This is a genomic window from Methylobacterium planeticum, assembly GCF_008806345.1.
GTDB classification, from domain to species: domain Bacteria; phylum Pseudomonadota; class Alphaproteobacteria; order Rhizobiales; family Beijerinckiaceae; genus Methylobacterium; species Methylobacterium planeticum.
Window position 1 is genome coordinate 1 of sequence record NZ_VZZJ01000019.1, and the last position, 54,098, is coordinate 54,098.

Genomic DNA, 54,098 nt, shown 5'->3' on the forward strand with positions numbered 1-54,098 from the left:
GCGCTTCGCCATCCGCGAGGGCGGACGCACCGTCGGTGCCGGCGTCGTCGCCGCAATCAACGAGTAAGACGCTCACTCGCCATCGAGAGGGACGTTTGAGGGGCGGGCCCTCGCGCCCGCCCTTCACTTTCCGCCCAAGGTTTTCAGGTCATGAACGGTCAGAATATCCGCATCCGCCTCAAGGCGTTCGATCACCGCATCCTCGATGCGTCGACGCGTGAGATCGTCTCCACCGCGAAGCGCACCGGTGCTCAGATCCGTGGCCCGATCCCGCTTCCGACCCATATCGAGCGCTTCACCGTCAACCGCTCGCCGCACATCGACAAGAAGTCGCGCGAGCAGTTCGAGATGCGCACGCACAAGCGGGTGCTCGATATCGTCGATCCGACCCCCCAGACCGTGGACGCGCTGATGAAGCTCGACCTCGCCGCTGGCGTGGATGTGGAGATCAAGCTCTAAGCCCGCCGGGCCTAGAGCTTACCGTTTCATCGCGCGAGGGGAGACACCTATGCGCTCAGGCGTCATTGCACAGAAGGTCGGCATGACCCGCATCTTCACGGATGCAGGGGAGCACGTCCCCGTGACCGTGCTCAAGATCGATCAATGCCAGGTGGTTGCCCACCGCACCGTCGAGAAGAACGGCTACGTCGCGCTGCAGGTCGGCGTCGGCAAGGCCAAGGTCAAGAACGTTTCCGCTGCCGAGCGCGGCCGCTTCGCGGTCGCCAAGGTCGAGCCGAAGCGCAAGCTCGCCGAGTTCCGCGTGTCCGAGGACTCGCTGATCCCGGTCGGCGCCGAGATCACCGCGGACCACTTCATCCCGGGCCAGTTCGTCGACGTGACGGGCACCACCACGGGTAAGGGCTTCGCCGGCGGCATCAAGCGCTGGAACTTCGGCGGTCTGCGCGCCACCCACGGCGTGTCGGTCTCGCACCGCTCGATCGGTTCGACCGGCGGCCGCCAGGATCCGGGCAAGACCTTCAAGAACAAGAAGATGCCGGGTCACCTCGGCGTCGAGCGGGTCACGACCCAGAACCTGCGCGTCGTGCGCACCGATCCGGAGCGCGGTCTCATCCTCGTCGAGGGTGCGGTTCCGGGCGTCGCCGGCGGCTGGATCCAGATCCGCGACGCGGTGAAGCGCAAGCTCCCCGCCGATGTTCCGCTGCCGGGCAAGTTCCGTGAGAACGGCGCCATCGCCCCGGCTCCCGAGGCTCCCGCTCAAGAAGCGACTTCTGGGGAGAACGCGTGATGAAGTTCGATATCACCACGCTCGACGGCGCCGGCGCCGGCTCGGTCGAGCTCGACGAGGCCATCTTCGGCCTCGAGCCGCGCGCCGACCTGCTGCAGCGGATGGTCCGCTGGCAGCTCGCCAAGCGCCGCGCCGGCACCCACGCCGTGCAGAACCGCTCGGACGTGAACCGGACCCGCAAGAAGCTCTACAAGCAGAAGGGCACCGGCAACGCCCGCCACGGCGCCGCCTCCGCCCCGCAGTTCCGCGGCGGCGGCCGGGCCTTCGGCCCGGTGGTGCGCGACCACAGCCACGACCTTCCCAAGAAGGTCCGGGCCCTCGCGCTGCGTCATGCCCTCTCGGCCAAGGCCAAGTCCTCGACGCTCATCGTCGTCGACGACGTCAAGCTGGCGGACGGAAAGACCAAGGCGCTCGCGGAGCGTTTCGGCAAGCTCGGCCTGTCGAGCGCCCTCATCATCGGCGGTGCCGAGGTGGACGTGAACTTCGGTCGCGCCGCCCGCAACCTGCCGCAGATCGACGTCCTGCCGGTGCAGGGCATCAACGTCTACGACATCCTGCGTCGCGAGAAGCTCGTTCTCACCCGCGCGGCCGTCGATGCGCTGGAGGCGCGTTTCAAATGAGTGCCGATCCGCGCCACTACGACGTGATCGTCTCTCCGGTCATCACCGAGAAGGCGACGAACCTGACCGAGCAGAACAAGGTCGTGTTCCGCGTCGCCCCCAAGGCGACGAAGCCGCAGATCAAGGAAGCGGTCGAGAAGCTGTTTGACGTCAGGGTGACCAGCGTCAACACGCTCATCACCAAGGGCAAGAAGAAGATCTTCCGCGGGTTGCGCGGACAGCGTTCGGACGTGAAGAAAGCGATCGTGACCCTCGCTGAAGGCGACACGATCGACGTCACGACCGGGCTCTGAGAGAAGACCGGGTAAGGAACCAAGCCGATGGCCTTGAAGACATTCAAACCGGTCACGCCGAGCCTGCGCCAGCTCGTCCTCGTTGACCGCCGTGAGCTCTACAAGGGCAAGCCGGTGAAGGCGCTGACCGAGGGCAAGTCGTCCTCGGGCGGCCGCAACAACCTCGGTCGCATCACGGTCCGTTTCCGTGGCGGTGGCCACAAGCGCACCCTGCGCAACGTCGATTTCAAGCGGCGTGACCAGCTCGGCGTGACCGCGACCGTGGAGCGGATCGAGTACGATCCGAACCGCACCGCGTTCATCGCGCTGATCAACTACCCGGACGGCAAGCAGAGCTACATCCTGGCTCCGCAGCGCCTGCAACCGGGCGACAAGGTGGTGGCGGCCGAGCAGGTCGACATCAAGCCGGGCAATGCCGGTCCGATCGGCAACATGCCGGTGGGCACGATCGTGCACAATGTCGAGCTGAAGATCGGCAAGGGCGGGGCGATCGCCCGGTCCGCGGGCAACTACGCCCAGATCGTCGGCCGCGATCAGGGCTACGTGACGCTGCGCCTGAATTCCGGCGAGCAGCGCCTCGTGCACGGCCAGTGCTTCGCGAGCGTGGGGGCGGTCTCGAACCCCGACCACATGAACATCTCGCTCGGCAAGGCCGGTCGCAACCGCTGGCTCGGCAAGCGCCCGCACAACCGCGGCGTCGCGATGAACCCGGTAGACCATCCGCACGGCGGTGGCGAGGGACGCACTTCGGGCGGCCGTAACCCGGTCACCCCCTGGGGCGTGCCCACGAAGGGGAAGAAGACCCGGTCCAACAAGCGGACCGATACCTTCATCCTGTCCAGCCGCCACAACCGCAAGAAGTAAGCATCATGGCACGCTCCCTCTGGAAGGGGCCGTTCGTCGACGGCTACCTCCTCAAGAAGGCTGATACCGCGCGCGGATCCAGCCGCAACGAAGTCATCAAGATCTGGAGCCGTCGCTCCACGATCCTGCCGCAGTTCGTCGGGCTCACCTTCGGTGTGCACAACGGGCAGAAGCACATCCCGGTCTACGTTTCCGAGGAAATGGTCGGTCACAAGTTCGGCGAGTTCTCGCCGACCCGCACCTTCCACGGCCACGCGGCCGACAAGAAGGCGAAGAGGCGCTGATCATGGGTAAGCCCGCAACACCCCGCGCGCTCCCCGAGAACGAGGCCAAGGCGGTGGCGCGCATGCTGCGCGTCAGCCCCCAGAAGCTCAATCTCGTCGCGCAGCTCATCCGCGGCAAGAAGGTCGAGTCGGCCCTCGCCGACCTCGAATTCTCCCGCAAGCGCATCGCCCGCGAGGTCAAGAAGTGCCTCGAGAGCGCGATCGCGAACGCTGAGAACAACCACGACCTGGACGTCGACGATCTCGTCGTCTCCCAGGCCTTCGTCGGCAAGGCGCTCGTGCTGAAGCGTTTCCACGCCCGTGCGCGTGGCCGCGGCGCCCGCATCCTGAAGCCCTTCTCGAACCTCACCATCGTGGTTCGCGAAGTCCCGTCCGCCGAAGCGGCGTGAGGAGGATCTGATGGGCCAGAAAGTCAATCCGATCGGTCTGCGGCTCGGCATCAACCGGACCTGGGACTCCCGCTGGTTCGCCGGCAAGGGCGAATACGCCAAGCTGATGCACGAGGACGTCGCGATCCGCGCCGCCCTCATGAAGCAGCTGAAGCAGGCCGCCGTCTCGAAGATCGTCATCGAGCGTCCGCACCGGAAGTGCCGCGTCACCATCCACTCGGGCCGTCCGGGCGTGGTGATCGGCAAGAAGGGCGCGGATATCGAGAAGCTGCGCAAGCTCGTCGGCACGATGACCAAGGCCGACGTGACGATCAACATCGTCGAGGTGCGCAAGCCCGAGATCGACGCGACGCTCGTCGCCGACTCGATCGCGCAGCAGCTCGAGCGCCGCGTCGCCTTCCGTCGCGCCATGAAGCGCGCCGTGCAGTCGGCGATGCGCCTGGGCGCCGAGGGCATCCGGATCAACTGCTCGGGCCGTCTCGGCGGCGCCGAGATCGCGCATCAGGAATGGTATCGCGAGGGCCGCGTGCCCCTGCACACCCTCCGGGCCGATGTCGATTACGGCACCGCGACCGCCTTCACGACCTACGGGACGTGCGGCATCAAGGTGTGGGTGTTCAAGGGCGAGATCCTCGAGCACGACCCCATGGCGCAGGACAAGAAGGCTCAGGAAGAGGGTGGCCGTTCCGGCGGCCGTCGTGAGCGGGACGGCGATGGCGGGCGCGAGCGCGGCCGTCGCGAACACGCCTGACGCGCATCGCAGATCCGAGCCAAGGAAGGTGTTGAGAGGCTGCCATGCTGCAACCCAAGAAAACCAAGTTCCGTAAGCAGTTCAAGGGCCGCATCCACGGTGCGGCCAAGGGCGGCTTCGAGCTGAACTTCGGCCAGTTCGGCCTGAAGGCAGTGGAGCCCGAGCGCATCACCGCGCGGCAGATCGAGGCGGCCCGCCGCGCGATCACCCGCGAGATGAAGCGCCAGGGCCGCGTCTGGATCCGCGTGTTCCCGGACGTGCCGGTCTCGGCCAAGCCCACCGAAGTCCGCATGGGCTCCGGCAAGGGTGCGCCGGATTACTGGGCCGCCCGCGTCCATCCCGGACGCATCATGTTCGAGGTCGACGGCGTCGCCGAGGACATCGCCCGCGAGGCCCTGCGCCTCGGCGCCGCGAAGCTCCCCGTGCGCACCCGCGTCGTCGCCCGCATCGCAGACTGAGGAGGGAGATCATGAAGTCGTCCCAGAGACTGTCTGATCTGCAGGCCCTGTCCGCGGATCAGCTGAACGACGAGTTGCTGAACCTGAAGAAGGAGCAGTTCAACCTGCGCTTCCAAGGGGCCACCGGCCAGCTCGAGAACGTCGCCCGCGTCCGTGAGGTCCGCCGCGACATCGCCCGCGTCCGCACGCTGCAGCGTCAGAAGACGCTCCAGCCGACGCAGGCCTGAGGAGTCAATCATGCCGAAGCGCGTATTGCAGGGCGTCGTCGTCAGCGACAAGGGCGAGAAGACCATCGTGGTCAAGGTGGAGCGCCGCTTCACCCACCCGGTGATGAAGAAGACGGTCCGCCGCTCGAAGAACTATCACGCGCACGACGAGGCGAATGCCGCCAAGGTCGGGCAGACGGTGTTCATCGAGGAGTGCCGCCCCTTCTCCAAGACCAAGACCTGGAAGCTCGTCGAGGGCGCATCCGAGGTCGCCGCGAGCGCGTAAGGCGCGCTCGCCCTCGACACACACCCTTGCGCGAATCGCCGACGCGTTGTATGCGACCGGCCTTCGCGAAAGTTCAGCGGGGACGCTGGTCGTCCTCCTTCGACTGCGGTGACCGCGCCGGCGCTGTGAAGCGCCGATAGCGCGGTCTGTTACATGAGCCGGGGACATCAGATCCCCATCAGGCGTCGTCCGCCGGGCAATACCGCCCGTGTGCGGAAACCCGCCTGAAACAAGGAAAGGTCACTCCCGTGATCCAGATGCAGACGAATCTGGACGTCGCCGACAACTCGGGTGCGCGTCGCGTGATGTGCATCAAGGTGCTCGGCGGGTCGAAGCGCAAATATGCCGGCGTCGGCGACATCATCGTGGTCTCCGTCAAGGAAGCCATTCCGCGCGGCCGCGTGAAGAAGGGCGACGTCATGAAGGCGGTCGTCGTGCGCACGGCCAAGGACGTGAAGCGTCCCGACGGCTCGGTGATCCGCTTCGACAAGAACGCCGCCGTTCTGATCAACAATCAGAAGGAGCCGATCGGCACCCGCATCTTCGGGCCCGTGCCGCGCGAACTGCGCGCCCGGAACCACATGAAGATCATCTCGCTGGCTCCTGAGGTGCTGTGATGGCTGCCAAGATCAAGAAGGGCGACACGGTCGTCGTTCTCACCGGCCGCGACGCGGGTCGCTCCGGCGAGGTCATCCAGGTGCTGCCCAAGGACGACAAGGCCCTGGTGCGCGGCATCAACCTGGTCAAGCGTCACCAGAAGCAGACGCAGAGCCAGGAAGGCGGCATCATTTCCAAGGAAGCCGCCATTCACCTGTCCAACATCGCGGTGGCCGATCCCAAGGACGGCAAGGCGACGCGTGTTGGTTTCCGCATTCTCGAGGACGGCCGCAAGGTTCGGTTCGCCAAGCGCTCGGGGGATCTGATCGATGGCTGAGGCAAAGACGGACGGCTACGCGCCGCGGCTCCGCAAGCACTACGACGAGGTGGTGCGGCAGAAGCTGATCGAGGAGTTCGGCTACAAGAACCCCATGCAGGTTCCGCAGATCGAGAAGATCGTCATCAACATGGGCGTCGGCGAGTCCACTGCGGATTCGAAGAAGGCGACCGTGGCTGCGGGCGACCTCGCGCTGATCGCCGGCCAGAAGCCCGTGATCACCCGGGCCCGCAAGGCCATCGCGACCTTCAAGGTCCGCGAGGGCATGCCGATCGGCTGCAAGGTGACGCTGCGCAAGCAGCGCATGTACGAGTTCATGGACCGCCTCATCACCATCGCGCTCCCGCGCGTGCGTGACTTCCGCGGCCTGAACCCGAAGTCGTTCGACGGGCGCGGCAACTACGCGCTCGGTCTCAAGGAGCACCTCGTGTTCCCGGAGATCTCGTACGACAAGGCCGAGCAGATGTGGGGCATGGACATCGTCGTCGCCACGACCGCGAACACCGATGCCGAGGCCCGCGCGCTGCTTCAGCATTTCCAATTCCCGTTCCGGCAGTAAGAGCTCGCTCTTAGACGCGGACACTGGAGAGAGAAGACATGGCTAAGAAGAGCTCAGTCGAGAAGAACAACCACCGGAAGGATCTGGTGAAGCGGTTCGCCGAGAAGCGCAAGGCGCTGCTGGCGACCGCGAACAACGAGTCCCTCGAGATGGAGGAGCGCTTCGAGGCGCGCCTCAAGCTCGCGGAGCTTCCCCGCAACTCGTCCGCGACCCGCATCCGCAACCGCTGCGAGATCACGGGCCGTCCGCGCGCCTTCTATCGCAAGATGGGCATCTCGCGCGTCGCGCTGCGGGAGCTCGGCAACCGGGGCCTGATCCCCGGCCTCGTCAAGTCGAGCTGGTAAGGAGGCAATCACCATGGTCAACGATCCCGTGGGTGATATGCTCACCCGCATCCGCAACGGTCAGCAGCGCCGCCGCAACGTCGTCCAGACGCCCGGCTCGCGCCTGCGCGCCAGCGTCCTCGACGTCCTCAAGTCCGAGGGCTACATCCGCGACTACGCCACGACCGATCACGGCAACGGCCGGACCGAGTTCGCGATCGAGCTGAAATACTACGACGGCAAGCCCGTCATCCGCTCGATCCAGCGCGTGTCGAAGCCCGGCCGCCGGGTCTACTCGTCGGTGGGCGAGCTGCCGCGCGTCGCCGACGGTCTCGGCGTCACCATCGTGTCCACCCCGCAGGGCGTCATGGCCGACCACGAGGCGCGCGAGCGCAACGTCGGCGGTGAAGTGCTCTGCAAGGTGTTCTAACCCGGACGAGAGGAGGAGAGCTCATGTCTCGCGTAGGCAAGAAGCCCGTCGCCGTCCCGTCTGGCGTGACCGCCACGGTGACCGGTCAGACGGTTAAGATGAAGGGTTCGAAGGGCGAGCTTCAGTTCGTCGTCCCGAGCCTGGTCTCGGTCGCGCTCGAGGACGGCGCGGTCTCGGTCCAGCCGAAGGACCAGTCCAAGCAGGCGCGCTCCCTGTGGGGCACGTCCCGCGCCCAGGTGGCCAACCTCGTCGAGGGCGTTTCGAAGGGCTTCGAGAAGAAGCTCGAGATCACCGGCGTCGGCTATCGTGCCGCCATGGCCGGCAAGTCCCTCAAGCTGTCGCTCGGCTACAGCCACGACATCGAGTACGAGATCCCGGCCGGCATCACCATCGTGACGCCGAAGCCGACCGAGATCGTGGTCACCGGCATCGACCGCCAGCGCGTCGGTCAGGTCGCCGCCGAGATCCGCGACTACCGCGGTCCCGAGCCCTACAAGGGCAAGGGCGTGAAGTATGCGGGCGAGTTCATCTTCCGCAAGGAAGGCAAGAAGAAGTAAGGACCGGCCGACATGTCACGCAAATTCGATGCACTCGACCGCCGCAAGGCGCGTGTGCGCCGCGCGCTGCGGGCGGCGGCCAACGGGCGGCCCCGGCTCTCGGTGTTCCGCTCGTCCAAGCAGATCTACGTCCAGGTCATCGACGATGCCCAGGGCCGCACGCTGGCCTCGGCCTCGTCTCTGGACAAGGATCTCAAGGGCAACCTGAAGACCGGCGCCGACGTGGCGGCGGCCTCCGCCGTGGGCAAGCTCGTCGCCGAGCGCGCCAAGGCGGCCGGCGTCTCCCGGGTGATCTTCGATCGCTCGGGCTACCGCTACCACGGGCGCGTCAAGGCGCTCGCCGATGCCGCCCGCGAGGGTGGTCTCGACTTCTAAGGCCCGGATGCGCGGGAAGGCCCGGTCCCGGGTCCGGTCCCCGCGCCCGTGGCCTCCTCAGGTGATCGGCGGTGACGGGGCGGTGCGCCGCCCCCGACACGGACAAACATCAAGCGAGCGGGCCCGCCGCCCGCGTCAGTGAGACGGATTGGGAACAGATGGCACGTGAACGGGAAGGCGGGGGCCGCGGCCGCCGCGACGATCGCGAGGAGCGCGACAGCGAGTTCGTGGACAAGCTCGTCCACATCAACCGCGTCGCCAAGGTGGTGAAGGGCGGCCGTCGCTTCGGCTTCGCGGCGCTCGTCGTCGTCGGCGACCAGAAGGGCCGCGTCGGCTTCGGCCACGGCAAGGCGCGCGAGGTGCCTGAGGCGATCCGCAAGGCGACGGAAGCCGCCAAGCGCGGCCTCATCCGGATCTCGCTCCGCGAGGGCCGGACGCTGCACCACGACGTCCAGGGCCGTCACGGCGCCGGCAAGGTCATCCTGCGCGCCGCGCCCCAGGGCACCGGCATCATCGCGGGCGGCCCGATGCGCGCCGTCTTCGAGACCCTCGGCATGCAGGACGTCGTCGCGAAGTCGCTGGGGTCGTCGAACCCCTACAACCTCGTGCGCGCAACCTTCGAGGCCCTGAAGAACGAGGACAGCCCGCGCTCGGTCGCGGCGCGGCGCGGTCTCAAGGTCTCGAGCCTTCAGAGCCGCCGCCGCGACGTCGATCCGGCGGACGCCTCCGAAGCCGCAGTCGCGTAAGGGGAGGGTGGAATGGCTACCAAGACTCTCCGGGTCGAGCAGATCGGCTCGCCGATCCGCCGCGAGGCTTCCCAGCGCGCGACGCTGATCGGCCTCAAGCTCAACAAGCTGCACCGGGTCTCCGAGCTGGAGGATACCCCCTCCGTGCGCGGCATGATCCGCAAGGTGCAGCACCTCGTGCGCGTCCTCGACGGCGCGGCTTGAGGAGGGCATCATGAAACTGAACGAGATCCACGACAACGTCGGCGCGACCAAGAAGCGGATGCGCGTCGGCCGGGGCATCGGCTCCGGCAAGGGCAAGACCGCGGGACGCGGCGTGAAGGGCCAGAAGGCCCGCACCGGCGTCTCCATCAAGGGCTTCGAGGGCGGTCAGATGCCGCTGCATCGGCGCCTGCCCAAGCGCGGCTTCAACAACATCCATGCCGCCGACCTGAACGAGGTCAATCTCGGCCGGGTTCAGGCCGCGGTCGAGGCCGGCAAGCTCGACAAGAGCGCCACGGTGACGATCGACAGCCTCGTGGCCGCCGGCATCATCGCCCGTGCCCGCGACGGCGTGAAGCTCCTCGGCGTCGGCGATTTCAGCACGAAGCTCGCCTTCGAGGTGACCCGTGCGTCGAAGTCGGCGATCGCGGCGGTCGAGAAGGCCGGCGGGACCGTGAGCGTCGCCTTCGCCTCCGGTGTGTCGACCCGCGGCAAGGCCGAGGCGACCGCGTAACGCGGTTGCACCGGGTTCTCGCAGCCCTTAAGTCGAAGCGCTGAGCGGCGGCCCGTGCGACCTCGCGCGTGGCCGCCGCTTCGTTTTTCAGGGGTGCCCTCAGGCCCCGTACAATCCGTTCTCAGGAATACAGGCCATGGCCTCAGCCGCCGAGCAGCTTGCCGCCAACCTCAATTTCGGGGCAATCGCGAAGGCCGATGAGCTCAAGAAGCGCATCTGGTTCACGCTCGGCGCCCTCGTGGTGTTCCGGCTCGGCACCTACATCCCGATCCCGGGCATCGACCCCGAGCAGTTCGCGCGGAACTTCCAGCAGCAGGCCGGCGGCGTGCTCGGCCTGTTCAATATGTTCTCGGGCGGGGCCGTGGAGCGCATGGCGATCTTCGCGCTGAACATCATGCCCTACATCTCGGCCTCGATCATCATTCAGCTCCTGACCTCGGTGATCCCGAGCCTGGAGACCCTGAAGAAGGAGGGCGAGTCCGGCCGCAAGGTCATCAACCAGTACACCCGCTACCTCACGGTCCTCCTCGCCCTGGTGCAGTCCTGGGGCATCGCGGTGGGGCTGCAGAGCTCGAGCGCGGCGATCGACCCGGGTCCGTTCTTCCTGCTCTCGACGGTCATCACCCTCACGGGCGGCACCCTGTTCCTGATGTGGATCGGTGAGCAGATCACCTCGCGCGGCATCGGCAACGGCTCGTCGCTGATCATCTTCGCGGGCATCGTCGCCCACCTGCCCACCGCCATCATCGGCGCGCTGGAGCTCGGCCGGACGGGCGCCCTGTCCTCCGCGGTGATCCTCGGCGTCGGCATCGCGGCGATCGCCCTCGTGTACTTCATCGTCTTCATGGAGCGCGCCCAGCGCCGCCTCCTGATCAACTATCCCAAGCGCCAGGTCGGCAACCGCATGTACGAGGGCCAGACCTCGTTCCTGCCGCTGAAGCTCAACACCTCGGGCGTGATCCCGCCGATCTTCGCCTCCTCGCTGCTGCTGCTGCCCGCCACCGTGGCGAGCTTCTCGGCGAACCAGGGCGGCACCGGCTTCCTGGCCACGATCACGACCTATCTGGGGCACGGCCGGCCGCTCTACATGCTGCTCTACGCTGCCCTGATCATCTTCTTCGCCTTCTTCTACACGGCGGTGGTGTTCAACCCGCAGGAGACCGCCGACAACCTGAAGAAGCATGGCGGCTTCATCCCGGGCATCCGCCCCGGCGAGCGCACCGCGGCCTTCATCGACAAGGTGCTGACCCGCATCACCCTGATCGGCGCCCTCTACCTCACCTTCGTCTGCCTCGTGCCCGAGATCCTGGCCTCCTATGCCAGCGCCAGCCTGGGCTTCGGCGGCACCTCGCTCCTCATCGTCGTCTCGGTGACGATGGACACCGTGGCCCAGATCCACGGACATCTGATGGCCCACCAGTACGAGGGCCTGGTGAAGAAGGCGAAACTCCGCGGCGCCTCGACCACGCAGCGCCGCCGCTAGGCGTCGTGTTCGTGGGTGCGCGCCGCGCGCCCGCGAACATTTTTCCTCGCGCTGGACCGCATTGGCCTTTTCTCCGACTCGCCCGGACGCGCAATTCCGGTAGAACGACGTTTCGCGGGCGATGCCAGGGAGGCTTCGCCGGACGCCCTGCAAGCCCGAAAGCGGGCAATGGACGAGGATCGATGCCATGCGGATCATTCTGCTCGGACCGCCCGGCGCGGGGAAGGGGACGCAGTCCGAGCGGATCGTGGCGCGGTTCGGGATCCCGCAACTCTCCACCGGCGACATGCTGCGCGCGGCGGTGGCGGCCGGAACCCCGGTCGGCCTCCAGGCGAAATCCATCATGGAGAGCGGCGGGCTCGTGCCCGACGCGGTGGTGGTCGGCATCGTGGCCGACCGCATCGAGGAGGCCGATGCCAAGCGCGGCTTCATCCTCGACGGCTTCCCGCGCACCGTCGAGCAGGCCATCGCCCTCGACAAGATGCTCGCCGAGAAGGGCATCGCCCTGTCGGCCGTCGTCGAGTTCAAGGTGGACGAGGAAGCCCTCGTGGGCCGCATCGCCAGGCGCGCGGAGGAGACCGCCGCGCGCGGCCAGCCGGTCCGCAAGGACGACACCCCCGAGGTGTTCAAGACGCGCCTCGAGGCCTACCGGCGGCAGACCGCGCCGCTCTCCGCCTACTACGCCAAGACCGGCATGCTCCAGGCGATCGACGGCATGAAGCCGATCGACACGGTGACCGAGGAGGTCATGTCGGCGCTCGAGGCCCATGTCGAGAAGGCGACCTCCTGAGCGCCGCGGCGCGTTGACAAAGGGCGAGTTGACAAAGGGACTGGCCCGCGCTAGCAGGCCCGTCTTCGTCCAGACGCGATTGGGTCCGGGGCGCCTCGACAGGGGCGGTCGCGGGCCGACTTGTCGTTCGGACGGCGTGCAGGGGCCGGCCTCCACCGGACGCACGTGAACCGAGACACCGGCGCGGGCTGAGAGCCCGAGCGCCACATGGAGCAAGACCTTGGCCCGTATCGCAGGCGTCAACATCCCGACGAACAAGCGCGTCGTCATCGCGCTCCAGTACATCCACGGCATCGGCTCGAAGAAGGCCGAGGAGATCACCGAGAAGGTCGGCATCCCGGCCGAGCGCCGCGTGAACCAGCTCACCGACGCCGAGGTGCTCCAGATCCGCGAGACCATCGACCGCGACTACATCGTCGAGGGCGACCTGCGCCGCGAGGTCTCGATGAACATCAAGCGCCTGATGGATCTCGGCTGCTACCGGGGCCTGCGCCACCGCCGCAACCTGCCGGTCCGCGGCCAGCGCACCCACACCAACGCCCGCACCCGCAAGGGCAAGTCGAAGCCGATCGCCGGCAAGAAGAAGTAATTTCCGGCTTCCGGAGAGCCGGGCTCGCCCCGTCCCTCCCACGGCCCCGCGCCGGGCGCCCCTCCGACGGGACCCGGCCCGAACCTGGCGGCGATCCGAGGATGCGCCGCCGAGATCCTGGAAGAATCCCGAGCGCCTGGTGTTACGGGCGTGCTTGAAGGAAGTGAGCGAGACATATGGCCAAGGAACCGACCCGCGTCCGCCGGCGCGAACGCAAGAACATCGTCTCGGGCGTCGCGCACGTGAACGCCTCGTTCAACAACACGATGATCACCATCACGGACGCGCAGGGCAACACGATCTCCTGGTCGTCGGCCGGCGCGATGGGCTTCAAGGGCTCGCGCAAGTCGACCCCCTACGCCGCCCAGGTCGCGGCCGAGGATGCGGCCCGCAAGGCCTCCGAGCACGGCATGCGCACCCTCGAGGTCGAGGTCTCGGGCCCGGGTTCGGGCCGCGAGTCGGCGCTCCGCGCGCTCCAGGCCGCGGGCTTCACCGTGACCTCGATCCGCGACGTCACCTCGATCCCGCACAACGGCTGCCGCCCGCGCAAGCGTCGCCGCGTCTGAGCGGAGACGCGCGGCGGACGGAGCGGCAACAGACGGAGGACTGCGTGGCAGACGGTTCGAAGGCACTTCCGGGGGCCCTGCGTTGGAACCTGGGCGATCTCACGATCACCGTTCTCAACGACGGGTACCTGCCGGAAACCCTCGACGTCGTCACAGGGATCTCGAAGGCGGAGGCCGGCACGCTTCAGGCGGCCGGCTTTCGTGCTGAGGCTCCCCGCCTCACCCTGAACGCCTTCCTGATCACGGGTCCGGGCCGCGCGCCGGTCCTGATCGATACCGGGATGGGCGGGTTCGGGGGCGACACCCTCGGCCGCGTGCCGGCGGCCCTCGCGCTGACGGGCACGCGGCCGGAGGAGATCGGGACGGTTCTGCTGAGCCATCTCCATCCCGACCACGCGGGCGGCCTGCTCTCGCGGGAGGGCCAGGCGGCCTACCCGAACGCCGAGGTCGTCCTGCACGCGGACGAGGCGGCACACTGGCTCGGCGACGCGGCCCTGGCGCGGGCGCCCGCCGAGGCGAAGCCCTATTTCGAGGGCGCGCAGAAGGCGCTGGCGCCCTACGGCGACCGGATGCGCACGATCACCGGAGGCGAGGTGGCTCCCGGGGTGACCGCGGTGCCGCTGCCGGGCCACACGCCCGGGCATACGGGGTTCCGCATCGTCTCGGGGGGCGAGACCCTGATGATGTGGACCGACGTGGTGCACCTGCCGGCGATCCAGTTCAGGCAACCGGAGGCCGGCGTGGTCTTCGATGTCGACGGCGAGCAGGCGCGGGCGACGCGCAAGCGCGTCCTCGACGAGGTCGCGAGCGAGCGCAGCTTCATCGCGGGCTCGCATCTCGAATTTCCGGCGCTCGGCTACGTCGTGCGCGAGGGAGCCGGATACCGCTTCGTGCCCGAACTCTGGGTCGCGGCACAGTAACGAATCATTCGGAGGCCGAACCGCGCGTGGGGGCGCGGCGGGGCGGCATCCGGCGCGGGCCATGAGTGCGGACCGCGCCCGTATTGCGAGAGGTAGGACCGTGGTCATTCAGAAGAACTGGCAAGAGCTCATCAAGCCGAACAAGCTGCAGGTCTCGACCGGCGACGACCCGAAGCGCGTCGCCACGGTCGTGGCCGAGCCGCTCGAGCGCGGCTTCGGCACGACGCTGGGCAACTCGCTCCGCCGCGTGCTCCTCTCCTCGCTGCAGGGCGCGGCCGTGACGTCGGTCCAGATCGACGGCGTGCTGCACGAGTTCTCCTCGATCCCGGGCGTGCGCGAGGACGTCACCGACATCGTCCTCAACATCAAGACCATCGCGATCCGCTCGCAGACGGACCAGCCGAAGCGCATGACCCTGCGCAAGACCGGCCCGGGCACCGTCACGGCGGGCGATATCGGGGCGGTCGGCGACATCCAGATCCTGAACCCGGACCTCGTGATCTGCACCCTCGACGACGGCGCCGAGATCCGGATGGAGTTCACGGTCGCCACCGGCAAGGGCTACGTCCCGGCCGAGCGCAACCGGCCCGAGGACGCGCCGATCGGCCTGATCCCGGTCGACGCCCTGTTCTCGCCCGTCACCAAGGTCAGCTACCGCATCGAGACCACCCGCGAGGGCCAGGATCTCGACAAGGACAAGCTGACGATGACGATCGAGACCAACGGCGCGGTCACGCCGGAGGATGCGCTGGCCTACGCCGCCCGCATCATCCAGGACCAGCTGCAGGTCTTCGTGAACTTCGAGGAGCCCCGCAAGGAGGAGGCCGCGCCGCTCGCGCCGCAGCTGCCCTTCAACCCGGCCCTCCTCAAGAAGGTCGACGAGCTGGAGCTGTCGGTCCGCTCGGCGAACTGCCTGAAGAACGACAACATCGTGTATATCGGCGACCTCATCCAGAAGTCCGAGGGCGAGATGCTGCGGACCCCGAACTTCGGCCGCAAGTCGCTCAACGAGATCAAGGAAGTGCTGGCCGGCATGGGCCTGCATCTCGGCATGGACGTTCCCGGCTGGCCGCCGGAGAACATCGAGGATCTCGCCAAGCGCTTCGAGGAGCATTACTGAGGCGCTCGGCCCCGCGACCCCGCTCTCCGAGAGCCGGGGTCGCGTCGGGAGAATCCCGCCGCGGGGTCAAGCGGATCGAGAGAGAAGCCCCGCTCCCGGGGCGCATGGCCGTACCGTGGCACGGCGGCCATCAGAATGAAGGAAAGCCATCATGCGTCACGGTTTCCGCGGTCGTCGCTTCAACCGCACCACCGAGCACCGCAAGGCGATGTTCGCCAACATGTCCGCCGCGCTGATCAAGCACGAGCAGATCATCACCACCCTGCCGAAGGCCAAGGACCTGCGTCCGGTCGTCGAGAAGCTGATCACGCTGGGCAAGACCGACAGCATCCACGCGCGTCGCCTGGCCATGTCGCAGATCCGCGACGAGGCGATGGTCAAGAAGCTCTTCGCCGTGCTCGGCCCGCGCTACAACGCCCGTCCGGGCGGCTATTGCCGCATCATGAAGGCCGGCTTCCGCTACGGCGACAACGCCCCGATGGCGGTCATCGAGTTCGTGGACCGCGACGTCGATGCCCGCGGCAAGGATTCCGGCCCGGTCCAGGGCGGCGAGGCCGAAGCGGCCTGATCGGTCGAAGCCCGACAGTTTCGAACGGATGCGAGAGGCGGCCCCCCGGGGCCGCCTCTTTCGCGTTCAGGGCCTCGCGTCGGCCGAGAGCGGGCGGGAAAAACCCCGGCCGTCAGGGGGTGCGGGCGGTGTCGAGGAGCGCCGAGACCCGCGCGGCGAGCTCGCCCGAGCCGAAGGGCTTCGTCAGCACGGGCACGTCGTCGGGGATTTGCATCGCGTCCGCGTGGCCCGTCAGGATCAGGACGGGCAGGTTCGGCCAGCGGCGGCGCAGGGTGGCGGCGAGCTCGACCCCCGACATGCCCGGCATGGCAAGGTCGGCGACCACGAGATCGAAGCTCCGGCGCTCGAGGAGCGCCAGCGCGGCGGCCCCGTCCCCGGCCTCGGTCTCGCTGTATCCGAAACCGCTCAGGAAGGACGCGGTGACGTGCCGGACCTCGGCATCGTCGTCGACCACCAGGATGCTGGCGGGACGCGCCGCGACGGGGGCCGCGCGGGTCGTCTCGGCCGCCGCATCCGCCGCACCCTCCGAGCGGGGGAGCAGCAGCTCGACCCGGGTTCCCTCGCCGACCGTGCTCTCGAGGCGCAGGCGCCCCTTCGATTGCTGCGCCAGGCCGAACACCATGGCGAGGCCGAGCCCCGTGCCCTGGCCGACCGCCTTGGTGGTGAAGAAGGGCTCGCAGACCCGCTGCAGGATCTCCGGCGGGATGCCGGTCCCCGCATCTGCGATGGCGACCCGGACATACTCGCCGGGGCTCAGCTCCGCATCCTCGGCGGCGACGCGGTCGAGGGCGGTGGTGATCGTGATGACGCCGCCCTCGGGGCTCGCGTCGCGGGCGTTGATGCAGAGGTTCAGGATCGCGAGTTCGAGCTGGTCGGGATCGACATGGACCGGCGGCAGGTCGGGGGCGAGGTCCGTCGTCACGCTCACGAGGCCGCCGAGGCTGCGGCCGAACAGGTCGCCCATCCCCTCGATCAGGGCGTTCACGTCGGTGGAGCGGGCCTGGAGGTCGTGCGAGCGGCTGAAGCTGAGCAGGCGCTTCGTCAGCGAGGCGCCGCGCTGGGCCGCCCCGGTGGCGTTCTCGATCAGGCGCTGCACCCGGGGCTGGTCCTCCACCTTCGGGCCGACGAGCTCCAGGCTGCCGAGGATCGCCGTCAGGAGGTTGTTGAAGTCGTGCGCGATGCCGCCCGCCAGGGTGCCGAGCGCCTGCATCTTGTCGGACTGGCGAAGCCGGGCCTCGAGGCTGCGCTGCTCGGTGACGTCGCGCTCGATGGTGGCGAGATGGGCGATCTCGCCGGAGGGCGCGCGGATCGGCACGCGTACCACGTGGCTCCAGCGCTCCGCCCCGAACGGCCCGTCCGACACGAGGGCATCGCTCGCCGCGCCCGAGCGGATCGCCGCCGCGTCGGCCTCGGCGGCGGCGCCGGCCCGCGCCCCGAGGAGGTCCGCCTCGCTGCGGCCGAGGCAGGCCTCGATGTCCTGCCCCAGAAGCAGCGCCTTCCGGGCGTTGAGGCGGATGAAGCACCCCTGCGCATCCTTGAACGAGATCGCGTCGGCGGAATGGTCGAGGAGGCCGAGGAGCAGGGCGCGCTCCGTGGCGAGGTCGCGCCCGAGCCGGTGGCGCTCGAAGGCGTTGCGCACGGTACTGCGCAGGAGGACCGCGTCCCAGGGCTTCGTGACGTAGCCCGTGATGCCGCCGCGGTTCAGCGCCGCGATGACGGCGGTGATGTCGGCATAGCCCGTCAGCAGGATCGCCTGCGCCTCGTGGAAGGCGCGGGCCTCCGCCAGCAGGACGTCCCCGGTCATGCCGGGCATGCGCTGGTCCGAGATGACGACCGCGACGTCCGGGTCGGCGGCCAGGATCGCGAGGGCCTCGGACGGCTTCGTGGTGGTGACGACCTGGTACTCGTCCTCGAACAGGTCCTCGAGGGCGATCAGGATATCCGGCTCGTCGTCGACGGCCAGGATCGTGCCTTTGGTCATGCTCAAGCGGCCTGCCGCGGAATGCCGATCACGAAGCAGGCTCCACCTCCTGGTGCCGACTCGACGGTGAGCGAGCCGCTATGCGCCTGAACGACGCTGTACGCAATCGCGAGCCCGAGGCCCGTGCCGGAGCCGACGGGCTTCGTGGTGAAGAACGGCTCGAAGATCTTCTCGCGCAGGGTCTCGGGGATCCCCGGCCCCGTGTCGCTGATCCGGATCAGGTCGATGTCGTCGGTGCTCTGGGTCGCCACCCGGATCGTGCCGCCCTCCGGCATGGCGTCGGCGGCGTTCCCCAGGATGTTCATCACGACCTGATTCAGGAGGGCGGGGGTGCAATGCACCTCCGGCCGCCCCACGAAGTCGCGCTCGACCGCGATGCGGGTGCCGAGCTTGTGCTGGATCAGGGCCAGCACCGTCTCGATTGCCTCCGGCACGTTGACGAAGGAGCGCTCGCCCTCGTCGAGGCGGGAGAACTTGCGCAGGTTGAGGACGAGGTCCTGGATCCGGGTGAGGCCCATCCGCATGGAGCCGACCCGGTCCCGCGCCTTGGCGAGCGCGCGCGTCGCGCCGGCATCCTCGGCGGGGGCGGCGATGTCCCCGAGGAGGCGCTCGACCGTGCCCTGGTGGGCCAGGATGAAGGCGAGAGGGTTGTTGATCTCGTGGGCGATGCCGGCCACGAGCTCGCCCAGCGACGCCATCTTGGCCGCCTGGACGAGCTTGGCCTGGGCGTCCGTGAGCTTGCGGTTGGCATCCGCCAGGTCGCGGTTCGCCCGCTCCAGGGCGCCGGCGAGCCGGGCGCGGGCCTCCGCCGCCTCGGTCTCGGCCCGGGCGCTCTCGAGGGCGCGCTCCCGGTCGCCGAACTCCCCGGCGATGCGGCGGTTGTCCTCCTCGAGGAGACGGCGGCGGACGAGGCCGCGCACCCGCATCACCAGAACCTCGGCATCCGCCTTCGAGACCACGTCGTCGGCGCCCGCCGCGAAGGCGTCGACGAGAAAGTCCTTGGCGGGCGCGCTCCCGGCGATCCCGACGATCTGGAAGGTCCCGCCGGCCTCCGCGCCGGCCCGGCGCTGGTGGATCGCGCCGCAGAGCGCGAGCCCGTCATAGGCCGGGCCGAGCAGGTCGACCGTGACGCAATCGAACCCGGCCCCCGGCGCGTCGAGGGCGCCGAGGGCGGCCTCGTGCCCGTCGGCGGCGGTCACCGCGTGCCCCTCCTGGGAGAGGAGACTGGCCAGGAAGGTGCGGTAGGTGGCGCTGCCATCCACCACCAGCACCCGGCCGCGCCGGAAGGCGGCGCCCCCCGGCCCCTCGGCGGGGGGGCTGCCCTTGCGCTCGCGCAGGAGGGCGCGGATGCGCAGGATCAGGAGGTCGCGGTCGGCGGACTTGGCGACGTAGGCGTCGGCGCCGCTCTCCAGGCCCTGGCGCTCGCCGTCGCGGGCGCCGGTGAGCATCAGGAGGGGCAGGGCGCGGGTGCGCAGGGACAGGCGCAATTGCCGGGTGAACTCGTCGCCGTTCATGCCCGGCAGGTGGTAATCGGCCACCACGAGGTCGGGCAGGTGCAGGTTGAGGTGGTCGAGGGCCGATTCCGCCGTCGGGCAGCGCTCGACCGCGAAGCCCTGTGCCTCGAGGAACAGGCGCAGCTCAAGGGCCTGCGTCTCCGAATCCTCCACGAGGAGGAGCCGGGGCGCCGCGGACCCGGCCGGTCCCTCGGGGACCGCGCTCACGGGGCCGGCTCCGTGCCGGTCCCGCGCAGGAGCTGGACGGCGATGCGGTCGAGGGGCAGGACGCTGCGGGCGGCGGCGAGGCGCACCGCGGCGGCCGGCATGCCGTAGACCACCGCGGTGCTCTCGTGCTCGGCGATGGTGGCCGCGCCCGCCTTGCGCATGTCGAGGAGGCCGAGCGCCCCGTCCTCGCCCATGCCGGTGAGGAGGACCCCGATGCCCCGGGCCCCCGCCTGCCGGGCGACCGAGCGGAACAGCACGGTGGCGGCGGGGCGCTGGCCGCCGACCGGCAGGGAATCGAGGATGCGCAGGATGCCGTTCTGGCCGAGCTCGAGGTGCCGGTCGCCCGGCGCCACGTAGACCCGGCCCCCCTCGGCCCGCTCGCCGTCCCGGGCGATCCCGACGGGCAGGGGCACGACGCCGTTCAGCCAGGAGGCGAAGCCCTCCATGAAGGCGGCCCCCATGTGCTGCACCACGAGGACCGGCAGGGAGAAGCTCTCGGGCAGGCCACCGATGACGCGGGCGAGGGCGGGCGGGCCCCCGGTCGAGGCCGCGAGGGCGAGCACCGTCGGCCGGTCGGAGGGCGGGGGCGCCGCCACGGGCACCGCCACCGGCGCCGGGGCGGCGCTCGTCACGCGCCCCGCCCACTCGGTCCCGATCGGACGGCGGCGGATCACCGGGACCTGCGCCATGATGCGCAGCTGCGTGCAGATCTCCCCCGCGACCGCGTCGTAGCCCGCATGGGTCGTGGCCACCGGCTTCTCGACCACCGAGAGGGCGCCGGCCCGCAGGGCGTTCATCGAGATGCGCAGGGAGGAATCCTCCACCGCGTCCGCCACCACCACGATCGGGGTCGGCTGCTCGGACATGATCCGCCGGGTCGTCTCCAGCCCGTCGATGCCGGGCAGGCGGATATCCATGGAGATCACGTCGGGCCGGCTCGTCGCCAGGGCTTGCAGCGCCTCCTCGCCGGAGGCGACCGCCGCCACCAGTTCGAGGCGCGGGTCGCGCCCGACGATGTGCATCAGGAGGTGGCGCACGACGAGGCTGTCCTCGACCAGCATGACGCGGACGCGCGCCGTCACAGGAGCTGCCCGATCGTGTCGAGCAGCTGGCGCTGGTCGAACTTCTGCTTGGTCAGGTAGGCGTCGGCGCCGAGGTCGAGCCCGCGGGCCACGTCCTCGGCATCGCCGCGGGAGGTCATCAGGATGACGGGCAGGCGCGCGAAGGCGTCCTCGGCCCGCAGCGCCTTGAGCAGGCCGAACCCGTCGAGGCGCGGCATCTCCACGTCGGCCACGACCAGATCGACGGTCTCGATCGCGGCGCGCAGGCGATCGAGGGCGTCCTGGCCGTCGACGCAGACGACCACCCGGTAGCCGGCCGCTTCCAAGATGCTCTTCTCCAACGTCCGCGTGGTGATGGAATCATCGACGACAAGAATCGTCGAACGTCGCGTTCCCGGCATCGTTCCGCCCGCGTCCCCGCGGGGCTCGGACGCACCCGCGGCGGCCCCACCGGGCGGCCCGCCGGCGGATCTGGTCTCGCCGACGCGATCGACAACCCCCTGGGGGTCGAGAACCAGGGCCGGCACGTCCCCCGGCAGGATCACGGTGCCGGAGAACAGCCGCGCGTCGGCGCCGATCGGCGGGGCGGGCAGCACCAGCAGGGTGCGCACGTCGACGAGGCGGTCGACCGCGAGGACGAAGCGCTCGCCCGCCTCGCGCAGCAGCAGGGCGGTGAGGTGGGTCGTCTCGGACGCGGCGTCCCGCGCGGGCAGCCCGACGAGATCCGCCAGGGGGATCACCGGCAGGTTCAGCTCCGCCCCGCCCGGACCCTCGATCCGGGCCACGGCCCGGCCCATGGCGCGGCCGAGCGCCGCCCGGTCGAGGCGCAGCAGGCGCTCGACGCCCGATCCCGGCAGCCCGAAGGTGGCGCCCCCCGCCTCGACCAGGAGCACGCTGCGGCGCGAGGCGGAGAGCGGCAGGCTCATGGTCAGGGCGGTGCCCCAGGGCGCGCGGGGCTCCAGCCGCACGCTGCCCCGGAGCGCCCGGACCGCGTCGGCCACCACCGAGAGGCCGAAGCCGCGCCCCGACAGGGTGTCGACCGAGGCGGCGGTGGAGAAGCCGGGCTCGAAGACGAGGCCGAGCAGAGTGTCGGGATCGGCGGCATCCCCCGGCGCCAGGAGGCCGCGGGCGCGGGCGGTGGCCTCGATCGCCGGGAGGTTCGGGCCCCGGCCGTCGTCCGAGACCGCGATGAGGAGGCGCCCGCCCCGCACGGCGACCTCGAAGGCGATCGTCAGCGCCGCCGGCTTGCCGGCCCGGCGCCGCGCCTCCGGGGCCTCGGCCCCGTGGCTGAGCGCGTTGCGCAGGGCGTGCAGCACCGGGTCCTTGAGGATCTGGAGCATGCCCCGGTCCACCGGCAGGTCGAGGCCGCGCACGCTCACCTCGATCTCGCGGTCCTGCTCGCGGGCGGTCTCGCGCAGGGAGCGGGCGAAGCCGCCGAACACCGTCTCGGCGGGGACGAGGGCGAGGCGCTCCGCCTGGGTCCGGATCCGGGCGGCGGCGCCCTCGACGGCGCTCGCCACGCCGGTCTGCCGCCGGGCCAGGTCCAGGGTCTCGCGGCCGAGCACCGCCAGGGCCGCCTCCAGGGCGCGCAGATCGGCCCGGACGGCCGCGAGGGCGGCCGTCCCGGCCTCGCTCCCCTGCTCGTGCAGCACCCGCGCGAGGGTCGCGAGGGCCCCGCGCTCGCGGGTGGCCTCGGCCCGGCGGCGCAGCTCCGCGGCGTTCCGGCCGAGCCGGGACAGGCCGTCGGCCACCAGCCCCTCGCCCCCGAGGGTGCTGGTCAGCTCGTGCGTCGCCCGCGTCAGGGCCTCGACCGCGTCGGCCGGCACCCGCAGCAGCGCGAGGGCCGGATCGACCGCCGGCTCGGACTGCGACGACGTCTGTTCGGGCTGCGCCGAACTCGCCTCAAGCTGCGCCGGCTCGGGCTCGGGCCGCGCCAATCTCGGTTCGGGCCGCGCCGATGGCGGTCCGGGCTCTGCCGGCGCCGTCTCGGGCTCCGCCGGGGGGCCGGCGGCGAGGCGCCCGTCGAGTGCCGCGAGGGCGTCCCCGGGCATTGCGGGCGCGGCGGTGGTCTTGAGGTCGGCGACGTAGGCCTCGATCCGGTCGAGGGCGAGATGCGTCGCGCGGGTGGCCTCGCGGTCGAGGCGCGTGGCGCCCGCCACGATCCGCTCGAACAGGGTCTCGAGGCGGTGCGCCACGGCCTCGACCGGGGGCAGGTCGACGGCGCGCGCCGCCCCCTTCAGGCTGTGGGCCCGGCGGAAGATGTCGTTCCAGTCCGGCGGGCGTCCCTCCGCGCCGCCGGCCAGCGCCGCCCGGATCGCGTCGATATGCTCGCGATGCTCGACCTCGAAGGCCGCGAGGAGCTGCTGGCGGATATCCATCGCGGGGGTACGGGTGCCCTAGTGCCGGTAGCGCTCGGCCAGGGCCATCAGCGCCTGGGCGAGCTCGGTGAGGTTGGCGGAGGCCGCCTCGACCTCGCGGGTGCCGGCGGCCGTCTGCTGGCTCGCCTGCCGGATGTTCTGCAGCGCGCCCATCACCTGCTCGATGCCGAGCTGCTGCTGGTTCGTCGAGGCGACGATCTGCTGGAAGGTCTGCACGCTCTCCTCGACCCGGGCCGTGATCTCCTCGATGGCCCTCTGGGTGGTGTCCGAGCGGGTCTTGCCGGTGGCGGCGCGCTTGACCGCCTCCTCGGTCAGCATCACCGAGGTGTTGATGCCCCGCTGGATCTCGCCCAGGATGGTGCGGACCTGGGCGGTGGCGCCCTTGGCCTGGTCGGCCAGGAGCTTCATCTCGGCGGCGACCACCGCGAAGCTGCGCCCGCCCTCGCCCGCCGCCGCGGCCTCGATGGCGGCGTTGAGCGCCAGGAGGTGGGTCCGCTCCGAGATGTCGTTCACCGTGGTGATGATCTCGCCGATCGTCTGCGTCTTCTCGGAGAGCGCCACGATGTTGCCGGCCACCGCCTCGGCCTGCTCGCGGATCGCCTCCATGGCCCGGGCGGTGTCGGCCACCGCCCGCAGGCCCGCCTTCGAGGTCTGGGCGGTGGCCTGCGCGGTGGCGATGACCTCGCCCGCGCGCTTGGTGATCTGGGCGCCCGAATGGGTGATCTCGTCCACCGTCGCGGCGGTCTCCTGCACGGCGGCGAACTGCTCCTCGACGCTGGCCGCCTGCTCCTGGGCCGAGGCCCGGATCTCGGCCGCGGCGGCATTGAGGTCGGCGGTGGCGGCCCGGTTGGTGCGGGCGAGGTCGGCGAGCCCCGCCACCATGCCGTTGAGGGTGCGCCCGAGGCGCCCGATCTCGTCGTCGGCGCGGATGTCGAGGGTCCCGGACAGGTCGCCCGAGCCGACCCGGTCGGCGAATTCCATGACCTTCTCGAGGGGCCGCACCACCGCCCGGCTGATCAGGATCGTGACGAGGATCGACAGCACCACGCTCGCCAGCAGGGTCAGGATGATCGAGAGCCGGCTGCGCTCGTAGATGTCCCGCACCCCGCGCTGGCCCGCCGCGATGCCCTCGTCGAGGAGGTCCCGGGTGCGGTCGACCCCGCGCAGGAAGGCGTCCTGGCTGCGGGTCAGCTCGTCGTTGCGGGCCTCGACCGCCTCGATGTCCTTGGCGGCGATGGCGATGAGCTGCGCCTCGCCGCCGCTGCGCAGCTGGCGGAAGCTCGCCACCGATCCGTTGGCCGCCTCGTTGAGGCGCCGCCAGACGACCGCGCGCTCGGGCGAGACCGAGGTCGCCCGGTACTCGTCGGTGGTGCGCGCCAGGGCGGCCAGGAGCGCCTCGGTCTCGCCCGCCGCGCGGCGCCAGGCGGCGGCCGGGTCCTCCTGGTCCGAGGCGGGGCGCTTGCCCGAGATCGCCGCGATCACGGCGTTGCGGCGCAGGATGCCCATGTCGCGGGAGCGGTTGCCGAGGTCGTCGAGCTTGCGCGCGACGGAGAGGTCCCGGCTGACGATGGCGTCGGTGGTGTCGCGCACGGCGCCGATCTGCCCGAGGGCGTAGATGCCGAGCGCCACGATCACGAGGGTGATGGCGACGAAGCCGAGGAGGATCCGGTTTCCGATCGAGATCGACACGCGTCAGGCTCCGACATCCGGCAGCGCGGCGGGCAGGAAGGCCCGCGGGGCCGCGATATTCCAGGCTGGGGTCACGGCAGGTAGCGCCGCAGGAGGCGCGGCAGGTCGATGACCACGAAATCACCGAGCCCGGCCGCGCCGCGTTCCGCCGGGCCATAGCCCGAAACGGCCTCGCTGCCCAATCCGCCGAATGCGCCGAGGGCGGACGCCGCCGCGTCCCTGGCCGTGTCCCTTGCCGCGTCCCTGGCCGCGTCACTTGCCGTGTCCCTCGCCGCGGGGTCCGCCGAGCCGCCGTCGAGGCGCGCGACGCCGAGCACCCGGTCGACCGCGAGGGCGAGCGGGGCGGCGCCCCCGCGCAGGACCACGAGATGCCCCTCCTCGGCCCGCTCGCCGCCGGGATCGCGCGCGGGATCGCGAGCCGGGCCGCGCCCGAGCGCGCGCGCGAGGCCGATCACGCTGACGATGCCGCCCGAGAGCGCCACGATGCCGAGGAGCGCGGGCGGCGCGCCGGGGATCGGGGTGCAGGGCCGCGCGGGCAGGACCCGCGCGACCGCCGCCATGGGCAGGCCGTAGCGCTCGCCGCCGCCCGTGCAGACGAGGATTCCCGGAGCCGCCTCGACCCCGGCACCGCCGGCCCGCTCGCTCCCGCGCCGGGCCAGGGCCGCGGTCCGCGCCGCGCGCAGGGTCCTGGCGCGCTCGGCCTCGCCCGCATCCGCCGCGCGCTCGATCTCGCCCGCGTCCTGGCCGCCCGCGCTCTTGCCGCCCGAAGCCTTGCCCGCCGGGCCGTCCCCCGTTGCCGTCCCGACCACGCCAGGGCCTCCCTAACTCAATCCCGCCCTGGCGAGGCGCGCGCTCTCGGCCACCTGCCGGGCCTTCGCGCCGTCCCCCTCGGGCACCGCGGTGTCCGGCAGCAGCGCTTGCGCCAAGCCGGCCGCGTTGTCGAGGGCCCGGCGCGCCGCCGGGAGCCGCCCGGCCGAGGCGAGGAGCAGGCCGAGGTGGTAATGGGCCATGACGAAGCCGCGGTCGAGGTAGAGCGCCGCCCGCAGGCTGCGCTCGGCCTCCGCCTCGCGCCCGAGGCTGCGGGCGAGCAGTCCCTCGTAGAAGCGCAGGCGCGCGTCGGTGGGCGTCTCGGTCAGGGCCGCGCGGGTGCTGCGCCAGGCCTCGGCGGTCTCCCCCGCATCCGCCAGGGTCCGGATCCGGGCCAGGATCTCGTCGGGGGGCAGGGGCAGGCCGTCGCCGACGAGATCGGGCGGCACGCGGATCGCCGCGGCCGGGTCCGGCAGGATTGCTGGCGCAGGCGCCGCCGGCGGCACGGCGCGGTCCGGCCCGTCCGTCGCCGCCGGCGGCACGGGCTCAGCCGGGAGCGCGGGCGGGGCCACGGGCGCGCGGGCCGGAGGGGCGGCGGGCCCGGTGGCCGCGAGGGCTTCGGGCGGCGGCAGGCGCGCCACGAGGACTTCCGCGCCGTCCTCCCGGCGCCGGTAGGCGACGGTTCCGGGCAGGTTGACGGGGGCGAGCCAGCCCGCGAAGGCGGGGTTCGGCTCCGCATGGCCGATCAGCAGCCAGCCGCCCGGCCGCAACCGCCGCGACAGGGCCCGGACGATCGCCGCGACCGTGTCCGCGTGGAAGTAGATCAGCACGTTGCGGCAGAGGATGAGGTCGAAATCGGGGGTCGGGGCCGGCCCGCCCGCCTCGATCAGGCTCATCAGGTTCTGGCGCTCGAACCGGACCATCCGGCGGAATTCCGGCCGCAGGACGTAGGTGCCCTCGCGGGCGGGGCCGGGCTGGGCCGGGAGCCGCAGGAAGTAGCGCTGGCGCTCCTCGGGGGGCAGGGTGCGCATGGCCCAGCGGCCGTACTCGGCGGCCCGGGCGGTGGCGAGCGCCGCGTGGCTGATGTCGGTCCCGGTGATCGCCACGTGCCAGTCGGGCAGGGCCGCGCCGAGGAGCTCGTGCAGCAGGATCGCCAGCGAGTAGGGCTCGGCCCCCGTCGAGCAGCCCGCGCTCCAGACCCGCAGGGTCACGTCCGCCTGCCGCGCCGCGATCAGCCCCGGCAGGATCGTGTCGCGCAGGGCCTCGAACTGCTCGGCGTAGCGGAAGAAGAAGGTCTCCCCGATGGTGATCTCGGACTCGAGGGCCGCCCATTCCCGGGGCCCCGTCCGGCGATCCTCGAGATGGGCGAGGTAGGCGCCGGAATCCGGCACGCCGCAGGCCTTGAAGCGGCGGCGGAGCCGGTCGAACAGGAGGTCGTCCTTGTCCGCGTAGTAGTGGTGGCCGGTGCGCGCGATGATGCGCGCCTTGAGGGCGGCGTAGCCGGGATCGCCGTGGGGGTCGCGTCGCGCGGCCTTGCGCATGCGGGTCGCGCTCAGCCGGCGGAGAGGGCGGCGAGGCGTTCCTGCGCGGCGCGGGTGAGGGCGGAGAGGCGCTCCTGCTCCTCGACCGTCAGGATGCGGCCGGGGGCGAGCGCGTGGACGAGGCGGTCCCCGAGGGTGATCTCGGCCTCGACGCAGCCGTTGAGGGTCTGCCGACCCGAGACCGGTCGGACCGCCTCCGGCGCGACGGTCACGAGGTCGCTCGCCCGGTCGACCAGGAAGGCGGTGGCGCGGTCGGCGGCGAGGACGAGGTGATCGTAGGCGCCGGGCTCGCGCGCCTCCGCGCGCAGGCCGAACAGGCGGGCGAGATCGACCACCGGCACCGGCTCGCCGCCGAGGTTGAGGAAGCCCGCGAGGAGCGGGCCGAGGGTCGGGGGGCGGAACAGGTTCGGCAGCGGCAGGACCTCGCTCACCGCCGCCCGGGGCAGGGCGCAGGGCACCCCCGCCACGTCGAGGAGGAGGTAGGCCGCGCCCGCGGGCGGCGGCGTCTTGTTGGCCGCGCCCGCGGGCGGCGGCGTCTTGTCGATGGGCTCGGCCTGCGCCGATCGGTGTGGGGACAAGGGGAACGCCGTCTCCTTCGGGCCAGCGGCCCTGCAAGCTCCTTCGGGCCAGCGGCCCTGCAAGCTCCTTCGGGCCAGCGGCCCCGCAAGCGTGATAGGTCGGGCCGGGGAGCGGGGCAATCAAGGCGCCGATCACGGAACCGAGGCCGGCCGGGCGCGAAACCCGGAACCGACCCCGTTGACGCTGCTGGGGGCCTCCGCTATGAGACGCGACACTTTTAGGCGACTCGCCGTTCCCGGCGGGTCCGGAAGGTCCGGACGTCACCCCGATGCGTCACATCCTTATCGTAGCGGAAGCGCCACTGACGGGGCGGCCCTGACACGGGGCCGCGATCCGGGCGGTGGCGCATGCAGGGTCCCGATCGGGGCCCTTTTTTGTTGCCCGCGGCCGGGTCGGATGCGCGACGGAGTTCGAGAACGGGTTCAAGGAGGAAGACGATGAGCGGCGAGGTCATGACCGGGGCCGAAATGGTCATCCGGGCGTTCCGGGATCAGGGTGTCGATACGTTGTTCGGGTATCCGGGCGGCGCAGTGCTGCCGATCTACGACGCGCTCTTCCATCAGAACGCGGTCAAGCACGTGCTCGTGCGCCACGAGCAGGGCGCGGTCCACGCGGCCGAGGGCTATGCCCGCTCGTCCGGCAAGGTCGGCTGCGTCCTCGTCACCTCGGGCCCCGGCGCCACCAACATCGTCACGGGCCTCACCGACGCGATGCTGGACTCGATCCCCCTCGTCTGCATCACCGGCCAGGTCCCGACGCACCTGATCGGCACCGACGCGTTCCAGGAATGCGACACGGTCGGGATCACGCGCCACTGCACGAAGCACAACTACCTGGTCAAGTCGATCGACGACCTGCCGCGCATCCTGCACGAGGCCTTCTACGTCGCGAGCCACGGCCGCCCGGGGCCCGTCGTCGTCGACCTGCCGAAGGACATCCAGTTCGCGAGCGGCCTCTACGAGCGCCCGAGCTTCGACGGCCACAAGACCTACCGCCCGGCGATCAAGGGCGACGCGGACAGGATCCGGGCCGCCGTCGAGCTGATGGCCGGCGCCCGCCGCCCCGTCTTCTACACCGGCGGCGGCGTCATCAATGCGGGGCCCGAGGCCTCGCGGCTGCTGCGCGAGCTCGTGGCCGAGACGGGCTTTCCCGTCACCTCGACCCTGATGGGGCTCGGCGCCTTCCCGGCCTCGGACGACAGGTTCCTGGGCATGCTCGGCATGCACGGGACCTACGAGGCCAACCTCGCGATGCACGAATGCGACGTCATGATCTGCATGGGCGCGCGCTTCGACGACCGCATCACCGGCCGCCTCGACGCGTTCTCGCCCTTCTCGAAGAAGATCCACGTCGACGTCGACGCCTCCTCGATCAACAAGGTCGTCAAGGCCGATGTCGGCATCGTGGGCGATTGCGCCTCGGTGCTGGAGGACATGCTGGCCGCCTGGCGTGCCCTGCCGGCCGAGCCGGACAAGGGCCGCCTCGAGGGCTGGTTCTCGAAGATCACCACGTGGCGGGCGCGCGAGTGCCTCGCCTACTGGCCGTCGGGCACGATCATCAAGCCGCAATACGCGGTGCAGCGCCTCTACGAGGCCTGCAAGGACCGCGAGACCTACATCACGACGGAGGTCGGCCAGCACCAGATGTGGGCGGCCCAGTACTTCAAGTTCGAGGAGCCGAACCGCTGGATGACGTCGGGGGGCCTCGGCACCATGGGGTACGGCCTGCCCGCCGCCATCGGCACCCAGCTGGCGCACCCGCAGGGGCTCGTCATCGACATCGCCGGCGAGGCCTCGATCCTGATGAACATGCAGGAGCTCTCGACCGCCGTGCAGTACCGCCTGCCGGTCAAGGTCTTCATCCTCAACAACGAGTACATGGGCATGGTGCGCCAGTGGCAGGAGCTGCTGCACGGCTCGCGCTACTCGCAGAGCTACTCGGAGAGCCTGCCGGACTTCGTGAAGCTCGCCGAGGCCTACGGGGCCAAGGGCATCCGCTGCGAGAAGCCGGGCGAGCTCGACGCCGCGATCCGGGAGATGCTGGCCTATGACGGCCCGGTCATCTTCGACTGCGTCGTCGACAAGACCGAGAACTGCTTCCCGATGATCCCCTCGGGCAAGGCGCACAACGAGATGATCCTGTCCGACTACCTCGGCGAGACCGGCGTCGAGATCGGCGACGTCATCTCCGAGGAAGGCAAGATGCTGGTCTGACGGGGCCGGGGAGGACAGGACCATGAACGCCATGAACACCCACTATCCGGATCCGGTCCGGGTCGAGACCGTCAACCGGCACACCCTCGCGGTGATCGTCGACAACGAGCCGGGCGTCCTCGCCCGGATCTCCGGCATGTTCTCGGGCCGGGGCTACAACATCGAGAGCCTGACGGTGTCGGAGACGGAGGAGGCGCGCCACCTCTCCCGCATCACCATCGTGACGACGGGCACCAACGCGGTGATCGAGCAGATCAAGGCCCAGCTCGACCGGCTCGTGCCGGTGCACCGGGTCGTCGACCTCACCCTCCAGGGCAATTCCCTGGAGCGCGAAATCTGCCTCGTGAAGGTGGTGGGGCAGGGCGAGCACCGCAGCGAGGCGCTCCGCCTCGCCGCCGCCTTCGGGGCCAGGACCCTCGACGCGACGCTCAACTCCTTCGTGTTCGAGCTTACCGGCTCGACCGAGGAGATCGACCGCTTCATCCGCCTGATGACGGTGATCGGCCTCGTCGAGATCTGCCGCACCGGCATCGCCGCGATGGGACGCGGGGCGGAGCCGCTCTAGGCTCCGAACGCGGGACCCGACGCCGACCAGGACGCAAGCCGCATGACCGCCCGCACCCTCTACTACGCCCCCGGCGCCTGCTCGCTGGCCTCGCACATCGCCCTGGAGGAGACCGGCCGGCCGTTCGAGACGGTGCGGCTCGACCTCCAGGCCGGCGACCAGCGCGCCCCCGAATACCTCGCGATCAACGAGCGCGGCCGGGTGCCGGCCCTCTCCGAGGAGGGCTGGGTCCTCACCGAGAACACCGCGCTCCTGCGCCACATCGCCCGGTCGCACCCGGAGGCCGGGCTCTGGCCCGAGGCGCTGCGCCAGCAGGCCGCCGCCGACGAGTGGCTCGGCTGGCTCTCGACGAATCACCACCCGGCCTTCGCGCATGTCCGCCGGGCCGAGCGCTACAGCGCCGACGAGGCCGCCCTCGCGGCGATCCGGGCCAGGGGCGCCGACACCTACGGGGACCTCTGCACCATGACGGAGGTCCGCCTCTCGAACGGGGGCTGGGCCCTCGGGGAGCGCTACAGCGTGGTCGATCCCTACCTGCTGCTGTTCTGGATCTGGGGCCGGAGCCCGGCGCTGGGCTTCGACATGGCCGGGCGCTTCCCGGCCTGGACCGCGCATGCCCGCGCGATGGCGGCCCGCCCGGCCGTGCAGCGGGCCTTCCACCGGGAAGGGCTCCCCCTCCCGGCCTGACACCGCCTCCGGGTTGTCCGCGCGGGACGCCCGCCCTGTGGCGATTGCCCCTTTCGTCAAGGGGATCGCCTCGCTAAAAGCGCGCCCATCGCACGGCCGCGCGAACGAGGGCGCCGGAGCGCACTCGACCGCCACCACGCCAAGAAGGAAGAAGCCGCCATGCGGGTCTATTACGATCGCGACGCCGACCTGAACCTCATCAAGGGCAAGAAGGTCGTCATCGTCGGCTACGGCAGCCAGGGCCATGCCCACGCGCTCAACCTGCGCGATTCGGGCGTCAAGGACGTCGTCATCGCGCTGCGCGAGGGCTCGGCCACCGCCAAGAAGGCGGAGCACGAGGGCTTCACGGTGATGTCGGTCGCCGACGCCGCCAAGTGGGGCGACGTGGTGATGATGCTCACCCCGGACGAGCTCCAGGGCGACATCTACCGGGAATCCCTCGAGGGCAACATGAAGCAGGGCGCCGCCCTCCTGTTCGCCCACGGCCTCAACGTCCACTTCAACCTGATCGAGCCGCGCAAGGACCTCGACGTCCTGATGGTCGCCCCGAAGGGCCCCGGCCACACGGTGCGCGGCGAGTACCTCAAGGGCGGCGGCGTGCCGACCCTCATCGCCATCGCGCAGGACGCCTCGGGCAACGCGCACGACCTCGGCCTGTCCTACGCCTCGGCCAATGGCGGCGGCCGCGCCGGCATCATCGAGACCACCTTCAAGGAGGAGTGCGAGACCGACCTGTTCGGCGAGCAGGCCGTGCTCTGCGGCGGCCTCGTCGAGCTGATCAAGGCCGGCTTCGAGACCCTGGTCGAGGCGGGCTACGCCCCCGAGATGGCCTATTTCGAGTGCCTGCACGAGGTGAAGCTCATCGTCGACCTCATCTACGAGGGCGGCATCGCCAACATGAACTACTCGATCTCGAACACCGCCGAGTACGGCGAGTACGTCACCGGCCCGCGCATCGTCACGCCGGAGACCAAGGCCGAGATGAAGCGCGTCCTCACCGACATCCAGTCGGGCATCTTCACCCGCAACTGGATGCTGGAGAACAAGGTCGGCCAGACCTCGTTCAAGGCCACCCGCGCCAAGCTCGCCGCCCACCCGATCGAGGAGGTCGGCGCCAAGCTCCGCGGCATGATGCCGTGGATCTCCGAGAAGGCGCTCGTCGACAAGTCCCGCAACTGACTTCCCGGGGGCCGGCCTCCCCGGCGCGGAGGGCGGCGCTCATCACCTCTCCCGCACGGGAGAGGGGGCGCGGCGTGCCACCCGCGCCAGATCCAACCGCATGGCGTGACGCGGAGGGTGGTGCTCATCACCTCTCCCGTCCGGGAGAGGTCGAGTCGGCGCCAGCCGACCGGGTGAGGGGTGCGACGCATCCGGACAACGCGCATCCCTCACCCCAACCCTCTCCCGCACGGGAGAGGGGGCGCGGCGTGCCACCCGCGCCAGATCCAATCGCATGGCATGACGCGGAGGGTGGTGCTCATCACCTCTCCCGTCCGGGAGAGGTCGAGTCGGCGCAAGCCGACCGGGTGAGGGGTGCGACGCATCCGGACAACGCGCCTCCCTCACCCCGGCCCGCTTCCGCGGGCAAACCTCTCCCGCACGGGAGAGGGGGCCCGTCGCGGCCCCCGCGGGCTGGCCGGGGCCGGACGCGAGACGGCGCCGGGTCAGACCGCCCGCAGGGTCGGGCCGCGGCGGACGAAGCCGACGATGTCCTTGACGGCGTCGAGGGTCGGGGCCGCGAGGGCGGCGGCGCGCTCGGCGCCGTCCGCCAGGACCGCGTCGATCTGGGCGGGATCGGCCACGAGGCGCTTCATCTCGGCACCGAGTGGGGCGAGCGATTCCACCGCGAGCTCCACCAGGGCGCCCTTGAAGGCCGAGAACTGGGCGCCGCCGAACTCGGCCAGCACCGCCTCGCGGGTCGCGCCCTTCAGCGCCGCGAAGATGCCCACGAGGTTGTCGGCCTCGGGCCGGCCGGCGAGGCCCGCCACCTCGGAGGGCAGGGCGTCCGGGTCTGTCTTGGCCTTGCGCACCTTCTGGGCGATGGCGTCGGCGTCGTCCGTCAGGTTGATGCGCGAATTGTCCGACGGGTCGGACTTCGACATCTTCTTGGTGCCGTCGCGCAGCGACATCACGCGGGCGGCCGGCCCGCCGATCAGCGGCTCGGTGATGGGGAAGAAGCCCTCGCCGTGCCCGTGCGCGGCGATCGACTCCGCGAAGTCGTTGTTGAACTTCTGGGCGATGTCGCGGGTCAGTTCGAGATGCTGCTTCTGGTCCTCGCCGACGGGCACATGCGTGGCCCGGTAGGCCAGGATGTCGGCGGCCATCAGCACGGGATAATCGTAGAGCCCGACGCTGGCGTTCTCCCGGTCCTTGCCGGCCTTGTCCTTGAACTGGGTCATCCGGTTGAGCCAGCCGAGGCGCGCGACGCAGTTCAGGACCCAGGCGAGCTCCGCGTGCTGGTGCACCTGGCTCTGGTTGAACACGATCGAGCGCTTCGGGTCGATGCCGGCGGCCAGGAAGGCGGCCGTGACCTCGCGGATCTGGCTCTTCAGCTCGGCCGGGTTCTGCCACAGGGTGATGGCGTGGAGATCGACCACGCAATAGAGGCATTCGGACCGCGCCTGCATCTCGACGAAGCGCTTGATGGCACCGAGGTAATTGCCGAGATGCAGGTTCCCGGTCGGCTGCACGCCGGAGAACACCAGTTCCTTGAACGCGGCCATCGGCGCGGTCCCTTCGAGCCTTGAGACGACGTCTGAAGCGACCTGGGCCGTAACCACCTCGCATCCGTCGAGGGGCGGGGTTCTGGCACCCCGGGCGCGACCCGGTCAAGGACCGGCCGGAGCGCCGCGGCTGCGGGCGCTGGAGGGCGCATTCCCGACCGGGGTCGACGCCGCCGCCGTCCCGTGCGAATCCCGCATCCTCCACGGGAGCTGGGCGGCGGCGCCCGCCCTGCACGACGGCACCGGGCCGATGCTGGCCGAGCGTCGCGAGCCCGCGGCCGCGCGGCGGAGCAGACGCAGACCGGCTGCACCCTGCGGACGACGGATTGCCGCGACCCCGGCCCGGGCAACGGCCGCTGCGGCCACGACGGCGCACGGCTCTCGCCCGACGAGAAGGCGGCGCTCCTCGACGATACGAAGACCCTGTCGGGCCGCTCCGCGGCCCCGCCGCTTCGGCGCGGGCTGGTTCAGGTCCGCCCGGTCCCGGCTGCACCGACCTTGCCTGCACCGACCTTGCCTGGATCGATCTTGGCCTGCCCGGTCGGGCAGAGGTCGAGGAGCACGCAGGCGCGGCAGGCCGGGTTGCGGTGATGGCAGACCTGCTGGCCGTGCAGCATCAGGACCTCGTGGTTGTCGTAGAGGTCCTGCGCGCTCCAATCCGCCGGGAGCTGGCCCCGCAGGACCGGGTGGGCGGGGCCGACATCGACCGCCGGGCCGATCAGGCCGAGGCGCTGGGCCACCCGGTGGTGGTGGCTGTCGACGGGCAGCGCCGGCATCCGCAGGACCGAGAAGGAGAGCGTGGCGGCGCTGGTCTTCGGGCCGATCCCCGGGATCGCCTCGAGCCAGGCCCGGGCCTCGTCGACGCCCATGTCCCGCAGGAAGTCGAGGGAGAGGCGGCCGTGCCGCGCCGCGATGCTGCGCAGGGCCGCCCGGATGCGCGGCGCCTTGAGCTCCGGCCAGGTCACCCCCGCGATCGTCGCCTCGATCTCGGAGACGGCTGCGTCGCAGAGGGCGGACCAGTCGGGGAAGCGGGCGCGCAGGGCCTTGAAGGCCCGGCCGGATTCCTGGTTGCGGGTGCGGTGCGACAGGAGCGAGGAGACGAGCTCGCTCACGGGATCGAGGCTGTGGAAATAGGGGATCGGGCAGCCGTAGACCGGGCAGAGCAGGCGGTGCACCGCCAGCGCCTTGTCGCACAGGCCCGCATCGGCGGGGACGGGCGCCCCGCGCGCGGGGCGGGGGCGGTTCGGGCGGGCGCCCGCGAGATCGTGACCGGGTGCGATGGGCATGGGGGCCGAATCCGCGAGCGCGGCCGCCGGTTCCGACGGCCGCGCTCGGACCGGGGCCCGCGGCGGCGTCACGCCGCAGGGCGGGGCGGGGCAGGGCAGGGGGCGGGGCGGGCGAGGCCGGCGGCGGGCGCCGGCCCGCCGCCGCGGCGTGACGCCGCCGCGGCCCTCACTTGACCAGGGCGTAGATGTTCACGTCGAGCTTCTCGTCGGCCCGGTCCTTCAGGTCGGTGACGTATTCCTCGATGAAGCGGTCCTGCACCACCACGTCCTTGGCATCCAGATAGGCGGTCAGGGTCTCGTAGGTGCCGTCGATCTCGTCGTAGGAGCCCTTGTGCGGGAAGCGGAGCGCCTTGCCGCTCGGGGTGGTGCCGAGGCGCAGGGCCTCGCCGTCACCCGGCTTCGCTTCGGCAGGTCTGGCTTCGGCGAGCCTGGCCTCTGCGCCCCTGGGGTCCGGCAGCGGCGCGATCGGGATCATCGCCTCGTACTGGAAGCCGTCGTCGTCGGTCTTGGCGAAGACCGCCACCGGCCGGCCGGTCGGCACGATGCCGGCCCGGGCGAGCTCGGCCTCGATCCGCGCGAAGGCCGCCCTGAGGCTCGGCACCGCCTCCTCCCATTTCGACTTGCCCGCGAGGATCGCGGCGGGCTTCGGGGGCAGCGAGACCTCGTCCACGTCGTTGGCGTCGCCCGGGGTCGCCACCAGGGTCTCGCGCGCCGCCGGCGCCGCGACGCCGGGGGCGGGCGATGGGGCGGGCGATGGGGCGGGCGATGGGGCGGGCGATGGGACGGGCGGCGTCACCGCCTGGGTGGCGGAGGGGGCCGCCGACTCGCCGGGGCGGGACCTCGCGGTGTCGGGCGCGGTGGTGGTCGGCAGCGGGTCCGTCACGGCGGGCGGCGGCGCCGTCGAGGCCGGCGGCGGCGCGTTGGCGGGCGGGGCGGGCTGCTGGGCCTCGGCCGGGAGGAGCCCCGGGGCAAGCGCGCAGAGCCCGGCAAGCAGCGTCAAACGAAGGCGGGTCAAGGATGGCGCTCCGGCTCGTGGTCAGGCGGTCGGGTCCGGGCCGAGCGAATCGGGGACGGCCCCTCCGGCCCGGAAGGTAGTGACGAACGGGCCCGCCCGCGAGATGGCCCGTCCGCCCGTCCGCGCAACGTGCGGCCGGCGCGCGGCGGATCGGCCACGCGGGGCAGCGCCGCGCTGCGACCTGCGGATCACCGCAAGACCTGCCCGGCACGGGAAGACCTCCTGAGCACGGGTAAGACCTGCCCCGCGCCTCCGCCCCTCGTGCGCGGGCCGGCGCTTTGCCATATAGCGGTCCCGCAAGACCCGGTCCGCGATCCCGGCAGGCCGACGTCCGGCGGGCCGGGCCCCGGCGGACCCGGATCCCGACAGGCAGATTCCCGGCACCCATGAGCGCACTCGCCCACAGACGGTTCCTGAAGATGCACGGCGCGGGCAACGCGATCGTGGTGCTCGACCTGCGCGGCACCTCGGTCCTGGTCCAGCCCGAGGAGGCGCGCGCCATCGCGGCCGACGCGCATTCGGCCTTCGACCAGCTCATGGTGCTGCACGATCCCGTGAGCCCGGGCACCGACGCCTTCCTGCGGATCTACAACACCGACGGCTCGGAATCGGGGGCCTGCGGCAACGGCACCCGCTGCGTCGCCTTCGCGATGTTCGACGACCCCGCCATGGCGCGCCCCGCCGAGAGCGGGCGCCTCGTCCTCGAGACCCGGGCCGGCCTCGTCGAGGTGCAGCGGGTCGCCGACCGCTCCTTCACGGTCGACATGGGCCGGCCGCGCCTCGCCTGGGACGAGATCCCCCTGCGCGACCCCTTCCCGGATACCCGCCGGATCGAGCTCCAGATCGGCCCGATCGACGATCCGATCCTGCACTCGCCCGGCGCCGTCAGCATGGGCAACCCGCACGCGGTGTTCTTCACCGACCGGGACCCCGACAGCTACGACCTCGCCCGGTTCGGCCCGATGCTGGAGAACCACCCGGTCTTCCCGGAGCGGGCCAACATCTCGCTCGCCCAGGTGACCGGCCGCGACGCGATCAAGCTCCGGGTCTGGGAGCGCGGCGCCGGGCTGACGCTCGCCTGCGGCACCGCCGCCTGCGCCGCCGTGGTGGCGGCCGCCCGGCTCCGGATGATCGGCCGGGGGGCCACCGTCAGCCTGCCCGGGGGCGACCTGGTGATCGAGTGGCGGGCGGACGACCACGTCCTGATGACGGGGCCGGTCTTCCTCGAGGGCGAGGGCAGCTTCGCGCCCGAATTGTTCATGATTTCTTCCAGATGAGCATCGCGACGCTGACCTTCGGCTGCCGCCTCAACACGGTCGAATCCGAGGTGATCCGCGCCGCCGCGGAGGGGTCGGGACCGCCGGGCGGGCGGATCATCGTCAACACCTGCGCGGTCACCGCCGAGGCCGGCCGCCAGGCCCGCAAGGCGATCCGCCGGGTCGCCCGCGAGCGCCCCGACGCCGAGATCCTGGTCACGGGCTGCGGCGCCGAGGTCGAGACCGCCCTCTACGCGGCGATGCCCGAGGTCGCCCGTCTCGTCGGCAACGGCGACAAGCTGCGCCCGGAGGCCTGGGCATCCCGCCACGCGGGCATCCGCGCCGGCACCGGCGCCGTCATGGCCGAGGAGACGGCCGAGCCGACCCGGATCGCGGGCGTCGCCGGGCACACCCGGGCCTTCGTGCCGGTGCAGAACGGCTGCGACCACCGCTGCACCTTCTGCATCATCCCCTTCGGCCGGGGCCGGTCGCGCTCGGTCCCGCTCGCGGCGGTCGTCGAGCAGGTCGCCCGCATCGTCGCCCATGGCGGCCGCGAGGCGGTGCTCACCGGCGTCGACCTCACCGCCTACGGGCGCGACCTTCCCGACGCCCCGGGCCTCGGGCGCCTCGCCCGGGCGATCCTGGCCGGCGTGCCGGACCTCGCGCGGCTGCGCCTCTCCTCGATCGACTCGATCGAGGCGGACGACGAGCTCCTCGACGCGATCGCCTCCGAGCCGCGCCTGATGCCGCATCTCCACCTGTCCCTGCAGGCCGGCGACGACCTGATCTTGAAGCGGATGAAGCGGCGCCACGCCCGGGCCGACGCGATCGCCTTCTGCGCGCGCGTGCGGCGCCTGCGCCCGGACACGGTCTTCGGCGCCGACCTGATCGCGGGCTTCCCGACCGAGACCGAGGCCCAGTTCGCCGGCTCCCTCGACCTCGTGGCGGAGTGCGGGCTGACGCATCTCCACGTCTTTCCCTACTCGCCCCGGCCCGGCACCCCGGCGGCCCGGATGCCGCCCGTGGCGTCGGAGATCGTGCGCGAGCGTGCCGCGCGCCTGCGGGCAGCGGGGGACGCCGCCTTCGCGAACCACCTCGCGGGGGAGATCGGGCGGACGCACCGGGTGCTCGCCGAGCGCGGCGGGATCGGCCGCACGGAGGCCTTCACGCCGGTGCGGCTCGCGGCCGAAGCGGGCGAGATCCGCGAGGTCCGGATCAGCGGCCATGACGGTCGGGCGCTGCTCGCGGCCTGAGGCGGCCTACGGTGTCCAGCCGCAGGCCGCGAGCCCCGCCCGCAGATGCGGGGGCACCGGTGCCTCGACCCGCACCGGCGGCTTCTTCGGATAGAGCGGCAGGCTGAGCGCGCGGGCATGGAGCTGCAGGCCGGGGCCGCCGGAGCGGGGGGCGCTGCCGTAGATCGCATCCCCGACGATCGGGAACCCCATCGCGGCGCAGTGGACCCGCAACTGGTGGGTTCGCCCGGTCACGGGCTTCAGCTCGAGCCACGCGGTCCCCCGGTCGGGCGCGCGGCCGAGCACCCGAACCTCGGTGAGGGCCGGGTCTCCCGCCGGGTCCGCCTTCATCCACCAGCTGCGCGGATCGTCGGAGCGGCGGGCGAGGGGAAGGTCGATGCGGCTCGCCTCGGCCTCGGGACCGCCCTCCACCAGGGCCCAGTAGGTCTTCTCGGCGGCGGCGGTGGCGAAGAGGCGGTTCAACCGGGCGAGTGCCTTGGCGTGACGCCCGAGGGCGAGGCAGCCCGAGGTGTCCCGGTCGAGGCGGTGCACCGCCTCGGGCCGCCGGGGCAAACCGAAGCGCAGGGCGTCGAGATGGTCGGTCAGGGTCTCGCCGCCCTTCGGTCCGGGATGGACCGGAAGGCCCGCCGGCTTGTCGATGACGAGCAGCAGGGCATCGCGGTAGAGCAGGCGCGCGCCTATGTCTGAGAGGCGTGTCGGTTGATCGATCGTCGGTGGAACGGGCATGCAGGTCGGCTAAAGCATCGGGACGCGAAGCGACACGCGCCGCTGAAGAAAATGACGCGGCCTCCAGGAGGGCCGAACCCGCGCGCGGGAGCAAGGACGTTATGAGCGAAGACGAGAAGCCGGGCTGGTTCGGCCGCCTGTTCGGGCGCAAGGCGGGTCCGGCCCCGGAGGAGACCGAGACGGCGCCGGAGAAACCACCGGTTCCGGCATCATCGGCCGAGGGGCAGCCGGATTTCGCCACCGGCGCCGAGGCCGTCGCGCACCTGCCGCTGCCGCCCTCCGAGCCTGACCCGACGGATCCGGACCGGAACATCGTCCCGGACGAGATCGAGGGCGCCGACCTGCAGCCGATCGCGGGGGAGACCGAGCGCCCGCCCGCCGGCACAGCCGGGGATGCCCCCGCGCGCGGAGCCGAACCGGCCGACACGACCGCGCAGGCCTTCGAGCCGTTGGCGGCCCCGAGCGCGGCCGATGACGATTCGAGGCCCGCTCCCGCCTCGGAACCGCCCCCCGCCGCCGTACCGGCGCCGGACATCGCCGGGACGCCCGATCCGGACGTTCAGCCGATCGACACCGCGGCGGCGCTCGCCGCCGACGCCGTCAAGGACAGCGTCGCGCCGGAGACGGAGAAGCGCGGCTGGTGGGGCCGCCTGACGGAGGGCATGAAGCGCACCTCCTCGTCCCTGTCGGACCGCGTCACGGGGCTCTTCACCAAGCGCAAGCTCGACGCGACGACCCTGGAGGACCTGGAGGATGCCCTGATCCAAGCCGATTTCGGTCTCGAGACGGCGACCCGGATCTCGGACGCGGTCGGAAAGGGCCGCTACGAGAAGGGCATCTCGCCGGACGCGGTGCGGGCCATCCTGGCAACCGAGGTGGAGCAGGCCCTCGAGCCCGTGGCGGTTCCGCTCCGGGTCGAGGCGGGCAAGAAGCCCTTCGTGATCCTGATGGTGGGAGTGAACGGGGCCGGCAAGACCACCACGATCGGCAAGCTCGCCCTGAAGCTGACGGCCGAGGGCCGCAGCGTCATGCTGGCGGCCGGCGACACGTTCCGGGCCGCGGCAGTCGAGCAGCTCAAGGTCTGGGGCGAGCGCACCGGCACGCCGGTCGTGACCCGTCCCCCCGGTGCCGACGCGGCGGGCCTCGCCTTCGATGCCCTGCAGGAGGCCAAGCGCCAGGGCAGCGATGTGCTGCTGATCGACACCGCCGGCCGGCTCCAGAACAAGACCGGGCTGATGGCGGAGCTCGAGAAGATCGTGCGCGTCCTCGCCAAGCTCGACCCGGAGGCGCCCCACGCCACGCTCCTCGTCCTCGATGCCACGGTCGGCCAGAACGCCCTGAGCCAGGTCGAGCTGTTCTCGCAGGCGGCGCCCGTCAGCGGCCTCGTGATGACGAAGCTCGACGGCACCGCGCGAGGCGGCATCCTGGTGGCGCTGGCGGCGAAATTCGGCCTGCCGGTCCACTTCATCGGGGTCGGCGAGGGCGTCGAGGATCTCGAGCCCTTCGCGGCGCGCGATTTCGCCCGGGCCATCGTGGGGCTGGAGAAAGGTTAGGGGGAGGTTCGCGCCGCGCTGACGTCCATTTTCGATCCCTCAGAGTCCACGAGACGGGCCGCGGCGTCCACCGAGCCGCCTCGGCTCCTGCTCGCCGGCCTCCGGTAGGAAAGGGCTGGGCGATAGCTTACATCGGGGTCGGTGGCAGCGCTGGGAACGCCCACCGGCCTCACCGCCGCTCACCCCGCGGCCCAGTCAGAAATCGGCATGCAGATCGAATCCGTCCCTCCCCGCCGCCGCCTCGCGCCCCTGCCGAAGCTCGCGCTGGAGCTCGGGCCGCTGGTCCTGTTCTTCCTCGGCAACGCCTACGCCGAGCGCTTCGGCGTGAGCCCGGATCAGAAGCTGTTCGTGGCGACCGGCCTGTTCATCGCCGCCACCGTCGCCGCGCTGTCGATCCACTACGCGCTGGTGCGGCGCCTGCCGATCATGCCGCTGGTCTCCGGCGTCGTGGTGGTGGTGTTCGGCGGCCTGACTCTGTTCCTGCAGGACAAGACCTTCATCATGGTGAAGCCCACCATCGTGAACACCCTGTTCGGCCTCGTGCTCCTCGGGGGGCTGGTCTTCGGCAAGTCGCTGCTCTCGGTCGTCCTCGACAGCATGTTCGCCCTGACCGACGAGGGCTGGCGCAAGCTCACCTTCCGCTGGGGGCTGTTCTTCCTCGCGCTCGCGGCCCTCAACGAGGTGGTGTGGCGCACGCAGACCGAGGATTTCTGGGTGAACTTCAAGGTCTTCGGCATCATGCCGCTGACGGTCCTGTTCGCACTCGCGCAGACACCGCTCCTGTCCCGCTACGAGCGGAAGGGGCCGGAGGATACGGACCCGGCCAAGGCTTAAGGGAACAAGCGAGGCGCGGCACGGGTGAATCTCGCGTCAGCGGCTCGCGGCGGCCTCGCTCTTGCGCGCGACGGCGCGGATGCGGGCGAGGACGTCGGCGTAGTTCTCCGGGGTGACGATGCCCACGAGCTTGTCGCGGATCACCCCGTCGGACCCCACGATGAAGGTCTCGGGCACGCCGTAGACCCCGAAATCGATGCCGACGCGGCCGGTCGCGTCGAGGCCGATGGCCGAGAAGGGGATACCGTTCCGGGCCAGAAACCGCCGGCCGTTCTCGGGCGCATCCTTGTAGTCGATGCCGACCAGGCGCAGGCCCGGCTCCTTGGCGAGCCGCATCAGCATCGGGTGCTCGACCTGGCAGGGGGCGCACCACGAGGCCCAGAAGTTGACCACCGTGACGCCGCTCCGGAATTCCTGGCTCGACAGGCCGGGCAGGGGGCGGCCCTCCGCCTCGAGGCCCGGCACGCCCGCGAGGTCGAAGGCCGGGATCGGCTTGCCGATCATGGCGGAGGGCAGCGCCGCGGGGTCGACGCCCGAGCGCAGCCGCAGGAAGAACAGGCCCGCCAGCACCGCGAAGGCGATAAGCGGCACGATCAGTAGAAGTGAGCGGCGGACCGGCTCCGGCGGCTTCTCCTCCGGGTCCGAGGGGGGCGCCGGCACGGTCACGGGCGGTCTCCGGCGGGCGCGCCGGCCTGCAGGTCGGCCAGCGCCCGCTTCTGCGCCCGCTGGTCGCGGATCGCGTTGAGGATCAGGCCGCAGAGAACCAGGGCCGTGAAGGCGTAGGAGCCGAGGATGTAGCCGCCATGCGGTCCGAGATCGATCATGATGCTTGCCTCAGAGGGCTTGGCCGAGCGGCACCGCGTCGGCCCGCGCCTGGGCGAGGCCGACCGCCCCCGCATCGAGGCGCTCCGCCTCGCGGATCGTCAGGGTGCGCACGCGGCGGCGCAGGATCTCGGTGCGCATCGTGTAGAGGTGCAGGCTCAAGCCGGTGAGCGTCGCCGCGCCGATCATCGTGAGCAGCGGGTAGAGCATCGAGGGGTCGATGGTCGAGCCGCCCATGCGCAGGATCGAGGCCGGCTGATGCAGGGTTGACCACCAGTTCACCGAGAACTTGATGATCGGCAGGTTGATGGCGCCGACGAGGGTCAGGATCGCGACCGCGCGGGCGGCGCGGTTCGGATCCTCCATCGTGCGCCACAGGGCCATGATGCCGCAGTAGATCAGGAACAGGATCAGCATCGAGGTGAGCCGCGCGTCCCACACCCAGTAGGTGCCCCACATCGGCTTGCCCCAGAGGGAGCCGGTGACGAGGCAGATCAGCGTGAAGGCCGCACCGATCGGCGCCGCGGCGCGCTGGGCCACGTCCGCGAGGGGATGGCGCCAGACCAGGGTGCCGATCGCCGAGAGCGCCATCGAGCCGTAGAAGAACACCCCGAGCCAGGCCGCCGGCACGTGGATGAACATGATCCGGACCGTCTCGCCCTGCTGGTAGTCGGGCGGGGCGACGAACCAGGACAGGTAGAGGCCGAGCGCGACGCCCGCGGCGGAGAGGCCGGCGAGCCACGGGAGCAGGGCGCCGGACCAGCGCATGAAGTGGCCCGGATTGGCGAGGCGTGTCCACATGGTGCCACGCTTTAGCGCGGGGTGCGGTGCAGCGGCAATGCGCACGAGGGGCGCAGGTGCCGGGCATGCACCGCCGCTTGGCTGACGGTTGGCTGACGGCGCGCCGCCTATTCCGACCAGCGCAGGGCGGCCGCCGCCGCGACCGTGCCGACCACGGCCGCGATCAGGCTGAGCCCGCCGAGGATCATCAGGGGCGTACCGAACGGAACCGTGCCGCCGGCCACCGACTGGGCGGCCGAGACTCCGAAGATCAGGGTCGGGATCATCAGGGGCAGGACGAGGACGGCGAGGATCAGGCCGCCGCGGCGGATCGAGGCGGTGAGCGCCGCCCCGACGGCGCCCACGAAGGTGAGGGCCGGGGTGCCGACGAGGAGCGTCAGGGCGGTCCCCGCCATCGCGGTCCCGTCGAGGGCGACGAGCAGGCCGAAGAGGGGCGAGGCGAGCGCCAGGGGCAGGCCGGTGGTGAGCCAGTGCGCCGTGACCTTGGCAAGGACCATGCACTCAAGGGGCACGGGCGCCCCGGCCATCAGGTCGAGGGAGCCGTCCTCCTCGTCGGCCTGGAACAGGCGGTCGAGGCCGATCAGCGTCGCCAGGACCGCCGCGAGCCAGAGGATGGCCGGGCCGATCCGCGACAGCAGGTTGAGGTCGGGCCCGAGTGCGAACGGCACCAGGGCGACGATCATCAGGAAGAACACGAGGGAGAGCGCCCCGGAGCCGCCGACCCGGGCGGCGAGGACGAGGTCGCGGGCGACGAGGGCCCGGATCGCGCCGATCACGCGCAATCCTCCGGGGCGTCGCCGGACCGCGCCGCGGGCCTCTCGTCCTGTGCCGGTCGCGCGATGCGCAATTCCCGGGCATCCGCGAGGCCGAGCGCCTGGTGCGTTGCCGCGACGACCAGTCCCCCCGCCGCGCGGTGGCTGGCCATCAGCCCGGCGAGCACGGCCTGGGAAGCGATGTCCAGGGCCGCCGTCGGCTCGTCGAGGAGCCAGAGCGGGCGGCGGCAGACGAGGAGGCGGGCGAGCGCCACGCGCCGCCGCTGCCCGGCCGAAAGATAGGCCACGGGGAGCCGCAGCGCGTGGGCGAGACCGAGTTCCGCCAAGGCCTCGCGCGGGGCGAGGGCGGGATCGCCGAGGAGGCCGCGGGCGAAGCTCAGGTTCTCCTCCGCCGTCAGCGCACCCTTCAGCCCGTCCCGGTGCCCAACGATGTGCAGGCATTCGGGCAGGCTCGCCTCGCCGACATCCTCAAGCGCGAGGGACCCGGCCTCGGGCTTGAGGCGCCCCGCCAGGACCGCGAGCAGCGTCGACTTGCCGGCCCCGTTGCGCCCGGTGACCATCAGGGCTTCGCCGGGGCCGAGCCCGAAGGACAGGCCGGAGAAGATGCGGCGCCCGGAGCGGCGCACGGCGAGGTCGGTGACGGTGAGCCGCACGGGTTGGCCTGAGACGGGGTGCACCTGCGCCGTCCTGGACCCGCTCCCGGGAGGCGGTGCCCTCATACGGCGCGGCGGCGGCAGCGTCTACGCGGGCCGGACCCGCGTCCCGAGACGGACACCGGCGCGCGGCTGTCACCGCCACCCCGTAGCGGCGAGTTTCGAACTGTTCTATACGGGCCTCAGGCTGCGCCGCGCGACCCATCGGGCGTCCAATTCGCCCCTCGCGCATCATCCTGCCCGGGCACCCCCGGGGCGGCGCGCGCCGGCAACGGCGCGAGATCAGCCGAACACGAGTTTCGTGGCGCAGGTTATGCCTGCGCGTGTTCGACAAACGCCAGCGAGGATCAGACTAGCCGTGGCATCGCTCGACAGCTTCAAGTCCCGCCAGACCCTCACGGTCGGGGACAAGACCTACACCTACTACGCCATCCCGGAGGCCGAGAAGAACGGCCTCTCCGATGCGACGGCCCTGCCGTTCTCCATGAAGGTGATCCTGGAGAACCTGCTGCGCTACGAGGACGACCGCTCGGTCAGGAAGGGCGACATCGATGCCACCGTCGCCTGGCTCGGCAACCGCGGCAAGACCGAGACCGAGATCGCCTTCCGGCCCTCGCGCGTGCTGATGCAGGACTTCACCGGCGTGCCGGCGGTCGTCGATCTCGCGGCCATGCGCGACGCCATGGTGGCGCTCGGCGGCGACCCTCAGAAGATCAACCCGCTGGTGCCCGTCGACCTCGTGATCGACCACTCGGTGATCGTCGACGAGTTCGGCACCCCGAAGGCGCTCGCCGACAACGTGGCCCTCGAATACGAGCGCAACGGCGAGCGCTACACCTTCCTGAAATGGGGCCAGTCGGCGTTCGACAACTTCTCGGTGGTGCCGCCCGGCACCGGCATCTGCCACCAGGTCAATCTCGAATACCTGTCGCAGACGGTGTGGACGCGCAGCGAGGACGGCTCCGAGATCGCCTATCCGGACAGCCTCGTCGGCACCGATTCGCACACCACCATGGTGAACGGCCTCGCGGTGCTGGGCTGGGGCGTCGGCGGCATCGAGGCCGAGGCCGCGATGCTCGGCCAGCCGCTCTCGATGCTGATCCCCGAGGTCGTCGGGTTCAAACTGTCGGGCAAGCTGCCCGAGGGCACGACCGCCACGGATCTCGTGCTCACCGTCACCCAGATGCTGCGCAAGAAGGGCGTGGTGGGCAAGTTCGTGGAGTTCTACGGCCCCGGCCTCGACGACATGGCGGTCGCCGACCGTGCCACGATCTCGAACATGGCCCCGGAATACGGCGCGACCTGCGGCTTCTTCCCGGTCGACCAGAAGACCATCGACTTCCTGACGGTCACCGGCCGCGCGGACGACCGGATCGCCCTCGTCGAGGCCTACGCCAAGGCGCAGGGCATGTGGCGCGACGCGCAGACACCGGACCCCGTCTTCACCGACACCCTCGAGCTCGACATGGGCGACGTGCGCCCGTCCCTCGCCGGGCCCAAGCGTCCGCAGGACCGGGTGCTCCTGGACGGTGCCAAGCCCGGCTTCGCGCAATCGATGGAGACCGAGTTCCGCAAGGCCGCCGACATCGCCAAGCGCTACCCGGTCGAGGGCGCGAACTTCGACATCGGCCACGGCGACGTGGTGATCGCCGCGATCACGAGCTGCACCAACACCTCGAACCCGAGCGTGATGATCGGTGCGGGCCTGCTCGCGCGCAATGCGGTGGCCAGGGGGCTGCGCTCGAAGCCCTGGGTGAAGACCTCCCTGGCGCCCGGCTCCCAGGTGGTGGCCGAGTATCTGGAGAGCGCCGGCCTGCAGAAGCCCCTCGACGCGCTCGGGTTCAATCTCGTCGGCTTCGGCTGCACGACCTGCATCGGCAATTCGGGTCCGCTTCCGGCGCCGATCTCGAAGGCCATCAACGACAACGACGTGGTGGCGGCGGCCGTGCTTTCCGGCAACCGCAACTTCGAGGGCCGGGTGAACCCGGACGTGCGGGCGAACTATCTCGCCTCGCCGCCCCTCGTCGTCGCCTACGCGCTGGCCGGCTCGATGCAGATCGACATCACCACGGAGCCGCTGGGCACGGGCTCGGACGGCAAGCCCGTCTACCTCGCCGACATCTGGCCCTCCTCCGGTGAGGTCCAGGAGTTCATCGAGCGCAACATCACCTCGCAGCTCTTCAAATCGCGCTACGCCGACGTCTTCGGCGGCGATCATTACTGGAAGGCCGTCGAGGTGACGGAGGCCGAGACCTTCGCGTGGGATTCGACCTCCACCTACGTGCAGAACCCGCCCTATTTCGAGGGCATGCAGAAGGAGCCGGCGCCCGTCACCGACGTGGTCGACGCCCGCATCCTCGGGCTCTTCCTCGACTCGATCACCACCGACCACATCTCGCCCGCCGGCAACATCCGGGCGGCCTCGCCGGCCGGCGCCTACCTGCAATCGCACCAGGTTCGGGTGCAGGACTTCAACCAGTACGGCACCCGCCGCGGCAACCACGAAGTCATGATGCGGGGCACCTTCGCCAACATCCGCATCAAGAACCAGATGGTCCGCGACGAGAGCGGAAACGTGGTCGAGGGTGGCTGGACCCTGTTCCAGCCCTCCGGCGAGCGAATGTACATCTACGACGCCGCGCAGAAATACGCGGAGGCCGGCACGCCGCTGGTCGTCTTCGCCGGCAAGGAATACGGCACCGGCTCGTCGCGCGACTGGGCGGCCAAGGGCACGAAGCTCCTCGGCGTCCGCGCCGTGGTGGCGGAGAGCTTCGAGCGCATCCACCGCTCGAACCTCGTCGGCATGGGCGTGGTGCCGCTGGTCTTCCAGGGCGACACGAGCTGGGATTCCCTCGGCCTCAAGGGCGACGAGACCGTCACGATCAGGGGTCTCGCCGGTGAGCTCAAGCCGCGCCAGACGCTGATCGCCGAGATCACCTCGGCGGACGGTTCGAAGCAGGAGGTGCCGCTGACCTGCCGCATCGATACCCTCGACGAGCTGGAATACTTCCGCAACGGCGGCATCCTGCCCTACGTGCTGCGCTCCCTCGCGGCTTGAGGGCGGTTCGCCCGTCACGACACAGAACGGCCGCGCCCTGCGCGGCCGTTCTGCTTTCTAAGGGCTCCGTAAGAAGGTTGCGCATCAACTTCTTGCGCGCAACCCTGGTTCGAAGCCCCGCGCGCGCCATCTCCCCAGTGGGTTCAACCTGGGAGATCCCCCATGACACGCATCACGACCTTCGCCGTTGCCGGCTTGCTGGCCCTGACGGGGGCCGCCTCGGCGGCCCCGCAACTCGAGCGCGTGCGCGGCACGATCGACAGCGCCGACGCGAATTCGGTGACGATCACGACGAACGAGGGCAAGTCCGAGACGGTGCAGATCGGCGGCGCCAAGTTCGTCTGGGTGCAGAAGTCGAGCCTCGACAACATCAAGGACGGCGTCTTCATCGGCACCGCCACGAAGGGCGAGAACCCGATGACGGCCCTCGAAGTCGTGATCTTCCCCGATTCGATGCGCGGAACCGGCGAGGGCCATTACGCCTGGGATGCCATCACCGACCATACTGCGGCCGGCGGCGCCAAGGTGAAGAGCGCCATGACCAACGGCACCGTGAAGTCGGAGCCCTCGGCCGGCCCGAAGGTGAAGAGCGCGATGACGAACGGCACGGTCGCCAGGAGCAGCGGTGCGTCGGGCGAGAAGATGCTCACCGTCACCTACGACAAGGAGGGCTCGAAGCAGATCGCGGTCCCGCCGCAGGCCCCGATCGTCGCCTTCGAACCCGCCGACAAGGCGATCCTCAAGCCGGGCTCCAAGATCTTCGCCGTGGTGGCCAAGGACGGCGACAAGCTCGACGGTAAGATGCTCGCTGTCGGCAAGGACGGCCTGACCCCGCCCATGTGAGGCTCGCCGATGAAAGCCCGGCCCTCGGAACTCCGATCCATCTGAAGAGCCGCATCACCCGTCGGGCCGGGCGCGGTTGCGCGCCCGGCCCGATCGCTCACGCGGTCTCGGCGGGCCGATCACCGGCCGAAGTCTCGGTGAATTCCCGCCAGAGCAGCACGAGCGCCGCCATCACGGCGGGCCCGAGGAACAATCCGAGGAGCCCGAAGGTCTCGACGCCCCCGAGGATGCCGAGCAGCACCCAGAGGAACGGGAGCCGCGTGGTCCCGCCGATCAGGACCGGGCGCACGAAATGGTCGGCCACGAAGGTGACGACGAACCCCGCGGCCACGACGACGATCGCGGGCACCACCGATCCGGCCGCCAGCAGGATCAGGGCGGCGATCCCGAAGATCAGCGGCGCACCGAACGGAATCATCGCCGCGACCGCCGTGAGCGCACCGAGCAGAACGGGGTGGGGGACGCCGGCGAAGTAGTAGACGATGCCGAGGATCACGCCCTCGCCGAGGCCGACCAGCACGAGGCCGTCGACGGTGCCGTGGACGGAGGCCACCATCTGCCGCGCGACGCGTTCGCCGCGGGGGCCGAACAGTCGGTTGCAGGCGATGAGGACCTGGCTCGCCACCGCGCGCCCGTCCCGGAACAGGAAGAACAGGGCGACGAGGGTGAAGCCGAACAGCACGCTCCGGCGCACGACCTCGCGGCCGAGATTGCGCGACAGGCCGATCACCGAGGCGTTGTCCAGCCGGTGCAGCAACTCGGTTCCGGCCTCCGGATGGCTCAGGGTCTCGGTCCACCACGCCGTGGCCTGGGCCGCACCGAAGGGAAGGTGCCGCAGGACGTCCGGCGCCGGGATGCCGTTGGTCTCGGCCGAGCGCACGAAATCGAGGACATCATGCGCCTCGCGCGCCGCCTGCACGCCGAGCACCACCAGTGGTGCGAGGAACACCAGCGCGACGAGGAGCGTCGCGAGTGCCGGCAGCAGGATGTTGTGGCCGCCCGGCGGCCAGCGCCGCTCGGCCCGGGCGTAGAGCGGCCCGAGCGCGATGGCGAGGATCACCGCCCAGACGAGCGCGGGCAGGAACCCGTGCAGGATCCAGATCCCGAGCGCCGAGAGGGCCAGCACCAGGGCAACACGCGCGGTTCCCTGCGAGCGGGCCTGCGGTCCGCTGTCGGCCGGCCTGGGATCGTTCGCCGCGCGCAATGTCCGATCCATCACTCAAGCGTCTCCGAGGGGCGCCGCGCGACACTCCGCCGGCCCCGTACGGAAGCCATGTAGGGCGGAGCCTCTCCCCGCAAGGCCGCGCCTCACCCGCGGCCGGCGCTGCGGCACAGGCGCGAATCCTGCCGCCTTCGACGACGAAGCCGGCACTTTCTGCCGGCACGCCCGAGCCGGGCGTCGCGACTTCCTCGATAACGTCTTGACCCGAATATTGTTTTTCGCCCGCGCACATCAGCATGATCCCTGCTTGCAAGGCTTGGAAGCCTGCGCCCTGCCGTCTGGGACTTGCCGATACTGAGGTCATCACGATGTCCGTTGCATCCACCTCCGCAACCTCGTCCATCGCGTCCCTGTCCCGAACAGCGCGCCCCGGCAAGGCGGAGGCCGCACCGGCTCAGAGCGAGGCGGCTGCGAGCAAGGCTGTCTCCGATTTCCGCGACTTCATGAAACTCTCGCCGATACAGCGCATGCGCGCGAATATCCTGGCGAAGATGGACCTCACGGAGGACAGCCTGACGGCGCTGGATACCGAGGCCCGCCAGAAGATCGAGGAGCAGATCAAGGCACAGATCAAGGAGGCCGTCACCGGCAGCGCCGGGCAGAAGACCGGCCTCTTGACCGATATGAAGGCCTGATCGCGGCCGGACCGCGGAGAGTAGGGGCGGAGCCCGCGAGCGCCGATCCGCCCCCGGAGACCGGACATGGTTGCCGGGCCGGACCCCCTCGTGTAGAGGTCGCCGCCAATGGAGGGGCCGCCGCGCGGTCCCCTGATGCGCGCATGATCCCGGGGGGCGCCGGGCCGCTTGCGCCCGGCGCGGGGTGTGTTCCCGCCCGGCGACGACTTCAGGAACACGGCGAGAACGCATGTCTGACCAGCCCATCACCGGCACGAGCGCGACCTTCGACCGGGTTGCCGACATCATCGCGGACACCGCCGACATCCCGCGCGACAAGATCACCCCCGAGAGCCACGCCATCGACGATCTCGGCATCGATTCGCTGGCCTTCCTCGACATCGCCTTCGCGGTCGACAAGGCCTTCGGCATCAAGCTGCCGCTGGAGCGTTGGACCCAGGAAGTGAACGAGGGCAAGGTCCCGGCCGAGGAGTACTTCGTTCTGAAGAACCTCTGCGCCCGGATCGACACCCTGGTGGCCGAGAAGGCCGCCAAGGCCTGATCCTGCCCGGAATCGACCCCGCCCCATGCGCCTCGAATATTTCGAGATGATCGATCAGGTCGTGCATCTCGATCGGGCCGCGGGCCGGATCGAGGCGCTGGCCGTGGTGCCCGAGGCGAGTCCGGTCTTCGAGGGGCACTTCCCCGGCCATCCGCTGGTTCCGGGCGTGCTTCTGACCGAGACCATGGCGCAGGCCTCCGGTTACCTCGTCCTGGCCCATCTCGGATTTGCCCAGATGCCGTTCCTGATGGCGGTCGACAAGGCGCGCTTCCGCTCCTTCGTGGGCCCCGGTGCGACCCTCAATGTCGAGGCGAGCCTGGAGCATGACGGCTCGGGCTACGCCGTGACCAAGGCGACGATCCGGCACGCCGGCAAGCTCCTGGCCGATGCCGAGCTGCGCTTCCGGACCATGCCGTTCCCCGACGGGCTCGACGCGCCGATGCGCGAGCGGGCCCGCAAGATCGGGTTGCCGATGGAGGATGCGGCCGGGGTGGCGCCGTGAGCGGCCGCGCCGTCGTCGTCACCGGCATCGGCCTCGTCTCCTGTGCGGGCGAGGGGCTGGACGCGCATCTGGCGGCGCTGGATGCCGGCGCGCCCGCCCGCACGGATGCCGAGACCTACGCACCCTATCCGGTCCATCCGGCCCCCGCGCTCGCCTGGGATGGGCAGATCCCGAAGAAGTCCGACCAGCGCCAGATGGAGCTTTGGCAGCGACTCGGCGTCTACGCGGCGGGGCTCGCCCTCGATTCCGCAGGGGTCAAGGACGATGCCGCCTTCAAGGGAAACCTCCACCTCGTCGTCGCGGCGGGCGGGGGTGAGCGCGATTACGCGGTCGACGGCGCGATCCTGACGGGGTTGCGTGACGCGGCCGACCCGGGCGCCTACCTCAACGAGCGCCTGCAGAACGACCTGCGCCCGACCCTGTTCCTGGCGCAGCTCTCCAACCTTCTGGCCGGCAACATCGCGATCGTGCACGGCGTCACGGGGGCCTCGCGGACCTTCATGGGCGAGGAGGCGGCCGGGGTCGACGCCCTGCGGATCGCCCAGGCACGCATCGCCTCGAACCAGATCGACGCGATGCTGGTCGGCGGTTCCTACAGCGCCGAGCGGCCGGACGTCATGGTCATCCACGAGATGGGCGGCTTCCTGCACACGCCCGCGTTCCAGCCCGTCTTCGCGCGGGAAGGCGAGGGGGGTTTCATCCTGGGCAGCTGCGCGGCCTTCCTGGTGCTGGAGGCGGAGGATGCCGCGCGCGCCCGGGGCGCACGGGCCTATGCCCGCCTCGGTCCGGTGGCGAGCGATCGCACCAGGCGCGCGCCGGGCAGCGTCGGCGCGAGCCTCGCCGCCCTGTGGCACCAGGCTGGCCTCGCGCATCCGGCAACCGTGATCTCGGGGGCGACGGGCGTCGCGCCGATCACCGCCGAGGAACAAGCGAGCCTGCATCAACTTGCGCCGGACGCGACCGTGACGGCCCTCGGCGATATCGTCGGCCATGGTCTCGAGGTCGCCGCGCCCTTCGGAGCCGCCCTCGCAGCCGGCCTCGTGGCCGAGACCGGCCTTGCGGAGGTCGCCGTCACCACGGTCGGCCACCGGCGCGGCGAGGGCGTGCTTCGGCTGAGCGCGGCTTGAGGCGGCAGGGCGGCTGACGCGGAACCAGTGTAAGACGGCGCCATGACACGAGATTCGCACCGCGACGCCCAAGGACGGCGCCTCGTCGCCGTCACGGGCGTCGGCATCGTCACGTCCCTCGGCCAGGGCCAGGACGAGAACTGGATAGCCCTGACCGCCGGGCGCTCCGGCATCCACGGCATCGCGCGCTTCCCCACGGACGGACTGCGCACCACCATCGCGGGCACCGTCGATTTCCTCGCCGCCGAGCCGATGGTCGCCCCGGCCCTGTCCGAGCGTTTCGCCGCCACCGCCGCGGAGGAAGCGGTCGCCCAGGCCCGGATCGGCCGGGCGGGCGACTTCCCGGGGGCGCTGTTTATCGCCGTGCCGCCGGTCGAGATGGAATGGCCCCAGCGCCAGGCACTCGCGGAGGCCTCGGGCGGGAACGAGGCCGTGACCTATGCGGGGCTGCAGCGGGCCGCCGCGACCCGCCGCTTCGACCTCTGGCACGACCTCTTCATCTTCGGCACCGTGGCGGACCGCATCGCCGACCGCTTCGGCACCAAGGGCTCGCCGATCTCGCTCTCGACCGCCTGCTCGTCCGGTGCCACCGCGATCCAGCTCGGCGTCGAGGCGATCCGGCGCGGCGAGATGACGGCCGCGCTCTGCATCGGCACCGACGGATCGGTGAACCCCGAATCCCTGATCCGGTTCTCGCTCCTCTCCGCCCTCTCGACCCAGAACGCGGTGCCGGAGACGGCCTCGAAGCCGTTCTCGAAGAACCGCGACGGCTTCGTCATGGGGGAGGGCGCCGCGGCCCTGGTGCTGGAGGATTCCGAGGCGGCGGCTGCCCGCGGCGCCACCATCCTGGGTTACGTGCTCGGCTGCGGCGAGAAGGGCGACGGCTTCCATCGCACCCGCTCGAGCCCCGACGGCGCGCCGATCATCGCGGCGATCCGCGCCGCCCTCGACGATGCGGGGGTCGGGCCTGACGGCATCGACACCATCAACGCGCACGGGACCTCGACGCCGGAGAACGACAAGATGGAGGCTCTCGGCTGCATGGCGGTCTTCGGCGAGCGGATGGGACAGCTTCCGATTTCCTCCAACAAGTCGATGATCGGCCACACCCTGACGGCGGCCGGCGCCATCGAGGCCGTGGTCTCGCTCCTGACGATCCGCCACGGCCGCATCCCGCCGAC

General features: G+C 71.0%; 61 protein-coding genes (1 of these 61 running past the window's edge). 43 read left to right on the top strand and 18 right to left on the bottom strand.

Annotated features, from left to right (window positions below; all coding sequences use genetic code 11):
• Positions 1–150 precede the first annotated feature (150 nt).
• The 28 genes from rpsJ (at position 151) to rplQ (ending at position 16,072) form a co-directional block, all read left to right on the top strand.
• Positions 151–459, top strand: coding sequence for a 30S ribosomal protein S10 (gene rpsJ / locus F6X51_RS19155; protein WP_066927377.1), 309 nt, complete (start codon positions 151–153; stop codon positions 457–459).
• Between the two features lie 49 nt (positions 460–508).
• The gene (gene rplC, locus F6X51_RS19160) at positions 509–1,246 is read left to right on the top strand and encodes a 50S ribosomal protein L3 (RefSeq protein ID WP_150965283.1); all 738 of its coding nucleotides are present in this window, start codon (positions 509–511) and stop codon (positions 1,244–1,246) included.
• A complete protein-coding gene (rplD, locus tag F6X51_RS19165; protein ID WP_150965284.1) occupies positions 1,246–1,866 on the top strand; it encodes a 50S ribosomal protein L4 in 621 nt (206 codons plus the stop codon). The genes rplC and rplD overlap by 1 nt, the downstream gene beginning before the upstream one ends.
• Positions 1,863–2,159: a 50S ribosomal protein L23 gene (locus F6X51_RS19170; RefSeq protein WP_150965285.1), complete on the top strand. Its 297-nt coding sequence runs from the start codon at positions 1,863–1,865 to the stop codon at positions 2,157–2,159. Before rplD ends, F6X51_RS19170 begins: the two co-directional genes overlap by 4 nt.
• Before the next feature lie 27 nt (positions 2,160–2,186).
• A complete protein-coding gene (gene rplB / locus F6X51_RS19175; RefSeq protein ID WP_150965286.1) occupies positions 2,187–3,023 on the top strand; it encodes a 50S ribosomal protein L2 in 837 nt (278 codons plus the stop codon).
• Positions 3,024–3,028: 5 nt separating this feature from the next.
• Entirely contained in the window at positions 3,029–3,307 is a 279-nt protein-coding gene (gene rpsS, locus F6X51_RS19180) for a 30S ribosomal protein S19 (RefSeq protein ID WP_150965287.1), read from the top strand.
• A gap of 2 nt (positions 3,308–3,309) precedes the next feature.
• On the top strand, positions 3,310–3,696 hold the full coding sequence (rplV, locus tag F6X51_RS19185) for a 50S ribosomal protein L22 (RefSeq protein ID WP_109895568.1): 387 nt from the start codon (positions 3,310–3,312) through the stop codon (positions 3,694–3,696).
• Positions 3,697–3,706: 10 nt separating this feature from the next.
• Entirely contained in the window at positions 3,707–4,447 is a 741-nt protein-coding gene (gene rpsC / locus F6X51_RS19190) for a 30S ribosomal protein S3 (RefSeq protein ID WP_150965288.1), read from the top strand.
• Positions 4,448–4,491: 44 nt separating this feature from the next.
• Positions 4,492–4,905, top strand: a complete 414-nt coding sequence (gene rplP, locus F6X51_RS19195; RefSeq protein WP_150965289.1) for a 50S ribosomal protein L16 — start codon at positions 4,492–4,494, stop codon at positions 4,903–4,905.
• An 11-nt stretch (positions 4,906–4,916) separates the two neighbouring features.
• Positions 4,917–5,132 carry a 50S ribosomal protein L29 gene (gene rpmC, locus F6X51_RS19200; RefSeq protein WP_150965290.1) on the top strand — a complete coding sequence of 72 codons (216 nt, stop codon included), beginning with the start codon at positions 4,917–4,919 and terminating at the stop codon, positions 5,130–5,132.
• A 10-nt stretch (positions 5,133–5,142) separates the two neighbouring features.
• Positions 5,143–5,397: a 30S ribosomal protein S17 gene (rpsQ, locus tag F6X51_RS19205; RefSeq protein ID WP_150965291.1), complete on the top strand. Its 255-nt coding sequence runs from the start codon at positions 5,143–5,145 to the stop codon at positions 5,395–5,397.
• A gap of 248 nt (positions 5,398–5,645) precedes the next feature.
• Positions 5,646–6,014, top strand: coding sequence for a 50S ribosomal protein L14 (gene rplN, locus F6X51_RS19210; RefSeq protein WP_109895558.1), 369 nt, complete (start codon positions 5,646–5,648; stop codon positions 6,012–6,014).
• Positions 6,014–6,331 carry a 50S ribosomal protein L24 gene (gene rplX / locus F6X51_RS19215; RefSeq protein ID WP_150965292.1) on the top strand — a complete coding sequence of 106 codons (318 nt, stop codon included), beginning with the start codon at positions 6,014–6,016 and terminating at the stop codon, positions 6,329–6,331. The genes rplN and rplX overlap by 1 nt, the downstream gene beginning before the upstream one ends.
• Positions 6,324–6,890, top strand: a complete 567-nt coding sequence (gene rplE / locus F6X51_RS19220) for a 50S ribosomal protein L5 (protein ID WP_150965293.1) — start codon at positions 6,324–6,326, stop codon at positions 6,888–6,890. Before rplX ends, rplE begins: the two co-directional genes overlap by 8 nt.
• A gap of 38 nt (positions 6,891–6,928) precedes the next feature.
• Positions 6,929–7,234 carry a 30S ribosomal protein S14 gene (gene rpsN, locus F6X51_RS19225; RefSeq protein WP_150965294.1) on the top strand — a complete coding sequence of 102 codons (306 nt, stop codon included), beginning with the start codon at positions 6,929–6,931 and terminating at the stop codon, positions 7,232–7,234.
• A 13-nt stretch (positions 7,235–7,247) separates the two neighbouring features.
• Positions 7,248–7,643, top strand: a complete 396-nt coding sequence (gene rpsH, locus F6X51_RS19230) for a 30S ribosomal protein S8 (RefSeq protein ID WP_150965295.1) — start codon at positions 7,248–7,250, stop codon at positions 7,641–7,643.
• Positions 7,644–7,666: 23 nt separating this feature from the next.
• Entirely contained in the window at positions 7,667–8,200 is a 534-nt protein-coding gene (gene rplF / locus F6X51_RS19235) for a 50S ribosomal protein L6 (RefSeq protein ID WP_150965296.1), read from the top strand.
• A gap of 12 nt (positions 8,201–8,212) precedes the next feature.
• Positions 8,213–8,575 carry a 50S ribosomal protein L18 gene (gene rplR / locus F6X51_RS19240; protein WP_150965297.1) on the top strand — a complete coding sequence of 121 codons (363 nt, stop codon included), beginning with the start codon at positions 8,213–8,215 and terminating at the stop codon, positions 8,573–8,575.
• 158 nt (positions 8,576–8,733) lie between these two features.
• Positions 8,734–9,321, top strand: a complete 588-nt coding sequence (rpsE, locus tag F6X51_RS19245) for a 30S ribosomal protein S5 (protein WP_150965298.1) — start codon at positions 8,734–8,736, stop codon at positions 9,319–9,321.
• A gap of 12 nt (positions 9,322–9,333) precedes the next feature.
• Entirely contained in the window at positions 9,334–9,525 is a 192-nt protein-coding gene (rpmD, locus tag F6X51_RS19250) for a 50S ribosomal protein L30 (protein WP_150965299.1), read from the top strand.
• Between the two features lie 10 nt (positions 9,526–9,535).
• Positions 9,536–10,036 (top strand): 50S ribosomal protein L15, encoded by a 501-nt coding sequence (gene rplO, locus F6X51_RS19255; RefSeq protein WP_150965300.1) that lies wholly within the window; start codon positions 9,536–9,538, stop codon positions 10,034–10,036.
• A 136-nt stretch (positions 10,037–10,172) separates the two neighbouring features.
• Positions 10,173–11,519 (top strand): preprotein translocase subunit SecY, encoded by a 1,347-nt coding sequence (gene secY, locus F6X51_RS19260; protein WP_150965301.1) that lies wholly within the window; start codon positions 10,173–10,175, stop codon positions 11,517–11,519.
• Between the two features lie 187 nt (positions 11,520–11,706).
• The gene (locus F6X51_RS19265) at positions 11,707–12,309 is read left to right on the top strand and encodes an adenylate kinase (RefSeq protein ID WP_150965302.1); all 603 of its coding nucleotides are present in this window, start codon (positions 11,707–11,709) and stop codon (positions 12,307–12,309) included.
• Positions 12,310–12,529: 220 nt separating this feature from the next.
• Positions 12,530–12,898, top strand: a complete 369-nt coding sequence (gene rpsM / locus F6X51_RS19270) for a 30S ribosomal protein S13 (RefSeq protein WP_150965303.1) — start codon at positions 12,530–12,532, stop codon at positions 12,896–12,898.
• A gap of 176 nt (positions 12,899–13,074) precedes the next feature.
• Positions 13,075–13,464 (top strand): 30S ribosomal protein S11, encoded by a 390-nt coding sequence (gene rpsK / locus F6X51_RS19275; protein WP_109895534.1) that lies wholly within the window; start codon positions 13,075–13,077, stop codon positions 13,462–13,464.
• 44 nt (positions 13,465–13,508) lie between these two features.
• On the top strand, positions 13,509–14,384 hold the full coding sequence (locus F6X51_RS19280) for an MBL fold metallo-hydrolase (protein WP_150965304.1): 876 nt from the start codon (positions 13,509–13,511) through the stop codon (positions 14,382–14,384).
• Between the two features lie 61 nt (positions 14,385–14,445).
• The gene (locus F6X51_RS19285) at positions 14,446–15,504 is read left to right on the top strand and encodes a DNA-directed RNA polymerase subunit alpha (protein ID WP_150965305.1); all 1,059 of its coding nucleotides are present in this window, start codon (positions 14,446–14,448) and stop codon (positions 15,502–15,504) included.
• 151 nt (positions 15,505–15,655) lie between these two features.
• On the top strand, positions 15,656–16,072 hold the full coding sequence (gene rplQ, locus F6X51_RS19290; RefSeq protein ID WP_150965306.1) for a 50S ribosomal protein L17: 417 nt from the start codon (positions 15,656–15,658) through the stop codon (positions 16,070–16,072).
• Between the two features lie 112 nt (positions 16,073–16,184).
• Here rplQ and F6X51_RS19295 read toward each other — a convergent pair whose 3' ends face one another.
• From F6X51_RS19295 to F6X51_RS19330, 8 genes are all read right to left on the bottom strand, one after another.
• On the bottom strand, positions 16,185–18,053 hold the full coding sequence (locus F6X51_RS19295; RefSeq protein ID WP_150965378.1) for a response regulator: 1,869 nt from the start codon (positions 18,051–18,053) through the stop codon (positions 16,185–16,187).
• A 2-nt stretch (positions 18,054–18,055) separates the two neighbouring features.
• Positions 18,056–19,774 (bottom strand): response regulator, encoded by a 1,719-nt coding sequence (locus tag F6X51_RS19300; protein ID WP_150965307.1) that lies wholly within the window; start codon positions 19,772–19,774, stop codon positions 18,056–18,058.
• Positions 19,771–20,835, bottom strand: a complete 1,065-nt coding sequence (gene cheB, locus F6X51_RS19305; RefSeq protein ID WP_150965379.1) for a chemotaxis-specific protein-glutamate methyltransferase CheB — start codon at positions 20,833–20,835, stop codon at positions 19,771–19,773. The genes F6X51_RS19300 and cheB overlap by 4 nt, the downstream gene beginning before the upstream one ends.
• A 17-nt stretch (positions 20,836–20,852) precedes the next feature.
• Entirely contained in the window at positions 20,853–23,213 is a 2,361-nt protein-coding gene (locus F6X51_RS19310) for a hybrid sensor histidine kinase/response regulator (RefSeq protein WP_150965308.1), read from the bottom strand.
• Positions 23,214–23,231: 18 nt separating this feature from the next.
• Positions 23,232–24,902, bottom strand: a complete 1,671-nt coding sequence (locus F6X51_RS19315; RefSeq protein ID WP_150965309.1) for a methyl-accepting chemotaxis protein — start codon at positions 24,900–24,902, stop codon at positions 23,232–23,234.
• Between the two features lie 71 nt (positions 24,903–24,973).
• On the bottom strand, positions 24,974–25,711 hold the full coding sequence (locus F6X51_RS19320) for a chemotaxis protein CheW (protein ID WP_407658645.1): 738 nt from the start codon (positions 25,709–25,711) through the stop codon (positions 24,974–24,976).
• A 12-nt stretch (positions 25,712–25,723) separates the two neighbouring features.
• Positions 25,724–27,250 (bottom strand): CheR family methyltransferase, encoded by a 1,527-nt coding sequence (locus tag F6X51_RS19325; protein WP_150965310.1) that lies wholly within the window; start codon positions 27,248–27,250, stop codon positions 25,724–25,726.
• A gap of 11 nt (positions 27,251–27,261) precedes the next feature.
• Positions 27,262–27,828, bottom strand: a complete 567-nt coding sequence (locus F6X51_RS19330; protein ID WP_281407652.1) for a chemotaxis protein CheW — start codon at positions 27,826–27,828, stop codon at positions 27,262–27,264.
• A gap of 438 nt (positions 27,829–28,266) precedes the next feature.
• Between F6X51_RS19330 and F6X51_RS19335 the strand changes: the two genes are divergently transcribed.
• The 4 genes from F6X51_RS19335 (at position 28,267) to ilvC (ending at position 32,473) form a co-directional block, all read left to right on the top strand.
• Complete coding sequence (locus F6X51_RS19335; protein ID WP_150965311.1) at positions 28,267–30,042, top strand: acetolactate synthase 3 large subunit; 1,776 nt, start codon at positions 28,267–28,269, stop codon at positions 30,040–30,042.
• A gap of 22 nt (positions 30,043–30,064) precedes the next feature.
• Entirely contained in the window at positions 30,065–30,607 is a 543-nt protein-coding gene (ilvN, locus tag F6X51_RS19340; protein WP_150965312.1) for an acetolactate synthase small subunit, read from the top strand.
• Between the two features lie 42 nt (positions 30,608–30,649).
• Positions 30,650–31,294: a glutathione S-transferase family protein gene (locus tag F6X51_RS19345; RefSeq protein WP_150965313.1), complete on the top strand. Its 645-nt coding sequence runs from the start codon at positions 30,650–30,652 to the stop codon at positions 31,292–31,294.
• A gap of 159 nt (positions 31,295–31,453) precedes the next feature.
• Complete coding sequence (gene ilvC / locus F6X51_RS19350; RefSeq protein ID WP_150965314.1) at positions 31,454–32,473, top strand: ketol-acid reductoisomerase; 1,020 nt, start codon at positions 31,454–31,456, stop codon at positions 32,471–32,473.
• Between the two features lie 485 nt (positions 32,474–32,958).
• Here the strand turns inward: ilvC and trpS are convergent, their stop codons facing one another.
• The 3 genes from trpS to F6X51_RS19365 form a co-directional block, all read right to left on the bottom strand.
• Entirely contained in the window at positions 32,959–34,017 is a 1,059-nt protein-coding gene (gene trpS / locus F6X51_RS19355; RefSeq protein ID WP_150965315.1) for a tryptophan--tRNA ligase, read from the bottom strand.
• A gap of 467 nt (positions 34,018–34,484) precedes the next feature.
• A complete protein-coding gene (locus F6X51_RS19360; protein ID WP_150965316.1) occupies positions 34,485–35,303 on the bottom strand; it encodes an endonuclease III domain-containing protein in 819 nt (272 codons plus the stop codon).
• A 166-nt stretch (positions 35,304–35,469) separates the two neighbouring features.
• Positions 35,470–36,318, bottom strand: coding sequence for a GyrI-like domain-containing protein (locus F6X51_RS19365; protein WP_150965317.1), 849 nt, complete (start codon positions 36,316–36,318; stop codon positions 35,470–35,472).
• A 386-nt stretch (positions 36,319–36,704) separates the two neighbouring features.
• Here F6X51_RS19365 and dapF point away from each other — a divergent pair, with 386 nt between their 5' ends.
• Both dapF and mtaB read left to right on the top strand, forming a co-directional pair.
• Positions 36,705–37,595: a diaminopimelate epimerase gene (gene dapF, locus F6X51_RS19370; RefSeq protein WP_150965318.1), complete on the top strand. Its 891-nt coding sequence runs from the start codon at positions 36,705–36,707 to the stop codon at positions 37,593–37,595.
• Complete coding sequence (mtaB, locus tag F6X51_RS19375) at positions 37,592–38,827, top strand: tRNA (N(6)-L-threonylcarbamoyladenosine(37)-C(2))-methylthiotransferase MtaB (protein WP_150965319.1); 1,236 nt, start codon at positions 37,592–37,594, stop codon at positions 38,825–38,827. Before dapF ends, mtaB begins: the two co-directional genes overlap by 4 nt.
• Positions 38,828–38,833: 6 nt before the next feature.
• Here mtaB and F6X51_RS19380 read toward each other — a convergent pair whose 3' ends face one another.
• On the bottom strand, positions 38,834–39,553 hold the full coding sequence (locus F6X51_RS19380) for an RluA family pseudouridine synthase (protein WP_150965320.1): 720 nt from the start codon (positions 39,551–39,553) through the stop codon (positions 38,834–38,836).
• Positions 39,554–39,654: 101 nt separating this feature from the next.
• Between F6X51_RS19380 and ftsY the strand changes: the two genes are divergently transcribed.
• Entirely contained in the window at positions 39,655–41,106 is a 1,452-nt protein-coding gene (ftsY, locus tag F6X51_RS19385; protein ID WP_210250322.1) for a signal recognition particle-docking protein FtsY, read from the top strand.
• Positions 41,107–41,313: 207 nt separating this feature from the next.
• Positions 41,314–41,940 carry a septation protein A gene (locus F6X51_RS19390; protein ID WP_150965322.1) on the top strand — a complete coding sequence of 209 codons (627 nt, stop codon included), beginning with the start codon at positions 41,314–41,316 and terminating at the stop codon, positions 41,938–41,940.
• Between the two features lie 36 nt (positions 41,941–41,976).
• Here the strand turns inward: F6X51_RS19390 and F6X51_RS19395 are convergent, their stop codons facing one another.
• The 5 genes from F6X51_RS19395 to ccmA form a co-directional block, all read right to left on the bottom strand.
• Entirely contained in the window at positions 41,977–42,606 is a 630-nt protein-coding gene (locus F6X51_RS19395; protein WP_150965323.1) for a DsbE family thiol:disulfide interchange protein, read from the bottom strand.
• Positions 42,603–42,764 (bottom strand): heme exporter protein CcmD, encoded by a 162-nt coding sequence (gene ccmD, locus F6X51_RS19400; RefSeq protein WP_407658647.1) that lies wholly within the window; start codon positions 42,762–42,764, stop codon positions 42,603–42,605. The genes F6X51_RS19395 and ccmD overlap by 4 nt, the downstream gene beginning before the upstream one ends.
• 10 nt (positions 42,765–42,774) lie before the next feature.
• Entirely contained in the window at positions 42,775–43,563 is a 789-nt protein-coding gene (locus F6X51_RS19405; protein ID WP_150965324.1) for a heme ABC transporter permease, read from the bottom strand.
• Between the two features lie 107 nt (positions 43,564–43,670).
• Positions 43,671–44,339, bottom strand: coding sequence for a heme exporter protein CcmB (gene ccmB / locus F6X51_RS19410; RefSeq protein ID WP_150965325.1), 669 nt, complete (start codon positions 44,337–44,339; stop codon positions 43,671–43,673).
• Positions 44,336–44,989, bottom strand: a complete 654-nt coding sequence (gene ccmA, locus F6X51_RS19415) for a heme ABC exporter ATP-binding protein CcmA (protein ID WP_150965383.1) — start codon at positions 44,987–44,989, stop codon at positions 44,336–44,338. Before ccmA ends, ccmB begins: the two co-directional genes overlap by 4 nt.
• Positions 44,990–45,347: 358 nt before the next feature.
• Between ccmA and acnA the strand changes: the two genes are divergently transcribed.
• Positions 45,348–48,047, top strand: coding sequence for an aconitate hydratase AcnA (gene acnA, locus F6X51_RS19420; RefSeq protein WP_150965326.1), 2,700 nt, complete (start codon positions 45,348–45,350; stop codon positions 48,045–48,047).
• Between the two features lie 162 nt (positions 48,048–48,209).
• A complete protein-coding gene (locus F6X51_RS19425; RefSeq protein ID WP_150965327.1) occupies positions 48,210–48,890 on the top strand; it encodes a metal ABC transporter permease in 681 nt (226 codons plus the stop codon).
• Between the two features lie 97 nt (positions 48,891–48,987).
• On the opposite strand, the gene F6X51_RS19430 is transcribed toward F6X51_RS19425, so the two are convergent.
• Positions 48,988–50,106, bottom strand: a complete 1,119-nt coding sequence (locus F6X51_RS19430) for an AI-2E family transporter (protein WP_150965328.1) — start codon at positions 50,104–50,106, stop codon at positions 48,988–48,990.
• 473 nt (positions 50,107–50,579) lie between these two features.
• Between F6X51_RS19430 and F6X51_RS28040 the strand changes: the two genes are divergently transcribed.
• The 5 genes from F6X51_RS28040 to F6X51_RS19450 all read left to right on the top strand — a co-directional run.
• Positions 50,580–50,747 (top strand): hypothetical protein, encoded by a 168-nt coding sequence (locus tag F6X51_RS28040; protein WP_191970176.1) that lies wholly within the window; start codon positions 50,580–50,582, stop codon positions 50,745–50,747.
• 229 nt (positions 50,748–50,976) lie between these two features.
• The gene (locus F6X51_RS19435; RefSeq protein ID WP_150965329.1) at positions 50,977–51,288 is read left to right on the top strand and encodes an acyl carrier protein; all 312 of its coding nucleotides are present in this window, start codon (positions 50,977–50,979) and stop codon (positions 51,286–51,288) included.
• A 25-nt stretch (positions 51,289–51,313) separates the two neighbouring features.
• Complete coding sequence (locus F6X51_RS19440; protein WP_150965330.1) at positions 51,314–51,790, top strand: 3-hydroxyacyl-ACP dehydratase FabZ family protein; 477 nt, start codon at positions 51,314–51,316, stop codon at positions 51,788–51,790.
• Entirely contained in the window at positions 51,787–52,917 is a 1,131-nt protein-coding gene (locus tag F6X51_RS19445) for a beta-ketoacyl-ACP synthase (RefSeq protein WP_150965331.1), read from the top strand. Before F6X51_RS19440 ends, F6X51_RS19445 begins: the two co-directional genes overlap by 4 nt.
• A gap of 42 nt (positions 52,918–52,959) precedes the next feature.
• Positions 52,960–54,098: the 5' portion of a beta-ketoacyl-ACP synthase gene (locus tag F6X51_RS19450; RefSeq protein ID WP_150965332.1), read on the top strand. Its footprint extends 145 nt past the window's final position; 1,139 of the gene's 1,284 nt are visible here — the first part of the coding sequence; it begins with the start codon at positions 52,960–52,962; the stop codon falls past the right edge of the window.

Excerpts from the sequence above, each read along its gene's own strand:
- rpsJ (WP_066927377.1), top strand. The coding sequence starts at position 151 with ATGAACGGTCAGAATATCCGCATCCGCCTCAAGGCGTTCGATCACCGC.
- rplC (WP_150965283.1), top strand. The coding sequence starts at position 509 with ATGCGCTCAGGCGTCATTGCACAGAAGGTCGGCATGACCCGCATCTTC.
- rplD (WP_150965284.1), top strand. The coding sequence starts at position 1,246 with ATGAAGTTCGATATCACCACGCTCGACGGCGCCGGCGCCGGCTCGGTC.
- F6X51_RS19170 (WP_150965285.1), top strand. The coding sequence starts at position 1,863 with ATGAGTGCCGATCCGCGCCACTACGACGTGATCGTCTCTCCGGTCATC.
- rplB (WP_150965286.1), top strand. The coding sequence starts at position 2,187 with ATGGCCTTGAAGACATTCAAACCGGTCACGCCGAGCCTGCGCCAGCTC.
- rpsS (WP_150965287.1), top strand. The coding sequence starts at position 3,029 with ATGGCACGCTCCCTCTGGAAGGGGCCGTTCGTCGACGGCTACCTCCTC.
- rplV (WP_109895568.1), top strand. The coding sequence starts at position 3,310 with ATGGGTAAGCCCGCAACACCCCGCGCGCTCCCCGAGAACGAGGCCAAG.
- rpsC (WP_150965288.1), top strand. The coding sequence starts at position 3,707 with ATGGGCCAGAAAGTCAATCCGATCGGTCTGCGGCTCGGCATCAACCGG.
- rplP (WP_150965289.1), top strand. The coding sequence starts at position 4,492 with ATGCTGCAACCCAAGAAAACCAAGTTCCGTAAGCAGTTCAAGGGCCGC.
- rpmC (WP_150965290.1), top strand. The coding sequence starts at position 4,917 with ATGAAGTCGTCCCAGAGACTGTCTGATCTGCAGGCCCTGTCCGCGGAT.
- rpsQ (WP_150965291.1), top strand. The coding sequence starts at position 5,143 with ATGCCGAAGCGCGTATTGCAGGGCGTCGTCGTCAGCGACAAGGGCGAG.
- rplX (WP_150965292.1), top strand. The coding sequence starts at position 6,014 with ATGGCTGCCAAGATCAAGAAGGGCGACACGGTCGTCGTTCTCACCGGC.
- rplE (WP_150965293.1), top strand. The coding sequence starts at position 6,324 with ATGGCTGAGGCAAAGACGGACGGCTACGCGCCGCGGCTCCGCAAGCAC.
- rpsN (WP_150965294.1), top strand. The coding sequence starts at position 6,929 with ATGGCTAAGAAGAGCTCAGTCGAGAAGAACAACCACCGGAAGGATCTG.
- rpsH (WP_150965295.1), top strand. The coding sequence starts at position 7,248 with ATGGTCAACGATCCCGTGGGTGATATGCTCACCCGCATCCGCAACGGT.
- rplF (WP_150965296.1), top strand. The coding sequence starts at position 7,667 with ATGTCTCGCGTAGGCAAGAAGCCCGTCGCCGTCCCGTCTGGCGTGACC.
- rplR (WP_150965297.1), top strand. The coding sequence starts at position 8,213 with ATGTCACGCAAATTCGATGCACTCGACCGCCGCAAGGCGCGTGTGCGC.
- rpsE (WP_150965298.1), top strand. The coding sequence starts at position 8,734 with ATGGCACGTGAACGGGAAGGCGGGGGCCGCGGCCGCCGCGACGATCGC.
- rpmD (WP_150965299.1), top strand. The coding sequence starts at position 9,334 with ATGGCTACCAAGACTCTCCGGGTCGAGCAGATCGGCTCGCCGATCCGC.
- rplO (WP_150965300.1), top strand. The coding sequence starts at position 9,536 with ATGAAACTGAACGAGATCCACGACAACGTCGGCGCGACCAAGAAGCGG.
- secY (WP_150965301.1), top strand. The coding sequence starts at position 10,173 with ATGGCCTCAGCCGCCGAGCAGCTTGCCGCCAACCTCAATTTCGGGGCA.
- F6X51_RS19265 (WP_150965302.1), top strand. The coding sequence starts at position 11,707 with ATGCGGATCATTCTGCTCGGACCGCCCGGCGCGGGGAAGGGGACGCAG.
- rpsK (WP_109895534.1), top strand. The coding sequence starts at position 13,075 with ATGGCCAAGGAACCGACCCGCGTCCGCCGGCGCGAACGCAAGAACATC.
- F6X51_RS19285 (WP_150965305.1), top strand. The coding sequence starts at position 14,446 with ATGAGTGCGGACCGCGCCCGTATTGCGAGAGGTAGGACCGTGGTCATT.
- rplQ (WP_150965306.1), top strand. The coding sequence starts at position 15,656 with ATGCGTCACGGTTTCCGCGGTCGTCGCTTCAACCGCACCACCGAGCAC.
- F6X51_RS19295 (WP_150965378.1), bottom strand. The coding sequence starts at position 18,053 with ATGACCAAAGGCACGATCCTGGCCGTCGACGACGAGCCGGATATCCTG.
- cheB (WP_150965379.1), bottom strand. The coding sequence starts at position 20,835 with ATGCTGGTCGAGGACAGCCTCGTCGTGCGCCACCTCCTGATGCACATC.
- F6X51_RS19310 (WP_150965308.1), bottom strand. The coding sequence starts at position 23,213 with ATGGATATCCGCCAGCAGCTCCTCGCGGCCTTCGAGGTCGAGCATCGC.
- F6X51_RS19325 (WP_150965310.1), bottom strand. The coding sequence starts at position 27,250 with ATGCGCAAGGCCGCGCGACGCGACCCCCACGGCGATCCCGGCTACGCC.
- F6X51_RS19335 (WP_150965311.1), top strand. The coding sequence starts at position 28,267 with ATGAGCGGCGAGGTCATGACCGGGGCCGAAATGGTCATCCGGGCGTTC.
- ilvN (WP_150965312.1), top strand. The coding sequence starts at position 30,065 with ATGAACGCCATGAACACCCACTATCCGGATCCGGTCCGGGTCGAGACC.
- F6X51_RS19345 (WP_150965313.1), top strand. The coding sequence starts at position 30,650 with ATGACCGCCCGCACCCTCTACTACGCCCCCGGCGCCTGCTCGCTGGCC.
- ilvC (WP_150965314.1), top strand. The coding sequence starts at position 31,454 with ATGCGGGTCTATTACGATCGCGACGCCGACCTGAACCTCATCAAGGGC.
- trpS (WP_150965315.1), bottom strand. The coding sequence starts at position 34,017 with ATGGCCGCGTTCAAGGAACTGGTGTTCTCCGGCGTGCAGCCGACCGGG.
- F6X51_RS19360 (WP_150965316.1), bottom strand. The coding sequence starts at position 35,303 with ATGCCCATCGCACCCGGTCACGATCTCGCGGGCGCCCGCCCGAACCGC.
- dapF (WP_150965318.1), top strand. The coding sequence starts at position 36,705 with ATGAGCGCACTCGCCCACAGACGGTTCCTGAAGATGCACGGCGCGGGC.
- mtaB (WP_150965319.1), top strand. The coding sequence starts at position 37,592 with ATGAGCATCGCGACGCTGACCTTCGGCTGCCGCCTCAACACGGTCGAA.
- F6X51_RS19380 (WP_150965320.1), bottom strand. The coding sequence starts at position 39,553 with ATGCCCGTTCCACCGACGATCGATCAACCGACACGCCTCTCAGACATA.
- ftsY (WP_210250322.1), top strand. The coding sequence starts at position 39,655 with ATGAGCGAAGACGAGAAGCCGGGCTGGTTCGGCCGCCTGTTCGGGCGC.
- F6X51_RS19390 (WP_150965322.1), top strand. The coding sequence starts at position 41,314 with ATGCAGATCGAATCCGTCCCTCCCCGCCGCCGCCTCGCGCCCCTGCCG.
- ccmD (WP_407658647.1), bottom strand. The coding sequence starts at position 42,764 with ATGATCGATCTCGGACCGCATGGCGGCTACATCCTCGGCTCCTACGCC.
- F6X51_RS19405 (WP_150965324.1), bottom strand. The coding sequence starts at position 43,563 with ATGTGGACACGCCTCGCCAATCCGGGCCACTTCATGCGCTGGTCCGGC.
- F6X51_RS19425 (WP_150965327.1), top strand. The coding sequence starts at position 48,210 with ATGACACGCATCACGACCTTCGCCGTTGCCGGCTTGCTGGCCCTGACG.
- F6X51_RS19430 (WP_150965328.1), bottom strand. The coding sequence starts at position 50,106 with ATGGATCGGACATTGCGCGCGGCGAACGATCCCAGGCCGGCCGACAGC.
- F6X51_RS28040 (WP_191970176.1), top strand. The coding sequence starts at position 50,580 with ATGCGCGCGAATATCCTGGCGAAGATGGACCTCACGGAGGACAGCCTG.
- F6X51_RS19435 (WP_150965329.1), top strand. The coding sequence starts at position 50,977 with ATGTCTGACCAGCCCATCACCGGCACGAGCGCGACCTTCGACCGGGTT.
- F6X51_RS19440 (WP_150965330.1), top strand. The coding sequence starts at position 51,314 with ATGCGCCTCGAATATTTCGAGATGATCGATCAGGTCGTGCATCTCGAT.